This window comes from Lampropedia aestuarii, from assembly GCF_004803635.1.
GTDB classification, from domain to species: domain Bacteria; phylum Pseudomonadota; class Gammaproteobacteria; order Burkholderiales; family Burkholderiaceae_C; genus Lampropedia; species Lampropedia aestuarii.
The window spans coordinates 1-57,671 of sequence record NZ_SSWX01000024.1 but is presented as its reverse complement, the minus strand read 5'-3'; the positions used below and the strand labels follow the sequence as shown (position 1 = coordinate 57,671).

The 57,671-nt window shown below is 57.5% G+C and carries 47 protein-coding genes, 1 other RNA gene and 1 pseudogene (1 of these 49 running past the window's edge); 36 read left to right on the top strand and 13 right to left on the bottom strand.

The genetic code is table 11. The features are described from left to right. On the top strand, nucleotides 1–863 hold the 3' portion of the coding sequence (locus E8K88_RS15340) for a winged helix-turn-helix transcriptional regulator (protein ID WP_136407553.1). It extends 64 nt beyond the left edge of the window; the window shows 863 of its 927 coding nt (coding positions 65–927); the start codon falls outside the window, past its left edge; its stop codon occupies nucleotides 861–863. A gap of 19 nt (nucleotides 864–882) precedes the next feature. Here E8K88_RS15340 and E8K88_RS15335 read toward each other — a convergent pair whose 3' ends face one another. Beyond that, the gene (locus E8K88_RS15335) at nucleotides 883–1,680 is read right to left on the bottom strand and encodes an IclR family transcriptional regulator (RefSeq protein ID WP_168797356.1); all 798 of its coding nucleotides are present in this window, start codon (nucleotides 1,678–1,680) and stop codon (nucleotides 883–885) included. Nucleotides 1,681–1,824: 144 nt separating this feature from the next. On the opposite strand from E8K88_RS15335, the gene paaN reads away from it, so the two are divergent. The 5 genes from paaN to E8K88_RS15310 are packed head-to-tail and all read left to right on the top strand — an operon-like array spanning nucleotide 1,825 to nucleotide 8,547. Further along, the gene (gene paaN / locus E8K88_RS15330; RefSeq protein ID WP_136407551.1) at nucleotides 1,825–3,507 is read left to right on the top strand and encodes a phenylacetic acid degradation protein PaaN; all 1,683 of its coding nucleotides are present in this window, start codon (nucleotides 1,825–1,827) and stop codon (nucleotides 3,505–3,507) included. A gap of 45 nt (nucleotides 3,508–3,552) precedes the next feature. Beyond that, complete coding sequence (locus E8K88_RS15325) at nucleotides 3,553–5,277, top strand: class I adenylate-forming enzyme family protein (RefSeq protein ID WP_136407550.1); 1,725 nt, start codon at nucleotides 3,553–3,555, stop codon at nucleotides 5,275–5,277. Continuing rightward, complete coding sequence (locus E8K88_RS15320; protein WP_136407549.1) at nucleotides 5,274–5,735, top strand: PaaI family thioesterase; 462 nt, start codon at nucleotides 5,274–5,276, stop codon at nucleotides 5,733–5,735. The genes E8K88_RS15325 and E8K88_RS15320 overlap by 4 nt, the downstream gene beginning before the upstream one ends. Continuing rightward, nucleotides 5,732–6,973 carry a thiolase family protein gene (locus E8K88_RS15315; RefSeq protein WP_136407548.1) on the top strand — a complete coding sequence of 414 codons (1,242 nt, stop codon included), beginning with the start codon at nucleotides 5,732–5,734 and terminating at the stop codon, nucleotides 6,971–6,973. The genes E8K88_RS15320 and E8K88_RS15315 overlap by 4 nt, the downstream gene beginning before the upstream one ends. Next, nucleotides 6,970–8,547 (top strand): AMP-binding protein, encoded by a 1,578-nt coding sequence (locus tag E8K88_RS15310; protein WP_136407547.1) that lies wholly within the window; start codon nucleotides 6,970–6,972, stop codon nucleotides 8,545–8,547. The genes E8K88_RS15315 and E8K88_RS15310 overlap by 4 nt, the downstream gene beginning before the upstream one ends. Before the next feature lie 205 nt (nucleotides 8,548–8,752). Here the strand turns inward: E8K88_RS15310 and E8K88_RS15305 are convergent, their stop codons facing one another. Beyond that, nucleotides 8,753–9,547, bottom strand: coding sequence for an IclR family transcriptional regulator (locus tag E8K88_RS15305; protein ID WP_136407546.1), 795 nt, complete (start codon nucleotides 9,545–9,547; stop codon nucleotides 8,753–8,755). 232 nt (nucleotides 9,548–9,779) lie between these two features. Between E8K88_RS15305 and E8K88_RS15300 the strand changes: the two genes are divergently transcribed. From E8K88_RS15300 to E8K88_RS15225, 16 genes are all read left to right on the top strand, one after another. Beyond that, complete coding sequence (locus E8K88_RS15300; protein ID WP_136407545.1) at nucleotides 9,780–11,516, top strand: class I adenylate-forming enzyme family protein; 1,737 nt, start codon at nucleotides 9,780–9,782, stop codon at nucleotides 11,514–11,516. 59 nt (nucleotides 11,517–11,575) lie between these two features. After that, nucleotides 11,576–12,817: an acetyl-CoA acetyltransferase gene (locus tag E8K88_RS15295; RefSeq protein ID WP_136407544.1), complete on the top strand. Its 1,242-nt coding sequence runs from the start codon at nucleotides 11,576–11,578 to the stop codon at nucleotides 12,815–12,817. Nucleotide 12,818: 1 nt separating this feature from the next. Then, a complete protein-coding gene (locus tag E8K88_RS15290) occupies nucleotides 12,819–13,598 on the top strand; it encodes an enoyl-CoA hydratase/isomerase family protein (protein WP_136407543.1) in 780 nt (259 codons plus the stop codon). Nucleotides 13,599–13,896: 298 nt separating this feature from the next. Continuing rightward, nucleotides 13,897–14,664 (top strand): SDR family NAD(P)-dependent oxidoreductase, encoded by a 768-nt coding sequence (locus tag E8K88_RS15285; protein ID WP_136407542.1) that lies wholly within the window; start codon nucleotides 13,897–13,899, stop codon nucleotides 14,662–14,664. Nucleotides 14,665–14,880: 216 nt separating this feature from the next. Further along, on the top strand, nucleotides 14,881–16,356 hold the full coding sequence (locus E8K88_RS15280) for a carotenoid oxygenase family protein (protein ID WP_136407541.1): 1,476 nt from the start codon (nucleotides 14,881–14,883) through the stop codon (nucleotides 16,354–16,356). A 66-nt stretch (nucleotides 16,357–16,422) separates the two neighbouring features. Further along, nucleotides 16,423–17,391 carry an NAD(P)H-dependent flavin oxidoreductase gene (locus E8K88_RS15275; protein WP_136407540.1) on the top strand — a complete coding sequence of 323 codons (969 nt, stop codon included), beginning with the start codon at nucleotides 16,423–16,425 and terminating at the stop codon, nucleotides 17,389–17,391. A gap of 25 nt (nucleotides 17,392–17,416) precedes the next feature. Then, a complete protein-coding gene (locus E8K88_RS15270; protein WP_168797355.1) occupies nucleotides 17,417–18,334 on the top strand; it encodes a DUF1295 domain-containing protein in 918 nt (305 codons plus the stop codon). Continuing rightward, entirely contained in the window at nucleotides 18,331–19,539 is a 1,209-nt protein-coding gene (locus tag E8K88_RS15265) for an acetyl-CoA C-acyltransferase (RefSeq protein ID WP_136407538.1), read from the top strand. The genes E8K88_RS15270 and E8K88_RS15265 overlap by 4 nt, the downstream gene beginning before the upstream one ends. Continuing rightward, nucleotides 19,540–20,496: a winged helix-turn-helix transcriptional regulator gene (locus E8K88_RS15260; protein ID WP_136407537.1), complete on the top strand. Its 957-nt coding sequence runs from the start codon at nucleotides 19,540–19,542 to the stop codon at nucleotides 20,494–20,496. Then, nucleotides 20,493–21,377, top strand: a complete 885-nt coding sequence (locus E8K88_RS15255; protein ID WP_240754558.1) for a branched-chain amino acid ABC transporter permease — start codon at nucleotides 20,493–20,495, stop codon at nucleotides 21,375–21,377. The genes E8K88_RS15260 and E8K88_RS15255 overlap by 4 nt, the downstream gene beginning before the upstream one ends. A 24-nt stretch (nucleotides 21,378–21,401) precedes the next feature. Continuing rightward, a complete protein-coding gene (locus E8K88_RS15250; protein ID WP_136407536.1) occupies nucleotides 21,402–22,478 on the top strand; it encodes a branched-chain amino acid ABC transporter permease in 1,077 nt (358 codons plus the stop codon). Continuing rightward, complete coding sequence (locus tag E8K88_RS15245; protein ID WP_205880100.1) at nucleotides 22,475–23,254, top strand: ABC transporter ATP-binding protein; 780 nt, start codon at nucleotides 22,475–22,477, stop codon at nucleotides 23,252–23,254. Before E8K88_RS15250 ends, E8K88_RS15245 begins: the two co-directional genes overlap by 4 nt. Nucleotides 23,255–23,268: 14 nt before the next feature. Then, entirely contained in the window at nucleotides 23,269–24,045 is a 777-nt protein-coding gene (locus E8K88_RS15240) for an ABC transporter ATP-binding protein (RefSeq protein ID WP_136407535.1), read from the top strand. Next, nucleotides 24,036–25,895: an AMP-dependent synthetase/ligase gene (locus tag E8K88_RS15235; protein WP_136407534.1), complete on the top strand. Its 1,860-nt coding sequence runs from the start codon at nucleotides 24,036–24,038 to the stop codon at nucleotides 25,893–25,895. Before E8K88_RS15240 ends, E8K88_RS15235 begins: the two co-directional genes overlap by 10 nt. A 23-nt stretch (nucleotides 25,896–25,918) precedes the next feature. Continuing rightward, entirely contained in the window at nucleotides 25,919–27,085 is a 1,167-nt protein-coding gene (locus tag E8K88_RS15230) for an ABC transporter substrate-binding protein (RefSeq protein ID WP_136407533.1), read from the top strand. Between the two features lie 95 nt (nucleotides 27,086–27,180). Next, entirely contained in the window at nucleotides 27,181–28,296 is a 1,116-nt protein-coding gene (locus E8K88_RS15225) for a porin (RefSeq protein ID WP_136407556.1), read from the top strand. Nucleotides 28,297–28,398: 102 nt separating this feature from the next. Here E8K88_RS15225 and E8K88_RS15220 read toward each other — a convergent pair whose 3' ends face one another. The 5 genes from E8K88_RS15220 to E8K88_RS15200 form a co-directional block, all read right to left on the bottom strand. Then, a complete protein-coding gene (locus tag E8K88_RS15220) occupies nucleotides 28,399–29,436 on the bottom strand; it encodes an acyl-CoA dehydrogenase family protein (RefSeq protein WP_136407532.1) in 1,038 nt (345 codons plus the stop codon). Nucleotides 29,437–29,453: 17 nt separating this feature from the next. Continuing rightward, entirely contained in the window at nucleotides 29,454–30,638 is a 1,185-nt protein-coding gene (locus tag E8K88_RS15215; protein ID WP_136407531.1) for an acyl-CoA dehydrogenase family protein, read from the bottom strand. Nucleotides 30,639–30,728: 90 nt separating this feature from the next. Next, nucleotides 30,729–31,694 carry a Bug family tripartite tricarboxylate transporter substrate binding protein gene (locus E8K88_RS15210; protein ID WP_136407530.1) on the bottom strand — a complete coding sequence of 322 codons (966 nt, stop codon included), beginning with the start codon at nucleotides 31,692–31,694 and terminating at the stop codon, nucleotides 30,729–30,731. 9 nt (nucleotides 31,695–31,703) lie between these two features. Then, nucleotides 31,704–33,857, bottom strand: a complete 2,154-nt coding sequence (locus E8K88_RS15205) for an acetate--CoA ligase family protein (RefSeq protein ID WP_240754556.1) — start codon at nucleotides 33,855–33,857, stop codon at nucleotides 31,704–31,706. After that, nucleotides 33,854–34,654: an enoyl-CoA hydratase gene (locus E8K88_RS15200; RefSeq protein WP_136407529.1), complete on the bottom strand. Its 801-nt coding sequence runs from the start codon at nucleotides 34,652–34,654 to the stop codon at nucleotides 33,854–33,856. The genes E8K88_RS15205 and E8K88_RS15200 overlap by 4 nt, the downstream gene beginning before the upstream one ends. A gap of 89 nt (nucleotides 34,655–34,743) precedes the next feature. Between E8K88_RS15200 and E8K88_RS15195 the strand changes: the two genes are divergently transcribed. After that, on the top strand, nucleotides 34,744–35,499 hold the full coding sequence (locus E8K88_RS15195; protein WP_136407528.1) for an IclR family transcriptional regulator: 756 nt from the start codon (nucleotides 34,744–34,746) through the stop codon (nucleotides 35,497–35,499). 222 nt (nucleotides 35,500–35,721) lie between these two features. Here the strand turns inward: E8K88_RS15195 and ssrA are convergent. From ssrA to ompA, 4 genes are all read right to left on the bottom strand, one after another. Next, nucleotides 35,722–36,097, bottom strand: a transfer-messenger RNA (tmRNA) gene (gene ssrA / locus E8K88_RS15190). A 15-nt stretch (nucleotides 36,098–36,112) separates the two neighbouring features. Beyond that, complete coding sequence (locus E8K88_RS15185) at nucleotides 36,113–36,787, bottom strand: HAD-IA family hydrolase (protein WP_240754555.1); 675 nt, start codon at nucleotides 36,785–36,787, stop codon at nucleotides 36,113–36,115. 13 nt (nucleotides 36,788–36,800) lie between these two features. Next, complete coding sequence (gene ubiG / locus E8K88_RS15180) at nucleotides 36,801–37,526, bottom strand: bifunctional 2-polyprenyl-6-hydroxyphenol methylase/3-demethylubiquinol 3-O-methyltransferase UbiG (RefSeq protein WP_136407526.1); 726 nt, start codon at nucleotides 37,524–37,526, stop codon at nucleotides 36,801–36,803. A 104-nt stretch (nucleotides 37,527–37,630) separates the two neighbouring features. Further along, nucleotides 37,631–38,293 carry an outer membrane protein OmpA gene (gene ompA / locus E8K88_RS15175; protein WP_136407525.1) on the bottom strand — a complete coding sequence of 221 codons (663 nt, stop codon included), beginning with the start codon at nucleotides 38,291–38,293 and terminating at the stop codon, nucleotides 37,631–37,633. 245 nt (nucleotides 38,294–38,538) lie between these two features. Here ompA and gyrA point away from each other — a divergent pair, with 245 nt between their 5' ends. The 9 genes from gyrA to E8K88_RS15130 all read left to right on the top strand — a co-directional run bounded on the left by gyrA (nucleotide 38,539) and on the right by E8K88_RS15130 (nucleotide 50,931). Continuing rightward, nucleotides 38,539–41,253 (top strand): DNA gyrase subunit A, encoded by a 2,715-nt coding sequence (gene gyrA / locus E8K88_RS15170; RefSeq protein ID WP_136407524.1) that lies wholly within the window; start codon nucleotides 38,539–38,541, stop codon nucleotides 41,251–41,253. A gap of 175 nt (nucleotides 41,254–41,428) precedes the next feature. After that, on the top strand, nucleotides 41,429–42,544 hold the full coding sequence (gene serC, locus E8K88_RS15165) for a 3-phosphoserine/phosphohydroxythreonine transaminase (RefSeq protein WP_136407523.1): 1,116 nt from the start codon (nucleotides 41,429–41,431) through the stop codon (nucleotides 42,542–42,544). A gap of 126 nt (nucleotides 42,545–42,670) precedes the next feature. Further along, nucleotides 42,671–43,780 carry a prephenate dehydratase gene (gene pheA, locus E8K88_RS15160; RefSeq protein WP_136407522.1) on the top strand — a complete coding sequence of 370 codons (1,110 nt, stop codon included), beginning with the start codon at nucleotides 42,671–42,673 and terminating at the stop codon, nucleotides 43,778–43,780. 90 nt (nucleotides 43,781–43,870) lie between these two features. Continuing rightward, entirely contained in the window at nucleotides 43,871–44,734 is an 864-nt protein-coding gene (locus E8K88_RS15155) for a prephenate dehydrogenase (protein WP_136407554.1), read from the top strand. A 105-nt stretch (nucleotides 44,735–44,839) separates the two neighbouring features. After that, nucleotides 44,840–46,885 carry a bifunctional 3-phosphoshikimate 1-carboxyvinyltransferase/cytidylate kinase gene (locus E8K88_RS15150; RefSeq protein WP_136407521.1) on the top strand — a complete coding sequence of 682 codons (2,046 nt, stop codon included), beginning with the start codon at nucleotides 44,840–44,842 and terminating at the stop codon, nucleotides 46,883–46,885. A gap of 339 nt (nucleotides 46,886–47,224) precedes the next feature. Continuing rightward, nucleotides 47,225–48,904 (top strand): 30S ribosomal protein S1, encoded by a 1,680-nt coding sequence (rpsA, locus tag E8K88_RS15145; RefSeq protein WP_136407520.1) that lies wholly within the window; start codon nucleotides 47,225–47,227, stop codon nucleotides 48,902–48,904. Between the two features lie 229 nt (nucleotides 48,905–49,133). Beyond that, the gene (locus tag E8K88_RS15140; protein ID WP_136407519.1) at nucleotides 49,134–49,445 is read left to right on the top strand and encodes an integration host factor subunit beta; all 312 of its coding nucleotides are present in this window, start codon (nucleotides 49,134–49,136) and stop codon (nucleotides 49,443–49,445) included. 49 nt (nucleotides 49,446–49,494) lie between these two features. Then, nucleotides 49,495–49,764: a lipopolysaccharide assembly protein LapA domain-containing protein gene (locus E8K88_RS15135; protein WP_136407518.1), complete on the top strand. Its 270-nt coding sequence runs from the start codon at nucleotides 49,495–49,497 to the stop codon at nucleotides 49,762–49,764. Nucleotides 49,765–49,767: 3 nt separating this feature from the next. Then, nucleotides 49,768–50,931 carry a lipopolysaccharide assembly protein LapB gene (locus tag E8K88_RS15130; RefSeq protein WP_136407517.1) on the top strand — a complete coding sequence of 388 codons (1,164 nt, stop codon included), beginning with the start codon at nucleotides 49,768–49,770 and terminating at the stop codon, nucleotides 50,929–50,931. Nucleotides 50,932–50,982: 51 nt separating this feature from the next. Here the strand turns inward: E8K88_RS15130 and E8K88_RS15125 are convergent, their stop codons facing one another. Further along, a complete protein-coding gene (locus E8K88_RS15125; protein WP_136407516.1) occupies nucleotides 50,983–51,534 on the bottom strand; it encodes a PAS and helix-turn-helix domain-containing protein in 552 nt (183 codons plus the stop codon). 245 nt (nucleotides 51,535–51,779) lie between these two features. Between E8K88_RS15125 and E8K88_RS15120 the strand changes: the two genes are divergently transcribed. Together E8K88_RS15120 and E8K88_RS15115 are read left to right on the top strand one after the other, a co-directional pair. Continuing rightward, on the top strand, nucleotides 51,780–52,487 hold the full coding sequence (locus E8K88_RS15120; RefSeq protein WP_136407515.1) for a CoA transferase subunit A: 708 nt from the start codon (nucleotides 51,780–51,782) through the stop codon (nucleotides 52,485–52,487). 2 nt (nucleotides 52,488–52,489) lie between these two features. Next, nucleotides 52,490–53,128 (top strand): 3-oxoacid CoA-transferase subunit B, encoded by a 639-nt coding sequence (locus E8K88_RS15115; RefSeq protein WP_136407514.1) that lies wholly within the window; start codon nucleotides 52,490–52,492, stop codon nucleotides 53,126–53,128. Between the two features lie 77 nt (nucleotides 53,129–53,205). Here the strand turns inward: E8K88_RS15115 and E8K88_RS15110 are convergent. Then, a pseudogene (locus E8K88_RS15110) lies at nucleotides 53,206–54,432 on the bottom strand (IS3 family transposase). A gap of 1,138 nt (nucleotides 54,433–55,570) precedes the next feature. On the opposite strand from E8K88_RS15110, the gene E8K88_RS15105 reads away from it, so the two are divergent. Together E8K88_RS15105 and E8K88_RS15100 are read left to right on the top strand one after the other, a co-directional pair. After that, entirely contained in the window at nucleotides 55,571–56,035 is a 465-nt protein-coding gene (locus E8K88_RS15105) for a CesT family type III secretion system chaperone (protein ID WP_136407513.1), read from the top strand. 11 nt (nucleotides 56,036–56,046) lie between these two features. Continuing rightward, on the top strand, nucleotides 56,047–57,435 hold the full coding sequence (locus E8K88_RS15100; RefSeq protein WP_136407512.1) for a hypothetical protein: 1,389 nt from the start codon (nucleotides 56,047–56,049) through the stop codon (nucleotides 57,433–57,435). Nucleotides 57,436–57,671: the final 236 nt, after the last annotated feature.

Sequence of the window (57,671 nt, the reverse complement as noted above, 5' to 3'; positions counted from 1 at the left end):
GCAACAACATCATCCACCGCGTCACCGACTTGGTGGGCGACACCTGGACGTTGCGTGTGATTGGGCGTCTGCTCGGTGGTGCGCAGCGCTTTGATGTGTTGGCCTACAGCTTAGACATACCGCGCAGCACCTTGAGCGCAAGGCTGCGTCTGCTGGCAGAGCAGCATTGTCTTGAGCGCAAAAAAAATGCCACTAGTGGTGAGGCCGCGTATGTATTGACCGAGCAAGGGCGTGGTCTGTGGATGCTGCTGCGCCAAATGCAGCAGTGGAATCAGCGCTGGCATGTCGGATGCGCGTTGCTTGCAGAGGAGGCTGCAGTCAGCTCATGTGGGCATGGTGCGCCGCTGCACCTGTGCTGTGGGCAGTGCATGGCTCCTGCCGAGCCGCGAGCAATGAAGCTGCTGCTCACCCACCGTTTCCCGCCAGAGGCTATGGCGGTGTCGGCGCGGCGCGCGCGTGACCTGACTTCATCAGAGCAGCAACTGCAGTTGTCGGCTGAGCAATTGATGGGGGACCGCTGGACGGGCTTGATTTTAGGTGCTGCCTTTTTGGGCGTGCACCGCTTTTCAGAATTTGAGCAGGCGTTAGGAATTGCCACAAACATTCTCTCGGGCCGACTGGCTCGTCTAACGCAGCAAGGGATGCTCGAGCGTGTGCAGGACAGTGATACGAGCGAGCGGCATGTCTACCGCCTCACGCTGCGTGGCCTGAGTTATTACCCGGTCATTGTGGCCGCGCTGGCATGGGGGGAGCGCTGGTTGGAGCCGCACTACGACCCTGGTTGGCGCGTGCTGCATAGCCCCTGCCTTGAGTGGTTTACGCCAAGCTTTGTGTGTGAGCAGTGCGGCTGCGCGCAGACCTGAGGGCGTTTTACAAGCACGGCTAGGCCCTTGAGGGCAGGCTGCCACGGCTGGTCAGCAAAGCTTCGCGGGCCTGTTGGGTGCAGCGATTCAGTAAATGAATCACCTGGCGCTGGTGCTCGGGCGTCATGCGGTCATTGATGGCGGTGACGCTGATGGCGGCCAGCGGCGTGCCCACGCGGTCAAGAATTGGCATGCCAAAGCCAGTCACGCCAGCAACGGCGTGGTTGGAGATGTGCGAATAGCCACGCTGGCGTGTCGCGTCAATGAGCTGCTTGACTGTCTCTACCGACAGACCGTTGAATTGCAGCAGCGCTTCGCTGTGCTCTGCCAGTACGGCATCGCGCTCGGCTTCGCTGAGAAAACTGAGCAAGGCAAGGCCGCCTGCGCCCACTCCCATCGGCTGGCGGTTGCCCACTTCAATGGAGAACACCTTGATTGGGTAGCTGCCGGTTTGGCGATCGAGGCAAAACGAGTCAAAGCCGCTGCGCATGACTAAAAAGACGGTGTCGCCCGACTCTTGCGCGAGCTGCTCGACAAACGGCGCGCACACTTGGTGCAAGCTGTAATGCGACGAGGCCATCAAGCCCAATTCATAGGCAAATTGGCCAAGATGAAAGAGCCGGTTGTGCGCTTGCATCAGCAAGCCGGTTTCGGTGAGTTCTCTGAGCAGGCGGTGCACTGAGGGTTTGCTCAGTTGCACTTGCGCGGCCAGATCGCTCAGGCGGATGCCTTGGCGGTTGTGGGTGGACACCAGGCGCAGGATTTGCAGGGCACGGTGCACGCTTTGCGTGCCACTGGCAGATGCGGCTTTTTTCATTGGATGTTCCATATGTTAAAACAAATCAAGGTTTTAATGGGTTCGAATAATTATAATTTGAGAAACCATTGAAAAAGCAATCATATTGAATCAGGCCGTTGAATGGCCTTCAATGCCCGAGGTAGAGGATGACAAGGAAGCCCAATGAAACAGATGTTTGAGACCCATCGTGCCACTCTGGAAAGAGCCTGGCAAGCCTGTCAAGAGCGCCATTTTTGGAGCCCATTCCCTGAAGCTGCAGATGCCTATCCAGACAGCGCCAATGCGCAAACTGCAGGCCGCTTGGCGTTTGAGCGCCAGCTGGGGCAGCGTTTTGAGATTGACCAGCCGGGAATCACAGCGTGGATTGGTGAGGAAACCTCGCCCTACACCCGCCAGCAACTGGGGGTGAGTTATCCGCAGTCTGATCTGGACAGTTTGTTTGAGGCTGCCACTGGCGCCATGCAAGCGGGCTGGGCGCAGGCCGATCCGGAGCAACGCATCGGTGTCTTGCTGGAGGTTGTGCAGCGCCAATACCAGCAGCTGTTTGAGCTGGTGTATGCAGTGTTTCACACCACCGGCCAAAGCTTTAATATGAGCTACGCTGGCTCCGGCGTCAATGCACTTGATCGCGGCATTGAAGCGCTGGCGTATGCTTGGAGCGCGATGGGGGCTGTGCCCCGCCATGCCCAGTGGCAGCGCCAGTTTGGCCGCACCACGATTGAACTGGAGAAAACCTACCGTTTGGTGCCGCGAGGGGTCGCGGTGTGTTTTACCTGCGCCAGTTTCCCGACCTGGAATGCTCTGCCCTCAATGATGGCCAGTCTGGCCACCGGCAATGCTGTGATTGTCAAAGCACATCCCGCCACGGTATTGCCAATGGCGATCGTGATTCGCCTCTTTCGCACAGTGCTCAAAGAAGCCGGCTTTGATCCAAACCTGGTTACTTTGGCACTCGATAGCCGCGAGCAGCCGATTGGCAAGCAGATCGTCAAGCATCCGCAAGCGGCGATTGTGGATTTCACAGGCAGCGTCGGTTTTGGTGCCTGGATTGAGCAAAATGCCCATCCAGCGCTGGTCTACACAGAAACGGCCGGCTGCAATACCGTGGTGCTGCATTCCTGCGATGATTTTGAGGCCATGATCCGCAGTCTGGCCACCACCATGTGCATGTATTCGGCGCAAATGTGCACCAGCCCGCAAAACTTTTATGTGCCTAAAAACGGCATCCGCGCAGGCCTTGGCGAGTCGGCCAGGCAAGTGCCTTTTGACGAGGTTGTGCAAGCGCTGGTCAAGGCCGTGGACGCGCTTGCCGGTAGTCCGCAGCGCGCAGCAATGATTCTGGCTGCGATCCAGTCCGATGACACGCTGGCGAGCATCGCCGCGATGCGCCAGCAGGGCGCAATAGCCAGAGACAGCGCCGCCTATGTGCATCCAGAGTTTCCCAAAGCGCGCACGGCCACGCCTTTGATCATCGTGGCCGATCCCAGCCAGGGCGAGCTGTACCGCCAAGAGCGCTTTGGCCCGATCTCGTTTGTGATTGCTGTGGCAGATGCCGATGACGCACTGGCCCAGGCCTGTAGCGATGTGGCCCAGCATGGTGGCTTGACGGCCTTTGTCTATGCACAGGATGAGGCTTTCATAGCCCGTGCCGAGCAGGCTTATGCACAGGCTGGTGCGCAGCTCACGATCAATTTGACCGGGCCCATGCCGCTCAATTTTGCGGCGGCTTACAGCGACTACCACGTCACGGGCTTGAATGCAGCGGGCAATGCATCGCTGACTGACCACAGCTTTGTCGCCAGCCGTTTTCGCATCGTGCAGTCACGCCGCCCAAAGCGCCAGTGAATAGGTGCTGATGCCCAACCATCAAATACAACCAGGAGACAGGACATGCAAGTAGACCAGCAAAGAGCGCAGGACATGCGCGCCAAAGGTTGGTGGGGAGAGCGAACCGTGTTCAGCCAGTTTGAGTCATTACTCGCAGAAAATGGCGAGCGCGAAGCTTTGGTAGATGCCATCAATCGCGCCGATTTTTTAGGCGATGCGCCGCGCCGCATGACATTTAGGCAGGTCGCTGAAGAGGTTGATCGTGCCACCGTCGTATTGCACCAACGTGGTCTGGGCGTTGGCGATGTCTTGTGCGTGCAGCTGCCCAATTGCGTGGAGCAGTTTGTCGTCTACCTGGCATGCGCGCGGCTAGGCATTGTGGTGAGCCCGCTGCCGATCCAATACCGCGAGCATGAGCTGCAATACATCCTGGAGTTGCTGCAAGCCAAGGCCTTGATGGTTTATAGCGGCGGCTCCGAGCAGGATGCGCCCGTGCTGCGCGCTAGAGCGCTGGTTCAGGACGGCTTTCTGCAAGCCAATGCCGTGCTTGCATTGGGCCACGCGCCGTCTTTGACGGATCAGGAAAACTGGACCGCCTTATTGGCCAAGGTGCAAGATGCGACCGCACAAGCGCAGATGTTAGGCAAGGCCGCGCAGACCACGTCAGACCACGTGTTCACGATTTGCTGGACCTCGGGCACTGAGGCGCGTGCCAAGGGCGTGCCGCATACCCACAATGAATGGTTTGCGCAGGGGCGCGTGTCGTTAGGGCTCTCGCGTGTGGGCCAGCACGACCGCATACTCAACCCTTTCCCGCTGATCAATATGGCGGGCTTTGCGACCTGTTTTTTTCCTTGGTTGATGACCGGCTGCACCGTGGTGCAGCACCAACCGTTCAAGCTGCCGGTGTACTTGCAGCAGTTGCGTGAAGAAGCTATCAGCCACACGGTGGCTCCGGCGGCGATTCTCAACGCCATGCTGCACAAGCCAGAGCTGGTGCAAGGCATTGACTTCAAGCTGCTCAGCCGCATAGGATCAGGCGCAGCCCCCTTGTCGGAGTGGATGGTCAAGGAGTTTCAAGACCGTTGGGGCGTTAGTATTTTGAATTTTTATGGCTCCAATGAAGGCGGCTCATTGGCCGGCTCGGAGTTGGATGTGCCCGATCCGACGCTGCGTGCGACCTGCTTTCCACGCACTGGGGTAGCGGGTTTGCAATGGCGTGGCGATGGCATGGACAGCGTGAGCACGCGCTTGGTCGATCCAGCCAATGAAGAGGAAATTACCCAGCCAGGGCGCGTAGGCGAGCTGCGCTTTAGCGGCCCTACCGTGTTCTCTGGCTATATCGGCGATCCTGCGCTGACGCAGCGTGCCTTTGATGCGCAAGGCTATTACCGCTCAGGCGATTTGTTTGAAATCGTTGGCGAGGGCGACGCCTATTACCGCTATGTAGGGCGCTTGAAAGACGTGATTATTCGCGGCGGGATGAATTTGTCGGCCGAAGAAATCGACAGTTTGTTGCTGGCCCATCCAGCTATTGCCGATGCAGCGGTGGTGGGCTTTCCTGATGCTGCCTTGGGCGAGCGCGTGTGCGCCTTTGTGGTGTTGCGCGACGGCGTGGAGTCCCTGAGCCTGGCGCAGTTGAGCGCATTCTTGCGCGACGAGAAAAAGGTTGCGGTCTTCAAAATGCCCGAACGCTTGGAGGTGGTGCACGCATTGCCACGCAGTGCGGTTGGCAAGATTTTGCGCCGCGACCTGCGTGAAATATTGAATGCCGAGGTGGCGGCATGAGCGCCTCGCATAGCGTGCCGGACAGTGCGGCATTGCCCGGCCTAAGCGGGCCGCTGCCGCCGTTTTTACAAACCGTGGGCATGCGCAATTTGGTGGTGGCTGATGGCCAGGCCAGCATCGAGCTCGACTTTGATGCGGCAGTGCATGCCAACGGCATTGGCGTGGCTCATGGCGGCGTCTTGTGCACTTTGCTTGACGTGGTCATGGGCTACGCGGCCTATGCCTGGCCTGCCAACCCCGGTCCAATTGTCACGGTGAACCAAAACGTGCAGTTCATCAATGCCATGCGCGGGCCCGTCAGGGTGCGGGGGTGGGTGGTTAACGGTGGCAAATCGATGGTGTTTTGCAGTGCCGAGGTGTTGGATCAAGCCGACAACAGCATTGCCATAGGTCAGGGCGCTTTCAAGAAAATTGCGCTCAATCGTGGTGGACGATTTGAAATAAATGGGGTGTCATGAGCAGTGTATATATCGTCGGCGTGGGCATGACCCCGCTGGGTCGTCATCTCTCACGCAGCGTCAAAGACTTGACGCGCCAGGCCGTGCAAGCGGCCTTGCAAGATGCCGGTTGCGGCATGCAGGCCATCGAGTCGGCATGGTTTTCCAATACGCGCCAGGGTGTGCTGCAAGGCCAGCACGGCATTCGTGGCCAGTGTGCGCTGCGCGCGATGGGTTTTGAAGCCATACCCATTATCAACTGCGACAACGCTTGCGCCAGCTCCTCAACCGGTCTGAACCAGGCTTGGGCGGCGATCAAGGCTGGTGTCTGCGAGGTGGCACTGGTGGTCGGGGCCGAGAAAATGCATCTGCCAGAGCGGCGTGATTTGATGTTTGAAGCCTTTTGGGGCGGCATGGACCGCGAGCTGGCCGAGACGCAATTGGCCGCGCAGGCAGCTCTTTCAGCGGCTTTGCCGCTGCCGCCTGAGGCCAATCTCGATGCTGGTGAGCGCAGCGTTTTCATGGACAGTTACGCCGCGATGGCGCGTCACCACATGATGCTGCACGGCACCACGCAGCGACAGCTGGCGATCGTTGCCTCCAAAAACCACAGCCATGCACAGCACAACCCGATGGCGCAATACCAGCACCCTTGCTCAGTCGAAGAAGTGCTGGCCGACCGTCTGGTCAGCTGGCCATTGACGCGCGCCATGTGCGCGCCGATGAGCGATGGCGCAGGCGCATTGATTCTGTGTTCGCAGGCGGCTTTGAAACGCTTTGACAAAACCCGTGCGGTGCGCGTACTTGCCACGCAACTGGCCTCTGGTGTGGTGCGTGATCCGGCAGATTTTTCCCGCCACATTGGTCGCCTTGCTGCGCTCAAGGCGTATGAGCAGGCCGGGGTCTCACCAGACGATGTGGATGTGGCAGAGGTCCATGATGCGTCGTCTTTTGCCGAAATTCGCCATATCGAAAATCTGGGCCTGTGCGAAATTGGCGCAGGTGGCGCGATGGCCGAGCGCGGTGAAACCCGCGTCGGTGGGCGCATGCCAGTCAACCCCTCAGGGGGGCTGGTCTCCAAAGGACACCCGATTGCTGCCACCGGTGCGATTCAAATTCTGGAGCTGGTGACGCAGCTGCGCGGTGAAGCCGGAGGCAGACAGGTTGCCGGGGCCCGCATCGCTGCGGCTGAGAACGGCGGTGGCTTTTATGCAGGTGAAGAAGCGGTGGCGGCCGTGACGATTTTGGAGCGTGCATGATCGAGTCCACGCATAGCACCGTGCACCAAGGCGGCACTTTAGGGGCCTGGCTGCTGCAGGCATTGCAGCGCCACCCTGAGCGCATTGCAGTCATTGATGAGTCGCGTGCGCTCAGCTACCGCGAATTGTTGGCGCTGGTCACCCAGGCGGCCAATAAGCTCGAAAGTCTGGGCCTGCAGCAAGGCGATGTCGTCGCGCAACTGTCTGGCAACCGCATTGAAATGCTGGCTGTGATGGCTGCAGCGTATATTCGCGGCTTTTGCTCCGTCACCCTGCATCCCATGGGCAGTGTGCAAGACCATGTGCTGACATTGCAGGATTGCCAAGCCCGTGTACTCATAGGTGAGTCTGTATATGTGTCGCGGTTGGGGACAGAGCTCTCGCGCTGTCCGCAGTTGCGGCAATGTTTGCTACACAGCGATGCTGAAGGGGGCTTCTGGCACCACGCAGACGTTTTTTCTGGGCCTGCATTGCAGCAGCGTGGTGGCTCCGAGAGCATTGTTCGTTTGGCCTACACCGGTGGCACCACCGGCCGCTCCAAAGGCGTTATGCTGAGCAACCGGGCTATGCTGCACAACACGCAGTTGTGGCTGTCTGCGCTGGCCTGGCCTGATGGCGTGCGCACTTTGTGCTCCGCACCGATCTCGCATGGCGCCGGTTCGCTGGTCTATCCCACTTTCGCACGTGGCGGCACAGTGGTGCTAGAGCGCGGATTTGAAGTAGGCCGCTGGCTGGATACCGTGCAGCGCGAGCGCATTGGATTCACCTTCATTGTGCCCACCATGCTGTATGCCTTGCTGGATGATCCGCGTACGGCACTGGCTGATTTGAGCAGTTTGCAGGCGCTGGTCTATGGAGCGGCACCTGCCAGTCCTGCGCGCATTCGCCAGGCACTCGATTGTTTTGGTCCAGTGCTGGTGCAGACCTTTGGGCAAAGCGAGGCGCCCAACACGATTTTGCTGCTCGATCAGCACGACCACGAAAGCGCTGACGCGCGCAGGCTGGCCTCTGCTGGACGGCCGTTTCCCGGCTTGGATGTGGCTTTGCTCGATCCACACAACAAGCCCGTTGCTGTCGGCGAGATTGGTGAGCTGTGCCTGCGTGGACCGTTGGTGATGAGCGGCTACTGGGGCCAGGACGCGCAAACAGCACAGGCGTTGGCTGGCGGCTGGTTGCATACCGGCGATATGGGCATGCAGGACGCACAAGGCTATTTCTTCATCGTTGATCGCAAGAAGGACATGGTGATCTCTGGCGGCTTCAATGTCTACGCACGCGAGGTGGAGGATGTGTTGTGCACGCACCCCAATGTAAGCCAGGCGGCCGTGATTGGTGTGCCCGACGACAAATGGGGCGAAGCGGTACTGGCCGTGGTGGTGACGCGCAGTGGCACGATGGCCGATCCGGCCCAGCTACAACGCATGGTGCGTGACGCCAAAGGCCCGATAAGCACGCCCAAGCAGGTCGTGTATGTGCGCGAGCTGCCGGTAACCGGCCTTGGCAAAGTCGATAAAAAAGCCCTGCGCAAGCTGTTTGCTGACGGCATCCCCAAATCTGAGCCGGTGGTTGATTAAAGCAAGCCTGTTGGAGCCGGTTCATCATCTCGAACGCAGCTGCGTTGACGCCCCAAAGGCAAGGCACACAAAGCGCATTGCGGCGCTGCCCGTTTTGCACCGACGCATGTCTGAGCGGCAACAGGCGCCTAGCACTGCTTTTTTTTGGGCCTTGCGCGGCTGCGCGGAGATGTTGAAAAGGCTCTTAGTACGCCCAGCGCTTGGCTTAGGTAATCTGTCTTGCCAGGGCTTGCAGTTGCGGCGCAACCTCGCGGCGCAGCCAATCGACATTCAGGCTGCGGCCCTGGAAGGTGCAGCTTATGGCGGCCACATCAACGCGGTCAATGCGCCCCAGTGGTACGGCCACGGCCTGTACGTCAGGCACAATTTCGCCGACGGCCGTGCAGCAGCCGTATTGCGGATAGTCCTGCAAGTTCTCCTGCGTTTTCTTGCCGTATTGGCGCCACTGGCCGGGTTCCTTGATCTTGATCTGATTGATCAATGATTCGCGCACGGCCGGGGTGCAGCCCAGCAGGTAGGCCCGGCCGATCGAGGTTCCCAGCAAAGGGTGGGTGCTGCCCACGTCATGGGCGTAGACAATGCCGCCGCCGGTGCGAATCACCTCGATATAGACCATCGAGAAACGGTCGCGCACCCCAATCGAGACATTGCAGTTGAGTGACTTGGCCATTTTGAGCATCAATGGCCTGGCGCTGCGGCGGATCGTGAATTGCGCCAGTAACGGGTAACCCATCGACAAGGTGGCAGCACCCAGTTGGTATTTGCCGTAGTACTCAGTGGCCGTGAGGTAGCCCAGACACAACAGCGTATAGCTCAGCCGCGACACCGTGGCTTTGGGCAGGTTGAGCATTTTGGCCATCTCGCTGTTGCCCAGAACAGGGCGTTCTGGCGTAAAGCAATGCAGCAGCTCCAGCCCGCGCGCCAGTGTGGTGGCGAACTGTTTGTCGCCAGCGAATTCCTCTAGCCCAGTGGGCACACGTCTGTTCCAAGTGTTATCCATAAGATTCCGATTATTGATACCAAATATGGAATATCGAAATTTGAAGAGGCCAAGTTTAGCACCGCATCTACACTGATTTCAAGCCTAAATAAAGGGCGTAATCAGGAGACAAAACAATGGATGCGGGAGCATTTTTCAGGCGCACTAAAGCCCACGTACATAGCAGCTGCAGGTTTGCTCAGCCATGCCTAGGCAAGGCGCCAAGGGCTGTAAGGCGCAAGGGGGGCGTGCAATGATTCAGGTCGACCAAGCAAGCATCGATGCCTATACGGCCAAAGGTTGGTGGGGCCACGCCACCTTGGGTGAGATTTTCCTGGACATGGCAGCGCGCCAACCAGCGGCTTTTGCCGTTGCTGATGCACCCAATCGGCCCGCTCTTTTTGGCGGTAAGGTCAAGCACTGGAGCTGGGCTGAGTTGCGCCAGCAAACTGGCGCGCTGTGTGCGTTGTTTGATGCGCAGGGCTTGCACAAGGACGATGTCCTCGTGGTGCAGCTGCCCAATAGCGTTGAGTTGCACGCGCTGTACCTGGCCTGCGCCATCATGGGCGTCATGGTTTCACCCGTGCCGATGCAGTACCGGGCGCATGAGCTGGAGTACGTGACCCAGGCGACCCAGGCCAAAGGACTGATTAGCACGCAGCGACTGGGTAGCTATCTGGCTGCTGAAGCCATTCAGGCCATGCAGGCCAATATGCCGTCGCTGCAATGGATTTGGGCCTACGTCGACGGCTCGGACGTGCCTTTGCCAGCAGGTGTTGGCGTGCTGGATCAGCTCGTTGCAGATACTGTGCCATGGACTGAACAACAGATGCGTGCGCACATGCAGCGTATCGGTTTGACGGCCAATGATGTGTTCACGATCTGTTGGACCTCTGGCACAGAGGCTCGTGCCAAAGGCGTGCCGCGCAGCCACAACCAATGGCTGGTGATGGGCGAAAGTGTCATCGATGCAGCCCAGCTGCCGCATGGCACGCAGATGGTGATTCCGTTTCCGTTTGTCAACATGGCGGGCATTTCCACCAGCTTGGTGGCCTGGCTGATGACGGGTGGCGGTCTCTACCACCACCATCCGTTTGATCTTCAGGTGTTCTTGCAGCAATTGCAAGAGCACCGCGTTGACTATACGGTGGCTGCCCCAGCGGTGCTGAGCATGCTGCTCAAAAGTCCGGAGCTGCTAGAAGGCGTGGATTTGCAGCGACTCACGCGTGTAGGCTCTGGCGGAGGGCCGGTCGCGCCGTGGTTGTTTGAGCAGTTTGCCCAGCGCTTTGGCATTGAAGTCATCAATTATTTTGGCTCCAATGAAGGCGCCTCCCTGGCCTCGACACCGCAGGACATGCCAGACCAGCAGCAGCGCGCCAACTTCTTCCCACGCATTGGCGTAGCAGGCCTGCAGTGGCAGAGTCTGACTGCCCAAAAAATAGCCACGCGACTGGTTGATCTGGAAACCGGCAAGGACATCAGCGCAAGCGGTCAAGTGGGCGAGTTGCGCTTTAAGGGACCGATGATTTTTTCTGGCTACTACAACAGCCCGCAAGTGACAGCCCAGGCTTTTGATGAGCAAGGCTATTACCGCAGTGGCGATTTGTTTGAGATTGCCGGCGAGCGCCAGCAGTTCTACCGTTTTGCTGGACGACACAAAGACATTGTGGTGCGCGGCGGCATGAATATCTCTTGTGAAGAGGTCGAAAACCTGTTGCTCTCACATCCGAAGGTGCGTGAAGTGGCAGTGATTGGCTGGCCTGATGAGATTCTGGGTGAGCGGGTGTGCGCGGTCGTGGTGCCCAGAAATGCGGCCCAGCCGGTATCACTTGAGGAGCTGGTGGCTTTTTTAAAAACCGTTGGCAAGGTGGCCGCCTTCAAGCTGCCTGAGCGCCTGGAGCTGGTTGATGCGCTGCCGCGCAACCCGGTGGGCAAGGTGCTCAAACGCGTCTTGCGCGAGGAGGTTCAGGGCGCTGCTGCACAGGCATAAGCCTGGCGCGCGCTGGATCACTGTCTGCATGAAATTGAGAACAACGGAGACGAAACAACATGACACAAGCCACTTATATTTTGGGCGGTTACCAAAGCGATTTTGCCAAGGCCTGGTCGCGCCAAGGCCAAGACATCTCTGACATGGTGCGCGAGGCCACTGCGCAGGCGCTGGAAGCGACCCAGGTCGCGGCCAGTGAGGTGCAAAGCATCCATGTCGGCAATGCTTTTGGAGAGCTGCAGCGCCAGCAGGCGCATCTGGGCTCGATGGTGGCGCAGATGGTGCCCGAGTTGGATGGCGTGGCCGCGATGCGCCATGAAGGTGCTTGCGCCTCCTCATCCCTGGGGGTGCTCAGCGCGATGGCCGAAATTGAGTCAGGCCGCTATGACTGCGTGCTGGTGCTGGGGGTTGAGGAGTTCAAAAATACCTCGGGTCACGAGGCCTCGCGCAATCAGAATGCCGCTTCGTGGCAAGGCCATGAAGGCATTGACTGCCAGTTCATGTGGCCCGCTGCATTTGGCGTGGTCGCTGCTGAATATGAGCGGCGCTATGGCCTGGATCGGCGCTACCTCAACCGCATTGCCGAGCTGAACTACGGCCATGCCAAGCTCAACCCGCTGGCGCAGACGCGCAACTGGCAATTCAACGAGTTGAGTTTTACCGATGACGACGAGGCCAACCCATTGATTGAGCCGGGCACGCGCCGCCAGGACTGTGGTCAGGTGACCGATGGGGCAGTGGCGGTGATTTTGGCCTCGGAACGTTTTGCCAGGGGCTATGCCGAGCGCAATGGCAAGACGCTGGCAGACCTGGCGCGCATCTCGGGCTGGGGCCACCACAATACTTATTTGCGGCTGCAAGACAAGTTGGCGGCCAGCCAGGGGGCGGAGTATGTATTCCCGCATTTGCGCCAGACCATTGTCGATGCATGGCTGCGTGCAGGTATTAGTGGCACTGAAGACCTCAGTGGCATTGAGACACATGACTGTTTCACCACCACCGAGTATGTGGCCATTGACCACTTTGGCCTGACGCCACCCGGTCAAAGCTGGCAGGCGGTGGCAGATGGCAGCATTGACCGCGATGGCCGCTGCCCGATCAATATGAGCGGCGGCCTGATTGGCTGTGGCCACCCCGTTGGTGCGACAGGCGTGCGCATGCTGCTTGACTGCGCTCGCCAGGTCACTGGGCAAGCTGGGGCGATGCAGATTCCCGGTGCGCAGCGCATGCAAACCCTCAATATCGGCGGCTCGTTTGCCACGGTGGTGAGTTTTGTGGTCGAGCGCGCAGAAGGAGACTGAGATGACAGATTTAGCAGAGCAGCTGGTCAACACCACGCTGCAACAGGGCATCTACCACATCGAGCTGAACCGCCCCGCTGCTGGCAATGCAGCCAACCTGGCGATGGCAGAGCAATTATTGGCTGCCGTGCAGGCGCTCAGCACCACAGCTGGCGTGCGTGTGGTGCTTGTCAGTGCAGCCGGCCGTGCCTTCATGGCAGGTGGTGATTTGAAGGTTTTGCAAGGCGATCCGGCGGTGCTCAAGCAAGTGCTGGGCATGGTCAATCAAACCATTTTGCTGCTCAGCGAGTGCGAGCTGCCGATTGTGTGTGCGGTGCAGGGCCTTGCCGCAGGTGGTGGCCTGGGCTTGGCGCTGGCTGCGGACTTCCTGATCGCTGCGGAGGATGTCCGCTTGAGCGTCGGTGCGCCGGCCATTGGTCTCTCGCCAGATGCGGGCGTGAGCTGGCAATTGGCACGTTGGGTGGGGATGCGCAAAGCCATGGACATGGCACTGCTGTGTACCAGCTTGGATGGCCAGGCGGCGCTGGCTTGCGGGCTGGTGTCGCAGCTCGTTCCCAAGGCGCAGTTGATGGAGGCAGCCTGGCAGTGCGCAATGCAATTGGCAGCTGGCTCACAACAGGCCTTGAGGCATACCAAGCGCTTATTGCGCGCGTCCTTGCAAAGCGATCTGCCCAGTCAGTTGCAGCTGGAAGAGGCGGCCTTTGCCGATTGCGCGGCAGGGCCGGACTTTGCCGAAGGCCTGGCTGCTTTGATGGACAAACGCAAGCCGCAATTTGTTTGAGCACACGCTTGGCAAGCGGGCAGGCCGAGCCAAGTTGTTGGTGGAAATTTTTTATCGTTTTTTTCAATAAGTTTCGTATCGCAGAACATATCGCACTAAAAAAACGATATGAAGATTATCATGCGACACAAATGATCGATGACGCATGGCGGTGACGCACCAGACCATGGGCAATAAAACAAGGATCAGGAGACATGAAAAAGTATTGTGAACGCCTCAGCTGGGGGCTTGCGAATGCATTGCAGGCCTGTCTTGTGCATGGCTTGGATGGCGCCGCTGCGCAGGCCAAGGCGGCGCTATGAGTGCGTTGTTTAGCCTGCAGCAGCGCACGGCCATGGTGACTGGCGCCTCTGATGGACTGGGCGCGCGCTTTGTCCAGGTTCTGGCTCAAGCGGGCGCACGCGTGGTGTTGGCCGCTCGCAGACAAGATGCGCTTGAGCTGCAAGTGCAGCAACTGCGCAGTCAAGGCGTGGAAGCCTATGCAGTGGCCATGGATGTGTCCAGTCCAGCCAGCGTAGAGGCCGCCTTTCAACGCCTGGATGCCATGGGCGTGCGCATTGATGTGCTGATCAACAACGCGGGCCAGGCCCGCTCCATCAGTTGGCTGGATACCAGTGAGGCCGATTGGCAGGCCATGCTGGAAGTCAACTTGCTGGGCGCTGACCGTGTTGCACGGGCCGTATGCAGCCGTTTGGTCAAGGCCGGAGAGCCTGGCCGTGTGGTGAATATTGCCTCAGTGCTAGGTATTACACAGCAGCCGTTCACGGCCGCTTATGGAACGGCCAAGGCCGCTTTGCTCCAGCTCACACGCAAGATGGCAGTGGAGTTGGCCGCACACCAGATTCAGGTCAATGCGATTGCGCCGGGGCTGTTCCATACCGCGATGGTGGATGCCTATGTGCAATCGGGCAGTGGCAAGAAGTATGTGGCGGCGACTTTGTCCAAGCGTGCAGGCAACCTGGATGAGCTGGATGGGGCTTTGCTGTTTTTGGCCAGTGCGGCTTCGGCTTATGTGACGGGTGTTGTCATTCCTGTAGATGGTGGCAACCATCTGCGTGGCCTATAGCACCCACAAATTAACAACCGTTTCGTTGATGGAAATAGCAAGGGCTTGCATAGGCAGGTGGGCGCCAGCGTGCTTGGCAGAGATTGACCACGTGTGGTTTGCTTGATTCTTGTGGCCACCTCGACAGGCTTGTTTTTGCCGTTTTGCCTACTTTGGATGGTATTCCTGAGTAGCCATTTTTAGTTGGTTCAATAAGAGAAGTGATTGGGATTGCATATGACGACGAAAATCGTAAGAGAGTTGCCAAACCATATTCAGGCAGGTGACCACCCGTATCTGCAGAACGCCTGGACACCGTTGCGCCAGGAGGTTGATGCGGTCGGGTTGCGCGTGCTTGAAGGCCATATTCCCACTGATCTTGACGGGGTCTATTTGCGCAATACGCAAAACCCGATTTTTCCGGCCATGGACCGCTACCACCCGTTTGATGGTGACGGCATGCTGCACATGGTGTCGTTTCGTGATGGCCAGGTCGCTTACCGCAACCGTCTGATCGAGACCAAAGGCCTGCAGGCCGAAATGGAGCACGGCGGGCGGCTATGGGCTGGTTTGATGGAGGACCCTGCGTTGTCCAAGCGCCCAGGCTGGGGCGCGCACGGCAGCATCAAAGACGCCTCCAGCACCGACGTGGTCGTGCATGCAGGCAAGGCGCTGACCACCTATTACCAATGCGGTGAGGGTTACCGGCTCGATCCGCAAACCCTGGACCAGCAAGGCATTCCGCCGTGGTCGCCGCTGGACGGCATTTCAGCGCATTGCAAGGTCGATGAGAGCAATGGCGAGCTGCTGTTTTTTAATTACTCGCAATATGCGCCCTATATGCACTACGGCGTGGTCGATCGCCATGACCGCCTGGTGCATTACGTGCCGGTGCCGTTGCCTGGGCCACGCCTGCCGCATGACATGGCCTTTACCGAGAACTACGCGATTCTCAACGACTTCCCATTGTTCTGGGATGAGCAGCTGCTCAAGCAGGGCAGGCATGTGGTGCGTTTTCACCGCGACATGCCCTCGCGTTTTGCAATCATCCCGCGTCGAGGCAAGACTGAAGAGATTCGCTGGTTTGAGGCCGCGCCAACCTTCGTCTTGCACTTTCTCAATGCCTATGAAGAGGGCGATGAGATTGTGCTCGATGGCTATTTCCAGGACGAGCCCATGCCCCGCAATTTCGAGGGCGCACCCAAAGGCTACGAACGCATGATGTCCTATTTGGACCAGTACAAGATGGGCACGCGTTTGCACCGTTGGCGCTTTAACTTGCGCACCGGCCAAACCAGCGAGCAGCGGCTGGATGAACGCGTGCTGGAGTTCGGCATGATCAACCAGCGCTACGCCGCCAAGCACTATCGCTATGCCTACAGCGCCGTTCAGGTGCCTGGATTGTTTTTGTTCAATGGCTATGTGAAGCACGATCTGGTCACTGGCGAGTCCTGGCAAATTGCTTTGCCAGAAGGCCAGTTTGCCAGCGAGGCACCGTTTGCGCCCAGGCTGAATGCCCAAAGTGAGGACGATGGTTATTTGGTGTCGTTCATCACCAATGAGACCACCCAGCGTTCTGAGGTGGTCTTGATCGATGCCTTGCGTTTCAGTGACGGACCGATTTGCCGCATTGAACTGCCCCACAAACTGTGCAGCGGCACGCACTCCTGCTGGGCCAATGGTGAGGACCTGCGAGACGGTGTCCTGTCGTGAGCGCGCTGCGGTGTTGTGCGGCAGTTTTTTTAATTCATTGGTTCAATAAGAATAGGTAAATGACAAATGTCCACTCTTTCCCTGTCTGATTCGCTGCGGGTTCCGGTTTTTTCCGCCCCGATGTTTTTGATCTCCGGACCAGAGTTGGTGCTGGCTGCGTGCCGAGCAGGCATCGTCGGAGCCTTTCCCACGCCTAACGCCAGACCCATTGCGCAGCTCGATGCGTGGATGAAACAGATCACCGAAGGGGTGGCGGCCGCGCGCGACGAATTGGGCGCTAAGCGCGTCGGTCCCTGGTGTGCCAACTTGGTCACACACTCCTCTAATACGCGGCTGGCTGAAGACTTGGAACTGGTGGCCAAATACCAACCTCCAGTTGTGGTCACTGCACTGGGCAGCCCTAAGCCGGCCATTGAAGTCGTGCACCGCTATGGCGGGCAGGTGTTTGCTGACGTGATCTCCATTGGTCTTGCCAAGAAGGCCGTGGCCGCTGGTGCTGATGGCCTGGCCTGCATTTGTGCAGGTGCAGGTGGGCACACGGGTTTTCTCTCGCCATTTGCTTTCATCAGCGCGGTGCGTGAGTTTTTTAGTGGCCCGATTGTGGTGGGCGGCGGAATCAGCGATGGCTGGGGCGTGGCCGGTGCGATTGCCGCAGGGGCCGACTATGTGTATATGGGCACGCGTTTTATTCCGGCTGCTGAAAGCATGGCGCCGGATGCTTACAAACAAATGCTGGTTGAGGGCACGGTCGACGACCTGATCGTCAGTGCCGGCATTACCGGCACACCGGCGAGCTGGCTCAAGCCTTCACTTTTGGCTAATGGCATTGATCCAGACAATATGCCCAGCGCACCTACGCGCCAATATGACAGCAACCAGTCCAGTGCTGGCAAGAAGTGGGTCGATGTCTGGGCCGCAGGCCAAGGCATTGGAGCGATTCGCGCAGTCGAGCCCGTCTCCCATATTGTTGACGACATCGCCTCGGAATACGCAGCCGCAATGCGCCGTTTGCGCGGTCAAAATTATTTGGCTTAAATCGCTTGGGCACAAGGTGATTGCGATGCAATGGACGATGCTGTTGATGCTCTCGTGGACGGTGCTGGCACTGGTCTGGCTGGGCGAGCTGTTGCGCCAGTCAAGCAAGACCGGCTGGTACTACCCGTTGCTGCCATTGGCGGTGGGTTTGGCTTATTGGCTCAAGCCCGAGCTGCCGGTGCTGCCTGAATGGCTGGCCGCTGGGCTTTTCCTGTGGGGCGCGTTGACCCTCGTGTGGCTGATCAGTCTGGTCAAACGCGATGCCAGCATCATGGACATTGCCTATGGCCTGCTGCTGACAGCCTTGCCTTGGTGGGCCTGGCAGCACAGCGGTGCAAATCCTCAGGCCTTGCCACTATTGTTGCTGAGCAGCATCGGCTTTGGCCGTTATTCGCTCTACATACTGTGGCGCAATCTGCCGCATGGTGAAGACGCCCGATATGCACGCTGGCGTCAGCGCTCAGGCCGCAAATGGTGGTGGTGGAGTTATTTCCAGGTCTTCTTGCTGCAAGCAGTGGTGATGTGGATCTGGGCTTATCCGCTGGTGGTGGCGGTTACGCAACCCCAGCCGCTGGGCGGGTGGGCCATCGCAGGGGCTGTGGTGTGGCTCATTGGCTTTGTGTTTGAGGCCGTTGGCGACTGGCAGCTTGCGCAATTCAAGCGCCGCCGCAGTAGTTCTGCGCAATTGCTCGATACCGGACTGTGGGGGCTGACACGCCATCCCAATTACTTTGGCCAAGCCGCGATGTGGTGCGGCTATGGACTGGTGGCGATGGCCTCGCCGTATGGCTGGCTCAGTGTGCTGCCCATCGCCTATGTGGTCTGGTTCATGTACACGGGCTCTGCGACATCCCTGATGGAGCGCCACATGCAGAAAACAAAGCCCGGCTATGCCGACTATTGCAAACGCACTCCCGCATTTTTTCCAAGGATTAAATCATGACTCAAGCACTTATTATCGATGCGGTGCGCAGCCCGCGTGGACGCGGCAATGACAAGGGCGCGCTCAAAGACATCAAGCCGGTGGATCTGCTCGCACAGCAACTGCAGGCATTGCAGGCGCGCACTGGCATCGACACCGCTCAGGTGTGCGATGGCCTGTTTGGCTGCGTAAGCCAAGTGGCTGAACAAGGCGCCAATATTGGCAAACTTGCTCTGGTGCGGGCCGGCTGGAGCGATGCTGTCTCTGGCATGAGCCTGAACCGTTACTGCGCCTCGGGCCTGACGGCGGTGCAGTTGGCTGCAGCCCAGGCACTGGCCAATGATGCACTGGCGGTGGCCGGCGGCATTGAGATGATGTCACGTGTGCCGATGGCCAGCGACAAGGGACCCCTCACGCATGATCTGGAGTTCCAGCACCAGACTTCGTTGGTGCCTATTGGCATTGCCGCTGACACCATTGCCAGCCTTGAAGGCTTTACGCGCCAGCAGTGCGATGCCTATGCTTTGGCATCGCAGCAGCGTGCGGTGGCTGCGCGCGAGGCGGGCCATTTTCGCTCTGTGGTTGCGGTCAAGAATGCCGCTGGCGACACCGTGCTGGCGCAGGATGAGACGCCACGTGCAGGCACCAGCCTGGAGAGCCTGTCTGCACTCGCGCCTGCCTTTGCCGAGATGGGACAAAAATACGGCATTGATGCGCTGATGTGCAAGCAATACGGCCTGGATGCGATTGCGCATGTGCAGCATGCAGGCAATTCGCCCACGATGGCCGATGGCGCTGCTGCCGTGTTGCTGGCCAGCCCTGCTGCTGTAGAGCGACTGGGCCTGACACCGCGCGCGCGCATTCTGGCCAGCGCCGATGCCTCGGGCGACCATGTGCTGGCCCTGACCGCCGCAGTCGATGCGACCCAAAAAGCACTGCAGCGCGCCGGTTTGACGGTGGATGACATCGATGTGTTTGAGGTCAACGAGTCGTTTGCGGCGCTGATGCTGCACTACATGAAGCACCTGAACGTGCCGCACGAGAAGCTCAATGTCAACGGCGGTGCCATCGCACTGGGACACGCGATGGGCTCGACCGGGAGTGCGCTGGTGGGCATGGCACTTGATGAGTTGGAGCGCCGCCAGCTGCGCCGTGCGGTGGTGGCCATTTGCGGTGCTGCAGGGGTTGCCGTGGCGATGGTCATTGAGCGTTTTGGAGCCCACTGAATGGCCGTGCAGCAGACCGAGCCCGATCTGAACCTGGTGCGGGATGCGCTCTCCAGCAGCACTCTCAGCCATGGTCTGAAACTGATTGGCGACTATCGGACCTCCCAAGTCATATTTGGGGCCTTTCTTGGCCAGCGCCGCTTTGACGACTGGCTCAGTCGCTACAACATCCCGCGCCATACGCTGGCTGCGCGACTCAAAAGCCTGGTGCAGATGGAGGTGCTCAGGCCGCGTCTGTACCAAGAGCGCCCGATGCGATATGCCTACCACCTGACGGCCAAAGGCATGGCTTTGTACGACTCGGTCTTGATGATCTGGGATTGGGAGCAGCGCTTTGGTGAGCGCCAGGCGGTGCTGCCTGCGCGTTTGCTGCACCGCCAATGCGGCCATGCCTGCCATCCTGAGCTGGCGTGCACAAGCTGCGGCGAGCGCACGACGATGCACCAGTTGGACTATGCGCTGCAGCCCAATTCCAGACTGTTGCATGACGGCGGTGAGGCCATGCGCACACCGCGCCTGCGCACAAGTGCAGGAGAAGGAGAAGGCTTTGCACTGGGCTTGCGCGTGGATCGCTGGAGTTTGTTGATCATCGCTGCGATCACTTTGGGCTGTCACCATTTTGACCAACTCAGCCATGTGCTGCGCATCGCACCGGGCGTGCTCAGCAAGCGCCTGGCCAGCATGGTGGATTCGCATTTTCTTGTTTGCGCTGCCGATCGCGAAGATGCGCGCCGCAAACGCTATGCGCTGACGCCAGCCAGCCGCGGTTTGTTTGGCTACATCGTCTGCCTGGCAACCTGGTCGGGGGGGCAGCATTTTCACGAGCCCAGTTCGATTCAACCCAGGCATAAAGCCTGTGGCCATGCATTTGTGCCGCAGGTCACATGCAGCCATTGCCATCAGCCACTGCGGCCTTGGGATGTGGCGTTTGAGACACCAGCAGGAGAGACCCCATGACTGAAGACTTGCAGGTTTTTGCCCAGCTCACTGTCAACGGCATTTCCGTTGGAGCGATTTATGCGCTGGTGGCGTTAGGCGTGGTGCTGATTTACAAGGCCACCGAGGTGCTGAACTTTGCACACGGTGATTTTCTGGTGATTGCTGCCTTTTCGGCCTGGGGCCTGATCTCTGTGGTTGGGCTGCCATTCTGGCTGGCAGTGTTCATCACGCTCGCTATTACAGCCGTGCTCGCTTATGGACTTGATGCGTTGGTGATTCGCCGCATTGCTGGCCAGCCCCAGTTTGCAGGGGTGATGCTGACCATCGCGCTGGCGTTCATGATTCGCGGCCTGGTCAGCATGGTCTTTGGGCCTGAGTCGCGCAACTACCCAACGCCCTGGACCAATGGCACGACCAGCATTGGTGGTTTGCAAATTGCCGATTTGCAGCTGGTGATTCTGGGGATGGCGATGGCCGTGACAGTGCTGCTGTATGTGTTCTTTCGCCATACCCGGCTTGGCATTGCCATGCAAGCGGCTTCGCAAAATCAACTGGCCGCTTACCTCAACGGCGTGCGTGTCAAACGGGTGAACTCGCTGGTGTGGGCATTGGCTGGAGCCATTGCTGCGCTGGCCGGTGTGCTGCTGGCGCCTATCACCTTGGTTGATACCTCGCTGTGGCTGGTTACCTTGAAGGCGTTGGCGGCCTTGGTGCTGGGTGGTTTTGGCAGCATTCCTGGCGCCATTCTGGGCGGTCTGTTAATTGGCCTGATCGAGCAGTACGCGGGAGTCTACATGCCGCAGGGCAGCAAGGACATCGTGGCTTATTTGGCGCTGATTCTTGTGCTGATCTTCAGGCCGCAGGGACTGCTGGGTGAAGCGCATGGACGGCGTGTGTGAGCACAAGAGACCAAGGAATTAATCATGCGATTTGACTACCACACCCGATACCGCGATAGCTTCAAACTGCTGGCGCACCCCCATGAGAAGCTGCTCTACGGCACGTTGGTCGCAGCGCTGGTGCTGCTGCCGCTGGTGGCCAGCAGCTTTGTCCTGGGCGAGCTGTCTTATGTGTTCATTCTCTGCATTGCCAGTCTGGGTTTGATGCTGCTGACCGGTTTCACTGGCCAGGTGTCACTAGGGCATGCGGCATTTGTGGCCATTGGCGCTTATGCCAATGCGTGGCTGATGTCCAAGGGCGTGCCACTGCCGCTGTCGATCTTGTTGGCGGGCCTGATTACGGGCGCGGCAGGCTTGTTGCTGGGCATTCCCGCAATCCGAGTCTCGGGTCTGTATCTGGCAATGGTGACCATGGCCTTTGCAATCATTGTCGAGCAGCTGATCGGCCATTGGGGCTCGGTGACCGGGGGCTTTACCGGCTTGGCCGTAGAGCCTGCACGCATTGGCTCATGGTCACTGGCTTCGCCCAAAGCGTTTTACTACCTGTGCCTGCTGGTGCTGGTGGTGGTGCTTTTGGGGCTGCTCAATATGCTGCGCTCGGCCATTGGTCGCGCGTTCATGGGGGTGCGAGATTCAGAGGCAGCGGCCTATTCGTTGGGCATCCATGTGCGTGCTGTGAAGGTGGCTGCGTTTGCGATCTCAGCCGGCATTACCGGTGTGGCGGGGGCGCTGATCGCCTACCACCTGCAATACCTCACGCCTGACGGCTTTACCTTGCTGCTGTCGCTGGAGCTGGTGCTGATGGTAGTCATTGGCGGTCTTGGCAGTCTGCGTGGTGCGATTTTTGGTGCGGTGCTCATCAGCATGTTGCCAGTGGCCATTTCCCGCATCAAGCCTTGGTTGCCAGCGCAGATGGCGACGCAATTTGGTCTTGAAATTTTTATTTTTGGTTTGGTGCTGGCGCTGTTCGTGTTGTTCGAGCCCGGCGGCCTCAATGGCCGTTGGCTGAAGTTGCGTGCGCTGCTGCAGTCGTTTCCGCTGTACCGCCGTGACACCTTCAAGCGCCAGAAACGTTATATGAAGTCGGAGCGTTATCGATGAGCCCTACAGCCAACTCTAACCCTTTGATGCAGGTGCGCGATTTGTCGCTGACGTTTGGTGGTGTGCGCGCCATTGCCGGTCTGAACCTGGATGTACATGTGGGCGAAGTGCTTGCCATCATTGGCCCCAATGGTGCAGGTAAAACCTCGACCTTGAATGCCATTACTCGGGTGTTTGATGTCTCAGGCGGTGCCATTGTGTTCAAGGGGCAAGACCTGGCCCATGTGCCCAGGCAGCGCATTGCCCAGTATGGCATTGCCCGCACCTTTCAGAACATTGAGCTGTTTGATGCGGCCACTGTGATGGACAACCTGCTGCTGGGTCGCCATCGCTTTGGCCATGGCCAGTGGTGGCAGCAGATTCTGCGCACTCCTGCGGTGACGCGCCTGGAGGAGGCTGCGCGCGCCGAGGCCGAGGCGGTGATCGAGTTCCTCGATCTGTCAGCCTGGCGCCATGCGGTTGTCGCCAGTCTGCCTTATGGCGTTCGCAAGGTGGTGGAACTCGGGCGTGCACTGTGCACGCAGCCTGAGCTCTTGTTCTTGGACGAACCGGCCTCTGGCCTGAACCCGGAAGAGACGCGCGAGCTGGCATTCTGGATTGATGACATCCGCTGCGATCTGGGCATCACCGTGGTGATGGTGGAGCACGACATGTCGCTGGTCAGTGCCGTGGCCGACCGTGTGATCTGCATGGCGCAAGGCGCGGTGCTCTCCGAAGGCACGCCTGCTCAGGTGCAAAGCGACCCCGCCGTGATCGCGGCCTACCTTGGCACCTGAATAGAAAGACCGCCATGAGTGCATTGCTTGAAGTGAACAATTTGGAGACCTGGTACGGGCCCATTGTGGCCATACAGGGGGTGAATATTCAGGTCCAATCCGGTCGCATTGTGGCCGTGCTGGGGGCCAATGGTGCAGGCAAGACGACGCTGCTCAATACGATTGCCGGCGTGATCGACCCTTTCAAGGGCGAGGTGAAGTTTTCTGGTCAAACCGTCAGCCGTTTGGATGCTGATGAGGTGTGCCGCCGAGGCCTGGTGCTGGTGCCAGAGGGGCGCCAGGTATTCCCGTTTCTCTCGGTGCAGGACAACCTGGCGATGGGCGCTTACACACGCCGGGACCGCGATGGCGTGCAGCGTGATCTGGAGCGCATCTACAGCTGGTTTCCTCGTCTGAAGGAGCGCATGCAGCAGCACGCAGGCTTGCTGTCCGGTGGGGAGCAGCAAATGGTGGCCATTGGCCGCGCTTACATGGCCAAGCCGCAATTGCTGATGCTGGACGAGCCTTCGCTGGGCTTGTCGCCACTGCTGACCAAGGAAATTTTTTCCATTATCTGCCGTATCCGTGACGAGACCGGAACGGCGATTTTGGTGGTCGAGCAAAACGCCGCGATCGCGCTCTCGCATGCTGACGACGGCTACATCATGGAATTGGGGCGTGTTGTCGCGGCTGATAGTTGCGAGGTCTTGTCCCAAAAAGCCGATGTGCAGGCCTCTTATCTGGGCGGCGGCACGCATACCGGTGCCAGCGGCACCACGCAGCGTTGGAAGCGGAGAAAAACATGGCGTTAAATTCTTTCCCTCAGGTGCAGCAACAAGACACGCCTGCCCGGCTGTTTCGTCTGCGTTGTCAGCAATGGAGTGACTTGCCTGCGCTGCGCCACAAACGCCGCGGTTTGTGGCAAAGCATCAGCTGGGCCGAGTATTACCGCAGCGCCCGTGCGATTGGCTTGGTGTTGCAGTCAGCAGGGCTGGTGCGTGGCGCAGTGGTGTGTGTACTGGCCGAGAACCGGCCCGAATGGCTGTATGTCGACATGGCCGCGCAGTGCATGGGGTTTGTGGGCAATGGCATCTATCCAACCTCGTCGGCCGACCAAGTGCTCTACATCCTGCAAAACAGTGGCGCGCAAGCCGTGTTTGTCGAAAACCAGGAGCAGCTGGAAAAAGTGCTGGCGGTGCGCGCGCAATGCCCCGCGTTGCGCACTATTGTGGTGATGGAGCGCGATGGTCTGCGCGACTTTGCTGACCCGCAGGTGCGCTTTTTCGATGACGTATTGCAGGAGGGTTTGCAGCGCGGCCACGACGCCAGCCAAGCGCTTGCGTTTGAGCAGGCCATTGATGCGGGCCGTGCGCAAGATATTGCATTTTTGGTATACACCTCAGGCACCACTGGAGACCCCAAAGGGGCAATGATTTTGTGCCGCAATGTGATGTTCCAGCTCACACAGGCGCCGCAGTACCTGGATGTGGGGGTGGGCGACAAATCGCTGTCGTTTTTGCCGCTTTGCCATATCGCCGAGCGCATGTCGACGGTCTTTAATCCGCTGGCTTTGGGCGTGATCGTGCATTTTCCTGAGAACGCTGGCACGGTCACCAATGACCTGCGCGAGGTGGCTCCGCATATGCTGTTTGCGCCGCCGCGCTTCTGGGAAAAAATGTATTCGCAAATTGATTTGTTCATGCGCGATGCCATTCCTGCCGCACGCTGGGCCTATGCCAAAGCGCGCGAAAGCGCAGCCCAGTTGGTTGAGGCGCAGCTCAGCCAGCAAGCAGCGCCCGCACAAGGCCTAGCCACCCAAGCGCTGCGCTGGGCAACACTGCGCAATATCAAGATTTTCTTGGGTTTGCAGAATGTGCGCAGCGCCATTACTGGCGCTGCACCTGTGCCGGCAGAACTGATTCGCTGGTTTTTGGTTTGCGGTATCGAACTGCGCGAAGCCTATGGCATGACCGAAACCTGCGGTTTTTGCGCAGCCACACCCAAAGGCGGTATTCGGCTGGGCTGGGCCGGTGTGCCTTCGCCTGGCACTGAGATGCGCATTGGCGCTGAGGGTGAAATCCAAATTCGCGGCCCCAATGTATTTGGTGGTTACTGGAATTTGCCAGAGCAAACGGCTGACACTGTCGATGCCCAAGGCTGGCTGCGCACTGGCGATTGTGGCGAGCTCGATGGCAACGGCTACCTGGCCATTCGCGACCGCCTCAAAGACATTTTGATCACCTCGGGCGGCAAGAACATCACGCCAAGCCATATTGAAAGCTTGTTGAAGTTCAGCCCCTATATCACTGACTCGGTGGTGATTGGCGATGGCCGCAACTACCTGACCTGTCTGATCATGCTTGATCAGGAGCATGTCGCCAGGCATGCGCAAGAGCAGCAAATTCCCTACACCGACTACACCAGCCTGGCCCGCGCACCAGCAATTGCGGCCTTGATCCGCAGCGAGGTCGACCGCGTCAACCAGCAGCTCGCGCGTGTCGAGCAAATCAAAGACTTCCGCATCATCGACATGCTGCTGACCGCAGAAGACGAAGAGCTCACGCCCACGATGAAGCTCAAGCGCAAGGTGATTGCACGTAAATACGCAGGGCTGATTGACAGCATGTACAGCACTGCAAAACCGGTTCCTGTCGTTGCATAAAACCATTATTCAAGGAGACAAACATGCAATTGAATCGCCGCCATCTGATGGCGCTTACCCTTGCCCTGGCATTTAGCAGCGCGCACGCCAATGGCGTGAGCGACAAGGAAATTGTGCTGGGCACGCACCTGGATTTGTCAGGGCCAACCGCGACTGGCTCAGCGATGCTGCGCAATGCGATGCAAATGCGCATTGACGAGGCGAATGCGACCGGCATTCACGGTCGCAAACTGCGGCTGGTAACCGAGGACAACGGCAGCCAGCCGCAGATGGCAGTGCGCGCTGTGCAAAAGATGATCCGCAGCGACCAGGTATTTGCACTGGTCAATCCATTCGGCTCTGGCACGAATGCGGCCACAGTCAAGATGGCCACTGATGCAGGTGTCGTGGTGTTTGCGCCCTGGGCCGCATCGGCGGTGATTCAGCGCGTCTCGGGCAATAGCCCATTGCTGTTCACCACGATTCAAAACTACGACACAACCACCGCAGCGGGCCTGGACTGGGCGATTAACAACTGGGGGGTCAAGCGCATTGGTGTGATTTATCAGGAAGGTCCGCTCGGTGAGTTGATGCGCGCTGGCATCAACACAGCCATGCAGAAAAACAATCTGACAGTCGCTGCTGAGGCTGCCTACAAAGTGGGTGATATCGATTTCTCTTCGCAGGTGGCCAGAATGCGCGCGGCCAATGTGGATTTGATTTTCTCTGGCACCGTGATTCGGGAAACCGTCGGTGTGATGTCCGAGGTCAAGAAACTCAACTGGAGCGACGTCAAGGTATTAACGGGTATTCCAGGGCGCAGCAGCATCGTCACCAATTTGGGCAAGGACACCGTCGAAGGACTGTATGGAATCGGGGGCTGGAAGCTCCATGATCCAAACAATGCCAGCGACCCCGAGGCCAAGCAATTCTTTGCCGATTACAGACAGCAATTTGGCCATGAGGCGGATGAAAACGCCGCCAACGCGTATTCCTACATGGGCTGGTTTATTGATGGCCTACAGGCAGCAGGCCCTGATTTGACGGCTCAGACATTCTCAGAGGCCATGAAGAATGTCTTCCACCAAGACTTCACAACGTATGCAAAACAAAGCTGGGCGAATAACCATGTCACGCCTGAACTGGTGTCCATTGACCAGGCACAAAACGGCCAATGGGTGCAAATCGCCAGTCCTACTGGCAATGAGTGAGTGGGTTTGAAGCTTATGAAATGGTCTTTGTGAAATGGTTGTGATTGTTTGATTGAAGAAACAAAAAGGAGACGGTAATGGCAGTTTTGAAGAATATGCGCACGCTTGCATTAGCCTCTGTGCCCTTGTTATTGGGCACCGGTGCTGTGGCCCAGACATCGCCAAGCTCGGTGCAACTATATGGTGTACTCGATGTGGCCTTGACGTATGTGAACAATGTCGGCCCAACCGGCCACTCACTCACGCGCATGAGCTCGGTGACAGGCGGCTATATGCCATCGCGGCTTGGCGTGCGTGGCTCGGAGGATTTGGGCGGTGGACTGAGCACGGTGTTCAATTTAGAGCAAGGGATTGCTCTGACTACCGGCGCGCTGCAGCAAGGCGGCAGGGGTTTTGGTCGTTTGGCCTATGTGGGCTTGTCATCCAAAGAGTGGGGCACGGTGACGTTTGGACGGCAGTGGTCGATGCTGTTTTTCTCTTTGCTAGGCTCTGACGTGATGGGCCCAGCCGTGATGGGCTTTGGCTCCCTGGACCATTATTTGGGCAATGCGCGCATCGACAATGGCGTTGGTTATCAAGGTAAATTCAATAATTTCACGCTGGGCGCAACATACAGCTTTGGCCGCGATACGCTCAATATTCCAGGCCATCCAGCGGCCACTGGTTGTCCAGGGAAAATAGAGGGCGATTCAAAATCTTGTCGCGCCTGGTCGCTGCTTGGTAAATACGATAGTCCTGCGTGGGGTGTGGCTGTTGCCGCTGATCAAATCTATGGGGGTGCCGGTGCTCAGAATGGCTTGAATTCATCCAGCTTAAAAGACACACGTATCACCTTAAACGGGTATTACAAAATGGGGGCCATAAAAGTTGCCGGTGGGGTGGTGAATCGAGATAACGATGGCAATCAGATCCAACCTAAAAGCAACCTGTACTTTTTGGGCGTCAGCTATCCCTTTACCCCACAGTGGGTAGTGGATGCCCAGGTTGGACATTTGCAGTATAAAAACTCACCCACTGGCGACAAGGCCACCACCGCGATTGCGCGTGTTGGTTACCATCTGTCTAAAAGAACGACCTTGTTTGCTTTGGTCGGCCACACGAAAAACAGTGGCTTATTGAATATCTCGGTGGATGCAGGCTCTGCGGGCGGTCTGCCAATGCCAGGCAAAGGTCAAACGAGTTTTGCAACAGGGATTCGGCACGCTTTTTAAGAAAGAGGTGTCGATTGGCGCTCAAGCTGCGCGTACTGCCTTGACTCAAGCCGCCTCCCAGCTGCGCGCTTGACATGGGCGGCTTCCGGGAGGCTCTTTGGCTTAAGCAGGCTGCGGCACGCCGATGGCTTCTATTCGGCTCAGTGCCGCAGAGGCTCCGCCCAAACGGGTCGCAAGATGCTGGGCGCGTTTGAGGTACAAGTGGGCATCATGCTCCCAGGTGAAACCAATCGCGCCATGCACTTGCACTGCAGTGCGGCTCGCTTGCAAGGCCGCTTCGATAGCGGAAAACTCTGCGACTGCGCAGGCCAGCGGCTGGTCAGGCAGGTCGCTGTCCAGCGCAGCTGCAGCGTACATGGCGGCTAAGCGCGCATTGTCGGTTGCCATCCACACATTGGCCAACTGGTGCTTGATGGCCTGGTAGCTGCCTATGAGTTTGCCAAACTGTGCCCGCTCTTTGGCATAGGCACTGCTCATGCTCAGCGCCGCTTGTGCGACCCCCACTAATTCACTGGCTTGCATCAGGCGGTAAGTGGCGCGTATACGCTGGCGCTGCTCTGGGCTGATGTCGATCTGGTGCCATTGCGTTGGCAGGCTGGGCGCAGCGCCCAGTGACAGCGTCGTGTCCAGCGCTGGCAGCGGTGTGAGCGCTGAGGCCGCAACGAATGCCAGTTGCAGTGGGCCAGCATCGTCGTACAGGCCTTGTACATGCAGAAAATCGCTGCACTGGGCGGCATAATCCCAGCTGGTTTCTTGCTGTGTAATGCAATGCACGGCACGCTCGCCTTGCACGATGGCCTGCAAGGCTTGGTGCAGTTCTGTCGGGGCTTGCGTGCCTGCGGCTTGGTGCAGCATGGCCAGCAAAACGGCAGAGCTGGCCCAGGGCAGATTCAACAGGTAGTGGCCTGAGAGCTCAGCGATGATGCTGGCTTCCAGCACGCCTAAATTGCAGCCGCCATGCTCTTCAGGCACGAGCATCGAGGTCCAGCCCATATTGGCCATGTCTCTCCACAGGCTGCGCTGGCTTGGATCCTGCCACGGCAGGGCGCGGCGAGCGCGGCTGCAGGGATGGGTGTCAGCGAGAAAACGCTGAGCGGCTTCGTGCAGCATTTGCTGCTCTTCATTGAGTGCGAAATCCATATCGATGTACCTGGACTTTAGGACTTTGGCATTCCAAGCATATGCTCGGCCAAGATGTTGCGCTGTACCTCAGAGGTGCCAGCAAGAATGGTTTCTGCACGAGTCCAGAGGTAATCGCGCACCCATAGCGCAGCGCTTGCATCGCTGCCTTCAGGGCTTTGCAAAGCGCGCTCTTGCAGCAACTCCATGGCGGTATTCATGAGCTTTTGGTGGGCTTCACTCCAATGCAGTTTGGTTGAGGAGCCTTCTGCGCCAGGTGGGCCCTTGTGCAGTGCTTGCGTGAGCGCGCGATAGCCTTTGAGCCGCAAAATATGGCTGTCAACCACCAGCTGCGCCAGTTGTCTGCGCAGGTGCGGGTCTGCCGAAGCGTTGTGGTAGGCCGCGCTGGGTGTGGCCGCGGCCAAATCGCTCAGGGCCTGCACTTCTTGCGCAAAGCGCACCAGGCGGGGGATGAAGTAGGTGCCGCGCTCAAAGCTGGCTGCCGCCATGGCCAAGCGCCAGCCTTCGTTTTCCTGGCCGACCAGGGCATCTAGTGGAACCTGTACGTCTTCGAAAAAGACCTCGTTAAAGTCGATCTCACCGGTGATCTGGCGAATTGGCGCGACACGCACGCCGGGGCTTTTCATGTCGACCAAGAAAAAGCTAATGCCTTTGTGGCGCTGGCTATTGCTGTCGGTGCGCGCCAGTACAAAGCAGTAGTCGGCAATATGCGCAAACGAGGTCCAGATTTTGTGGCCGTTGAGCAGGTAATGGTCGCCCCGCTTTTCGGCTCGGGTGCTGAGGCTGGCCAGATCGGAGCCTGAGCCCGGCTCAGAATAGCCTTGGCACCAAATCGCACGGTTGCTGAGAATGCCGGGCAGGTAGCGTTTTTTTTGCGCATCGCTGGCAAAGTGAATCAGCGTTGGGGCCAGAATGCCGTGCCCGATGATGTTCACCCCCAAGGGCGCACCAATGCGCGCCTGCTCTTCATGGAAGATGGCCTGGCGTGTCAAGGGCCATTCTTTGCCGCCCAAATCGGCCGGCCAACCCAAGCCGGACCAGCCTGCTTCGCAGACATAGTCTTCCCAGGCGCGGCGCCACACGAGGTCATTGGGGGCTGGTGTGCCTGGCCAATTGCTGACAAAGCGCGGGTAATGCGTCTCGAACCATTGGCGCAGTGTCAGGCGGAATGTTTCGTCTTCGGCTGAGTAGCCCACTTGCATAGTGTGTAGTCCTGTTTCGTTCTTCTATGGGAGCAACAAGCCAGCACCCATGTATGCGCAATGCAGCATGGGCGCTGAAGGCTTTGAGGCTTAGTTCGCCTTGGCGCCTGACTCCGTGACAACCTTGGCCCACTTGGCCATGTCTTCTTGCAAAAACGCAGCAAATTCAGTGGGTGAGCTGCCGATGATCTCTAAGCCCAGCGATTGGAATTTGTCTTGTACGGCGGGCTCCTGGAGAATCTCCCCCAACTCTTGATGCAGTTGCGTGACGATGGCCGCAGGTGTATTGGCCGGAGCAACCAGCCCCAACCAAGGCATGGCCTCGTAGCCTGGCAAGCCCGACTCAGCCAAGGTTGGTACATCGGGCAGCAGCTTGGAGCGCTTGGCCGTGGTCACGGCCAGCAGGCGGATTTTGTTGTCGTTGATAAACGGCTTGGAGGAGGCGTAGGCATCAAACATCACATTGATATTGCCGCCCACCAGGTCAATCAGGGCTGGCGCGCTGCCTTTGTAGGGCACGTGCTCCATCTTGGTATCGGCCATGGTGTTGAACAGCTCTGCTTCGAGGTGGGTGGAGGTGCCCGCACCGACCGAGCCGTAGTTTGCGATGTTGGGATTGGCTTTGATCCACGCGATCAGCTCTGAGGTGTTGGTGGCTGGCAAGCTAGGATGCACGCTTAGCACATGCACCACAGAGGCGACCTGCGAGATCGGTGCAAAGTCCTTGATCGGGTCGTAATTGACTTTGTCGTACAGCGCAGGCGCAATGCCCAGCGATGACGCTGCCAGCAACAAGGTGTAGCCATCGGGGGCGGCCTTGGCCACGTATTCCGACGCGATCATGGTGCCTGCACCGGGTTTGTTCTCGACGATGACAGGCTTGCCCAAGCGTGCATTGAGACGCTCGGCCAAGGTGCGCGACATGATGTCGGTGGCCCCCCCGGGCGAGAACGGTACGACGATGGTGATGGGCTTGCTCGGGTAGTCTTGTGCAACAGCGCTGGCGCACAGGGTGGCTGTGGCGAGCGCAATGCAGGCAATCAAAGGTTTAAACATGTATGTCTCCTAGGCGATGGTTGTTGTGCACCCGCGCGCGTTGTCGTGCGTGGTGTGATTGCGCAGTATCAAAGCGTCCAGCATGCGGACTCCTTGGTCTTGCTCTTTGACCAGCAGAGGGTTGACCTCTACCTCTTGCACTTGTTCTTGCAGAGCCAATACGGCGTTGGAGAACGAGGCAATCGCTTGGCAGGCCGCATTGATGTCGGCTCGTGGGCGGCCACGGTAGCCGTCAAGCAGTGCAAAGGCTTTGAGCTCTTGCAGCATCTCGCGGGCCATGCTGGTATTGACGGGCAGTAAGCGGTGGCTGACGTCTTTGTAGATCTCGGTCAATACGCCGCCCAGCCCGACAGTCAAAGTCATGCCAAACACCGGATCACGCGATGCGCCAACGATCAACTCGGCAATGCCAGATTCCATGGTGCAGACCAAAGCCCCATCGATCTGTGCATTGGGGGCGTAGGCCTTGGCATTGCGCATCACATCGGCAAAGGCTTGTGCTACTTGCTGTGCATTGTGCAAATTCAGCTTGATACCGCCTGCCTCGGTTTTGTGGGCAATGTCGGCGGAGAGAATTTTCAGCGCCACTGGGTAGCCAATGGCGTCAGCGATGGCGACGGCTTCATCGGCGTTGCTGGCACAGCGCTCATCGCACATCGGCAGCTGAAATTGTGCCAACAGCTTCTTGGTGTCGTATTCATTGAGTTGTGCGGGCAGTTGGGCGCACTCAGATACAGCGGGCTTGGCCGCTTGGCGCCACGTATTGTGTTTGCGGCGCTCTTGCCAGAGCAAGAATGGCGACACAGCATTAACAGCCACGCCAATGTCAGAAAACACCGGCACGCCGCTGGCGCGCAATTGTTCGCGTGATTGGGCTGCACCGGTATCTATGGCGATAAACAGCTTGGTGTATTGGGCCGAGACTTCGGCCAAGTCATTGGCCATGCGGTCCAGCATGTAGCCAGGGGCGTAGATCACGATGCTGTCGACTGCACTTGACTGCGCCAGTGCCTCCAGAGCGGTGCGCATAAAGCCTGGGTCATTGACCACGTTGCCTGTCACATCCACAGGGTTGGAAACCATGCCATAGTCAGGAATGCCTGTGCGCAGCGTGGCTTGCAAGTCCTCTGGCAGGGTTGGCACTTCCAAGCCCTGGCCAATGAATTTGTCGGCCAAAATCGCACCCAAGGCGCCGCTGATGGTGATGATGGCCACGCGCTTGCCGGCGCTGAGGTGGCGGTAGCGGGCCAGGTTGGCCAGCTCGGCCATTTGCACAAAATCATTGCTTTGAATGATGTTCAGTTGCTTGAAGGCGGCTTGGTAGATCGCCTTGTCGCCAGCCAGTGCCGAGGTGTGCGAGCGCACGGCCTCTGAGCCCTTGTCTGTTTCGCCGGCTTTGTAGAGCACCAGCAGCTTGTCGCGCTCTGCAAATGCTTGGGCTGCCGCGATAAAACGCGGGCCATCGCGCAGCTCTTCGATGTAGCCCATGACCACTTCGGTGGCCTCGTCTTGCGCCAGGTACTCCAGATACTGAGAAAAATCGACACAGGCCTCGTTGCCCGTGTTGATGAAGTGGCTAAAGCTCACGCCCAGTCTACGCGCAATGGCATATACCGCTGCGCAGACGTTGCCACTTTGTGTGAGCAGACTGACACTGCCTTGGCCTTGTTGCATCGGGGCGGTATTGAATACCGAAGCAAAATTGGTGTGGGCCTGGGTGTTGAGATTGGCAAAGCCCATCGCATTGGGGCCAGCCACTACCAAATCGGTAGTGGCCACATAAGCCTCCAGCTCGCGCTGCAGCTGGGCGCCTTGCTCGCCTTCTTCTGCAAAGCCAGCGGCATACACGATCACGGCTTTGGTCCCTTTGGCTGCGCAGCGTTTGAGCATGGGCAGCACATCGGCAGCGCCGATGGCCAGCACCACCAAATCTGGGGCGGCAGGTAAGTCCTCTATTGAAGGCCAGCAGCGCAGACCAAATACTTCTTCGTATTTGGGGTTGATAGGATAGATCTGGCCTTGGTAGCCAAACTTGGTCAAGTGCGCCAAGGGCATGCCCCCAATGCGCGCACCGTTATTGCTGGCGCCAATGATGGCAATTGATTGCGGGTTGAGCAGGGGGCTCAGGCGGTGTTGTGCGGTTTTGACAGGAGCGAGCATCATGCAGCCTTTTCTGGGTTTTTTTGAATCGCACTGGCCAAGCCTTTGTCACGCATGCTCAGAAAGTCTGCGCTGAGGTGGGAGAGCTGGTGGGTGTCAAAGTGCGCTGACAGGGCATTGCGCAGTCCTTGCGCGTCCAGTGTGCGGTTGATGGATTTTTTGACCAAGCGCAAGCCAAATGGCGGCGCTTTGGCAATTTGCTGTGCGAGCGCCATCGTGGCCTCGGCCAGATCTGCATCGGTCGTCACTTGGTTGACCATGCCAATCGCGTGGGCGTCCTGGGCACTGAGCTTGGCGCCGGTAAACAAAAACTCTTTGGCTTTGCGCGCGCCCATTACCCAGGGGTGAATCAGCACCTCGGTGGCGGCTGCACCCAAGGTGTGGCCGACCGGATCGGAGAAATAGGCCGACTCGCTGGCCACCACCAAATCGCACATATTGGCCAGCATGAAGCCGCCAGCGACGCAAGCGCCTTGCACCTGTGCAATCGTGGGTTTTGGGAAATCCCAAATACGCATGGAGTAATCAAAGTAGCGCAGCTCTTCATATGCCCAGCGCTCTTCTACGGTGAAATTGGCGCGCTCAGCTTGGGCTTGCTTCAAATCATGGCCTGCTGAGAAGTGCGCGCCTTCGCCCGCGAGAATCACAACGCGCACACGCTCGTCTGCTTTGGCAGCATCGAAGGCAAGCATCAGCTCATCGAGCATTTGCTGGCTTTGTGCATTGCGCTGTGCAGCTCGAGCCAAGGCAATGGTTCGTACTGCTCCTGAGTCTTTGGTGGTGATGTAGCTCAATTCCATGGTGTCTCCTGAATTACCTGGGTGGTTAGAATGCAGTTTATGATTCAAAATCCCAAAAAAAAACATAAAACAATCATTTCTCCCACTATATGGACAAACTAGGATTAACCTCAGGTGCCCAGAGCCTGCGCAGGGCGTTGATGGTGTTGCGCATGCTGGGCCAGAACCAAGAAGAGGGCCTGACTTTGGTCCAAGTGATTGAGCGTGTTGGATTGGAGCGATCCACCGTGCACCGACTCTTGACTTGCTTGGTCGAGGAGGGCTTTGTTGAGCGTCAAGAAAAAGGCAAGGTGTATCGCCTAGGCATTGATGCGGTTCAACTGGGCACAGCTGGACTGCGCCGCATGCCATTAATTGACAAGTACGATGCGTTGCTACAAAGACTGGCCCGCATCTCGGGCGATACGGTGTTTTTTGTGATCCGTCAGGGCGACTTCTGCCTTTGCTTACAGCGCCAGGAAGGGCATTTCCCGGTGCGAGTTTTCACCACCAATGTGGGAGAAAAGCGTTTGCTGGGCATAGGCGCAGGGGGCTTGGCGCTGATGGCCACACTGCCCGATGAGGAGATTGCTGCGCTGGTGCAAAGGCATGCCAAAAACTATGCGCAAATGGGATTTAGCCTTGCAGACATGATGGTGGCCGTGCGCGAGACCCGTCAAGCTGGCTATAGCCGCATTGTGGACACGATCACGGAAGGTGTCTCTGGGGTGGGCTGTGCGTTTCAGGTTTCGCCAACGCAGTGGGCGGCCTTGAGCTTTGGCGCGATCAGCCAGCGTTTGCCGCTAGCACGGCAACACGAGCTGGGTGCCTTGTTGCTGCAGGAGGCCTTGCGCCAGGATTTTTAAAATCGAGCGCGTGTTTGAGCATGGGAGGAATAGGGGGTATTCGGTGTCGCTACTACGGACGAAGTTTGGTCCGGACCCAAAAACTTGGCTCGCCACGTTTGTCCTCCCGCTTTGCCTTGGATGCAAGCGGATGGCCTTGGACCTTGATGGACGATAAGCACCTGATTGCCCAAAGAAAAAGGCCATCTGCTGGATGTCAGCGGATGGCCTTGGTCAAATAGGTGGTGGAGCTGGCGGGAATTGAACCCGCGTCCGCAAGCCTTTGCCGGGCAGATCTACATGTTTAGTGGTCTGATTTGATCTCGCTCCCTACAGCGCGCAGCCACACGCTTTGCAAAGAGCCAGCATCCTTAGATCTCGTTGACTACCAAGGTGCCCGGCAGCCAACCAGTTGATGTAGATTAACTTGCAGCTAGAAGTCTTGCGACTTTTTTGCACAGCCCATCAACGTGCTGTTGCAAGTCTCGCCGGTATTAAGCAGCGAGTGCGAAACGATCGTCGTTTGCAGTTAGTTTTTTGAATTGAGATTTACGAGCGTAACTCAAGCTCGACATGCACCACTCCAGATCCGTACCCACGTCGAAACCAGGACAGCCCCTAGAGAAACGTGATTCTAGTCTATTCTGAGTAACTGTGTCAGTTGCAATGGTGTTTCGATGGATGCAGTGGCAGGCCAGGTGCGCGTATCCTCATCGGGTGCGATATAGCCATACAAGGCGGCGACCGTTTGCATGCCTGCCGTTTGGCCGGCCTGCATGTCGCGCAGGTCATCTCCTACGTAGACACAGTCGCGCGGATCAATCCCCAAGCGAGCCGCTGCTTCGAGCAGGGGCTCTGGGCGTGGTTTGGAGTAGGCGATGGTATCGCCGCCAATCAAGGCACCGCATTGCGCCAGGGCAGTTGTTTTTTGCACAATAGGCACAGCAAAGCGCTCAACCTTATTGGTCACAATTCCCCATGGAAGTGCTGCGAGGCTGATTTTTTGTAGCAACAAAGCTACGCCATCGAATGGCAGGGTCGCTGCGCCAATGCATTTTTCGTAGGTGTCGAAAAACTCTTCACGCAGCACGGCGAATTCTGGGTGGCTTTCGCCCACATTCAGGCCAATTGGCAAGAGGCCGCGCGCGCCCCTGCCAACGAAGGGCCGATACGCTTCCAAGGGCAGCGGTGGCAGCGCGCGTGCGGCACGCATATGGTTGACCGCATGGGCCAGCTCGGTGGCAGAGTCGATCAGGGTGCCGTCGAGGTCGAACAGCACGGCTTTTACTGGGCGAAGGGTGTCGTTCACGAGTGGACTGACTTCAAAGTGGTTTACGCACGGCCAACATGTAGTTGACATCGGTATTGTCGCTGAGCCAGTAGCGGCCCGTGAGTGGGTTGTGCTCCAAGCCTCGGCTGCTTTGGAGTTCTAAACCGCTGTTGCGAATCCACAGTGACAGTTCAGCAGGGGTGATGAATTTGGCGTGGTCATGGGTGCCGCGCGGCAGAATGCGCAGGACGTATTCTGCCCCGACAATGGCAAACAGCCATGATTTGGCGGTGCGGTTGAGTGTTGAGAAGAACAGCCAGCCACCGGGCTTGGCCATGTGCGCACAGGCATGCACGATTGACTCTGGATCGGGCACGTGCTCTAGCATCTCCATGCAGGTGACGACATCGAATTGGCCAGCTCGCTCTTGTGCCAAATCTTCTGCGCTGATGGTTCGGTAATGGATGTTGGGGGTTGAGGCTTCCAAGGCATGCAACTGGGCAACGCTCAATGATTTTTCGGCCAAATCAATGCCCAATACTTCGGCAGCGCCAGCGCGTGCGATGGAGTCGCTCAAAATCCCTCCGCCGCAGCCTACGTCGACCACTGTTTTGCCTGTGAAGCCGCCGCAAGCGCGCGCAATCCAGTCAAGGCGCAGTGGGTTGATGGCATGTAGGGGTTTGAATTCTCCGTTTGGGTCCCACCATTTATGGGCCAGATCAGAAAATTTTTTCAATTCTGCCGCATCGGCATTTGTAGGATTTGGGGATGTGCTCATTCAAGTGATTATGCCTTGGATGAACGATCTGGCGTTTTTTATTGAATGCAGATACAAAAAAAGCTCCATGACTGGAGCTTTTTTTAATCAATCGAAAAATCGACTTATTGCACAACCGCTGTGGATGTGGAAGAGCCAGTCACTTCGATTTCAACGCGACGGTTTTGAGCGCGGCCTTCGCGAGTAGCGTTGGTAGCGATTGGGTCAGCCTTGCCTTTGCCTTCTGTGTAGATGCGGTTGGCTTCGATGCCTTGGCTCACCAGGTAGGACTTGACAGCAGCAGCGCGGCGCTCAGACAGCTTCAGGTTGTAAGCGTCAGGACCAGTGGAGTCGGTGTAACCCACAGCCACGATCACTTCCAGTTGGAATTTCTCAGCTTTAACTGCAGCAGCCAGTTCGTCCAACTTAGCGCGGCCTTCTGGTTTCAGAGTGGCTTTGTCGAAGTCGAAGAATGTGTCAGCAGCGAAAGTGACTTTTTCAGTAGTCACAACCAGTTCTGGCTCTGGAGCTGGAGCTGGAGCAGGTGCTGGTTCTGCTTTTTGAGCAACTACCAATGCGCCGTCGCAGCCTGCTGCGGCAGTCGCTGGAGTCCAGGTGGCATCACGCCAGCACAGTTCGTTAGAACCGTTTTTCCAGACCAGATCGCCGCTGCCGTTTTGCCAGTTGTTGATCGTGTTGCCACCGTCGGCAGCTTTGATTTGAGCACTAGCGGCTGTTGCAATTGCAGCAGAGGCAAACAAAACCGCCACTTTGTTGAGTTTCTTCATGGTTCTCCTCTTGGGGAAAGGGCCGCAGCCGCGCTGCGATAAAAAAGGACGTCGCTGATGACACGCACCAGCAACGTTGAAGTTGATTGTGCCATACGCAATAGCAATGACGCCACTGCCGCAGCGTCACAAATCCAAACATTCTCAGATTCCTTGTCGGTATGTTGCGATATAGCTACAGCGGGCTGCGCGGCTTACAATATCTTCTTTTGTTTGCTGGGGCCTTGTGACAGGCTTTCGATCCTATGACCGAATTCGCTAAAGAAACCCTACCGATAAGCCTTGAAGAGGAGATGCGCCGCAGCTATCTCGATTACGCGATGAGCGTGATTGTGGGGCGGGCGTTGCCAGATGCGCGTGATGGCCTCAAGCCGGTGCACCGCCGTGCTTTGTTTGCCATGCGTGAGTTGGGCAACGACTGGAACAAGGCTTATAAGAAGTCGGCGCGTATCGTCGGTGATGTGATCGGTAAGTACCACCCGCACGGGGATACGGCGGTCTATGACACGATTGTGCGCATGGCCCAGCCGTTCTCGCTGCGCCATATGCTGGTCGATGGCCAAGGTAACTTCGGCTCGGTCGATGGCGACAATGCCGCGGCGATGCGGTATACCGAAGTGCGCCTGACCAAGATTGCGCATGAGTTGCTCACTGACATTGACAAGGAAACGGTCAATTTCGGCCCTAACTACGATGGCAGTGAGCAAGAGCCTCTGGTGCTGCCTGCGCGCTTTCCCAATTTGCTGGTCAATGGCTCGGGCGGTATTGCTGTGGGCATGGCTACCAATATTCCCCCGCACAACCTGTCAGAAACCATCAATGCCTGTTTGCACCTGCTGGTCAATCCAGAAGCCAGTGTCGATGATTTGATGGAATTCATGCCGGCGCCAGACTTCCCTACTGGCGGCATCATCTATGGCATGAATGGTGTCAAAGATGGCTATCGTACAGGCCGCGGGCGTGTGGTGATGCGCGCCAAAGTGCATTTTGAAGACATCGACAAGGGCCAGCGCCAGGCCATCATTGTTGATGAGCTGCCCTACCAGGTCAATAAAAAGACTTTGCAAGAGCGCATGGCCGAGTTGGTGCACGAGAAAAAGATTGAGGGCATCAGCCACATCCAGGACGAGTCGGATAAATCCGGCATGCGTTTGGTGATCGAGCTCAAGCGGGGTGAAGTCGGTGAGGTGGTGCTCAATAACCTCTATAAACAGACGCAGTTGCAAGACACCTTTGGTGTGAATATGGTGGCCTTGATTGATGGCCAGCCACGCCTGTGTAATTTGAAGGATTTGCTGCAGGTGTTCTTGCAGCACCGCCGCGAAGTGGTCACGCGCCGCACGATTTTCGAATTGCGTAAAGCCCGCGATCGTGGCCACGTGCTCGAAGGCTTGGCGGTGGCGCTGGCCAATATCGATGAGTTCATTCGTATCATTCGCGAGTCGCCTACGCCGCCAGTGGCCAAGGCCGAGTTGATGGCCAAAGGCTGGGACAGCCGCGTGGTCAAAGACATGCTGACACGCGCGCGTGAAGATGGTGGCGTGCTCAACGCCGATGCGTTCCGCCCAGAGAGCCTGGGGCGCCAGTTTGGTTTGGGCCAGGACGGGCTATACCATCTGTCGGATATCCAGGCGACTGAGATTTTGGCAATGCGCCTCTCGCGCCTGACCGGTCTGGAGCAGGACAAGATCGTGGCCGAATACAAAGAGGTCATGGAGCAAATTGCCGACTTGCTGGATATTTTGGCCAAACCGTCCCGCGTCTCTACGATCATCAGTGAAGAGCTTGTGGCGATCAAGACCGAGTACGGTGAAACCAAGCTGGGCGCACGCCGCAGTGAGCTGGAATACAGCGCGCAGGACCTGTCGACCGAAGACTTGATTACGCCCACTGATATGGTGGTGACGCTCAGCCACACCGGCTATATCAAGAGCCAGCCATTGTCCGAGTACCGTTCGCAAAAACGCGGCGGGCGAGGCAAGCAGGCAGCGGCGACCAAAGAGGACGACTGGATCGACCAGCTCTTTATTGCCAATACACACGACTACATTTTGTGCTTCTCCGATCGCGGCCGCTTGTACTGGCTCAAGGTCTGGGAAGTGCCAGAGGGCTCACGCGGCTCACGCGGGCGGCCCATCGTCAACATGTTCCCGCTGGAGAATGACGAGAAGATCACGGTGGTGTTGCCTTTGACTGGGGAGGCCCGCACGTTCCCGGCTGACCAGTATGTGTTCATGGCAACGGCCAAGGGCACGGTCAAGAAGACTGCGCTGGACGAATTCAACAACCCGCGCAAAAAAGGCATCATCGCGGTTAATTTGGACGATGGCGACTTCCTGATTGGTGCCGCCCTGACCGATGGCAAACACGATGTGATGCTGTTCTCAGACAACGGCAAGGCCGTGCGTTTTGACGAGAACGATGTGCGCCCGCTGGGCCGCACTGCACGCGGTGTGCGCGGCATGAATTTGGAAGAGCCGCAGAGCGTCATCGCCATGTTGGTGGCTGAAGCCGAGGGCGATCCATCGGCGCAAAGCGTGCTGACCGCCACCGAGAATGGCTTCGGCAAACGCACGGCGATTGCCGAATACACACGCCACGGTCGCGGCACCAAAGGCATGATTGCGATTCAGCAGTCAGAGCGCAATGGCAAGGTGGTGGCAGCCACCTTGGTGGGGCCCGAAGACGAGATCATGCTGATTACCGATACTGGCGTGTTGGTGCGCACACGGGTGGCAGAAATTCGCGAACTGGGCCGTGCCACACAGGGCGTGACCTTGATCGGTTTGGATGCGGGCGCCAAGCTGATTGGTTTGCAGCGCATTGTGGAAAATGATGCGAATGTGGAGTTGCCAGAAACCGATGAGGTTGCTGCGCATACTGCAAGCGACGCAGCGGCAGCGGACGCACCAGATACGCCCGATGCAGCGCCATCCGACGATGCACCAGGGCAAACGTAATGCCATCAATGCCTTGGCAAGCAGACCTGGCCAGTGGGTGCATGAACCATGCATCTGCCGTCGTCTGGGATGAGTTGCACAGGGCGCGCAGCAAACGATTCAACAGGCCACCTGCCAGGCGTGATGGACAAGCCGTTCATGCCGGCAAGGTGGTCTGATTACTCTTTCCAATGATATGACACAAAGACCTTTTAACTTTTCAGCCGGCCCTGCTGTGCTGCCTGAAGAAGTGCTGCAAACTGCAGCAGCCGACATGCTCAACTGGCAAGGCAGTGGCATGAGCGTGATGGAGATGAGCCACCGTGGTGCGGAGTTCATCTCGATCTACGAAAAAGCCGAGCGCGATTTGCGCGCTTTGCTGGCCGTGCCTGCCAACTACCAGATTCTGTTCATGCAAGGCGGCGGCATTGCTGAAAATGCCATCGTGCCATTGAACCTGTCACGCGGCGGCGCAGTGGACTTTGTGCTCACTGGCAGCTGGACTGAAAAATCCTACAAAGAAGCAGGCAAATACGCCAAAGCCCATATTGCGGCCAGCGGCAAAGACAGCGGCTATACGCAAATCCCGGCGATGGCGAGCTGGCAGCTCAGCAAGGATGCAGCCTACCTGCACATTTGCAGCAACGAAACCATCGATGGCATTGAATACCAGGAGCTGCCTGATCTGAAGGCCCTGGGCGCAAGCGCACAGACCGAGCTGGTCATTGACTGCTCCTCGCACATTGCCTCGCGTTCGATTGATTGGAGCCGGGTCGGTTTGGCGTTTGCCGGTGCGCAAAAGAATCTGGGCCCATCAGGCTTGACGATTGTGGTCGTGCGTGAGGACTTGATTGGCCGTGCACTGGACATTTGCCCAAGCGCATTCAATTACGAATTGGTGGCGAAAAACCAGTCGATGTACAACACGCCGCCCACTTGGGGCATTTATATCGCGGGCTTGGTGTTTGACTGGATCTTGCGACAGCAAGAAGGCGGTTTGCAGGGCTTGGCTGCGGTGGAGGCTCGCAATATGCGCAAGGCCGCTAAGCTGTACGCTTATTTGGACGGCAGCAGCTTCTACAGCAACAAGGTTGCCCCGCAAGCACGCTCACGCATGAATGTCCCGTTTTTCCTCGCCGATGAAAGCCGCAATGCCGACTTTCTGGCTGGTGCAAAAGCGCGCGGACTGCTGCAGCTCAAGGGCCATAAATCGGTTGGTGGGATGCGTGCAAGTATCTACAACGCGATGCCAGAGCAGGGTGTGGATGCCTTAATTGCGTATTTGCAGGAGTTTGAGAAAACCTCCGCCTGAAGTGTCAGAGACTGCCTGTTATAGCGCCGCATGGGGTTGTTTGCCAGTCAATTCATGGCCGCCTCAAACGGCAGTGGCAGTGCGTTTTGCTTTCTTTTTTGATTCACCGTTTCAAGCCTTCGCCCCATGAGTAATAAACCGATTGAGCCCGTTGCCACGCCAGAATTGCTGGCTTTGCGTGAACGTATTGATACTTTGGACCGGCAGCTGCTGGAGACTTTGAACCAGCGCGCCCATGTGGCGCAAGAGGTCGGCGAACTCAAGAAAAAAGAAGGCACCAGCTTTTTCCGCCCGGACCGCGTTGCCCAAGTCATCACCAAAATGCAGCGTGCCAACCAAGGGCCGCTGAAGAACAGCCACGTGTCTGCGGTATGGCGCGAGATCATGTCGGCCTGTTTGGCGCTGGAGTCGCCCCAGCGCGTTGCCGTTCTGGGCCCGGCTGGCACTTTCTGTGAACAGGCGGCAGTCGAGTATTTCGGCGGCGCCGCTGACATCGTCTACTGCAATAGCTTCGACGAGGTCTTCCATGCAACCATGTCTGGCAATGCCCAGTTTGGTGTGGTGGGCCTGGAAAACTCCAACGAAGGAGTGGTCACACGCTCACTGGATTTGCTGCTGCAGTCGCCGGTGCACATGGTCGGAGAGGTGATTTTGCAAGTGCGCCACAACCTGCTGCGCTTGAACAATAGCGTCGAAGGCATTGAGGTCGTACTGGCCCATCCGCAGGCCTTGGCGCAATGCCATGCGTGGCTGGCCAAACATTTGCCGCACGCTGAGCGCCGCCCAGTGGCCAGCAATGCCGAAGGTGCACGCCTGGCCGCTACGAACCCAGCCTGGGCTGGCTTGGCGAGCGAGCGCGCGGCAACCCAGTTTGGCTTGCACATTGTGGCTCCAGCGATCCAGGATGATGCATACAACCGCACCCGCTTTGGCATCATCACTTTGCCTGAAACCATGGCCATGCCAGAGCCTACCAGCCGCGACGCGACCAGTTTGGTGATCGCTGTGCCCAACCGGCCAGGTGCTGTGCATGAGTTGTTGACGCCGCTGAAAAAGCACAATGTCTCGATGACCCGGTTCGAGTCACGCCCAGCCCGCAATGGCCAGTGGGAATACTACTTCTACATTGACCTCGATGGCCATCCATCCCAGCCGCATGTGGCCGCTGCTTTGGACGAGTTGCGCGGCCTCAGTGCTTTCTTCAAATTGCTCGGGGCCTACCCGCTGAAAGTCTGATGGGACTGCGGTGAGTGAGAGGGCACGGCAAAAATGGCTACGGCACATGGAGTGCAGGACGACGACGACGCGTGAAGTGATCAACACATGATGAAAACATACAACCAGATGGGGCTCATTGGCTGCGGCCTGATGGGGGGCTCGCTCGCGCTGGCGTTGAAGCAGGCGCGCGTAGTCAAGTCCGTGGTCGGGTATAGCAAATCGCCGTCAACGACTGCTCGTGCCAAGGCCAAGGGCGTGATCGATTTGGAGGCCAAGTCGGCCATGCAGGCCTGCGCGGGCTCGGATTTGATCGTGGTGGCTGTGCCGGTCTCGGCCACCGGCGCTACCTTTAAAAGCATTCGCCAGTTTGTGCAGTCCAATGTGCTGACCTTGGATGTGGGCTCGACCAAGCAGGATGTGGTCAAGAACGCCGAGAAATTCCTCGGCTGGAATGCGCAGTACTTTGTGCCCGCGCACCCGATCACGGGCAAAGAAGTCTCGGGGGTTGACCATGCCGAAGCGGGCCTTTACCGCGGCTCAAATGTGGTGCTGACCCCAACGCCTGCGACCGACCTGGACAAGGTGCAAGACGCCCAGGCGCTGTGGGCTGCTGTGGGCGCGCGCGTGCATGTGATGTCGCCCAGCGAGCACGATGCGATCATGGCCGGTGTCAGCCATTTGCCGCATTTGGTGGCGTTTGCGTTCATGAATGGCCTGCTGTCGCAGTCCGACTACAGCGCCATGGTCAAGCTCGCAGGCCCAGGCTTTCGCGACTTCACCCGCATTGCAGCCGGTGATCCGGTACTGTGGCGTGACGTCCTGCTGGCCAATCGCACCGAAGTGATGGGGCAGTTGCGGCAGCTGGTATTGTCGATGCAGGCCTTTCAAAAGGCCTTGCATGACCAGGATGGCGATGCGCTGGAGCAGTTGATCAAGAAAGCCAGCAAAGCGCGCAACGAATGGCGCAGTTGATAGGCCGCCTTGCTGTGGTGTTTTGAGCGGCTTGTTGTACGTATGTGTATGCGCGCTTGCTCGCGGGGGCAGTGTGCGCCGGTGTGATTTCGATTGAGGTTTTGCATGTTTTCCATTCCTTTTCTGGATATTGCTGCGCTGCAAAGCGCCACTGGCACCGTGCAGTTGCCTGGCTCCAAGAGCATCTCCAACCGCGTGTTGCTATTGGCCGCCTTGTGTGAGGGGCAGACCACGGTGCTGCATGACGTGCTCGCCTCAGACGACACCGATGCAATGCTGACCGCGCTGCAAACACTGGGCTGCGAGATTGAGCGCCAGGCCCAGCAGGTACGCATCACCGGCTTGGACCGCCAGAGCTTGCCAGCCCAGGCGCAATTGCATTTGGGCAATGCCGGCACGGCGATGCGGCCACTGACGGCTGCGTTGGCCTTGCTGGTTGGGCCTGGCCAAGCGTTTGAATTGACAGGTGTGGCGCGCATGCAAGAGCGGCCGATCGGCGACCTGGTCGATGCTTTGCGTCAACTGGGCTGCGCTATCGATTACCTGAAAAATCCTGGTTTTCCACCGCTGGCACTGCGCGCTGCCGACCCGCAGAAACTACAGGCGAGTGGCAGCATCCAAATTCGCGGCGATGTCTCCAGCCAGTTTCTGACTGCGATGCTGATGGCTTTGCCTTTGGTCGCCAAAGAACGTGATTACGTGATTGAGGTCGTCGGCGAGCTGATCTCCAAGCCTTATATTGCGATCACGCTGAATCTGTTGGCGCGTTTTGGCATTGTGGTGCGCAACGACAATTGGCAGCGCTTTACGATTGCAGCCGGCTCGCGCTACCAATCCCCTGGGCAATTGCATGTCGAGGCCGATGCCTCGTCGGCCAGTTACTTGGTGGCCTTGGGCGGGATCGCCAGCGACCCGGCCCTGGGCCAGGCGATCACGATTGAAGGCGTGGGCGAGGACTCGATCCAGGGCGATATCCGCTTTATTGATGCGGCGCGGCAAATGGGCGTGCACGTCGAAACAGGGCCGAACTGGTTGCGCGTGCAGCGCGGCCAATGGCCGCTCAAGGCCATTGACATCGATGGCAACCATATCCCTGATGCAGCGATGACCTTGGCTGTGATGGCCTTGTATGCAGAGGGGACAACCCGCATTACCAATATTGCCAGCTGGCGTGTGAAGGAAACCGACCGCATTGATGCGATGGTCAATGAGCTGAGCAAGCTCGGCGCCGTGGTTGACAGTGGCCCTGATTGGATCAGTGTGGCGCCGCCAGCGGCTGACGCCTGGCGCAGCGCCTCGATTGCTACCTATGACGACCACCGCGTGGCGATGTGCTTTTCACTGGCGGCCTTCAACCCGGCTTCGGTGGCCGTGCGCATTGAAGACCCGCGCTGTGTCGGTAAAACCTTTCCTGATTACTTCGAGGCCTTGTTTGCGCTGGCCCAACCCAAACCCAATGCGGTGCCGGTGATTTGCATCGATGGCCCGAGCGCTTCTGGCAAAGGCACGTTGGCAGCCCATGTGGCCAAGCAGCTGGGCTTTCATGTGCTGGATTCTGGCGCTTTGTACCGTGTAGCCGGTGTGGCGGCGCGCCAGCGCGGCCTGGATATTGCGCCCGAGCATGCGCCAGCCCTGGCCGATGTTGCGCGCTCGCTACAGTTGGTGTTCGATGGCGAGCGTGTTTTGCTCGATGGCCGCGATGTCGCCGCAGCAATGCGCTCGGATGCAGGCAGCCGCGATGCGTCGTTGATCTCGGCGATTCCGGCGGTGCGCGACGCGCTGCTGCAGTGGCAGCGCGAACGCGCGGCCTTGCCAGGCTTGGTGGCTGACGGACGCGATATGGGGACGGTGGTTTTTCCAGATGCGCCGCTGAAGGTATTTTTGACCGCCAGCGCCGAGCACCGCGCCGAGCGCCGATATAAGCAATTGATTTCGCAAGGCTTTGACGTTAAACTAGCTAGCCTTCGCGAAGAGCTAGAAGCGCGGGATTTACGGGACACCACGCGTGCAGTGGCGCCCTTGAAGCCTGCAGTGGATGCCAAAGTGCTGGACAACTCCGATTTGAGCGTGGCCGAGGCCACTGAACAAGTGCTGCAATGGTGGCGCCAAGCCTACGCTGGCGCTGCATTTGCGACGCTTGGACACGATTGAATCGGACGCCTAAGAGATGCCAAACTGAGACAAGCGGGCAGGGTGCATACCTTGCCTTCGTGTTAGTTTGCATGCTTTGGACGGTGAGACAGCACAGGCCGAGTTGCGCCATGCCCTGTTGGGTTGGGCCCACTCGGCTTTGGTGTTGCTTTTGAATTTTCACGAAATTCGCCCTGTGCGTGTGGCTGCCAAGCCACGGTGCTGGTTTTTTTTACTACCCAACCGGTGGGGCTTTGACCTAATGCAAGGTTGAAGAGACGCCCACACACTGCCTGCCATCGAGATAAAAACGCTCAGCAATCCCGCTGACGGAAGCCGATGGTCTGGTCAAGGAAATACATGTCTGAATCTTTTGCCGCCTTATTTGAAGAATCTCTGCAACGCACGGAAATGCGTCCAGGCGAAGTCATCACTGCCGAAGTGGTGCGCATTGAACACAACTTCGTGGTTGTCAATGCTGGCTTGAAGTCTGAGTCCTTCATCCCTCTGGAAGAGTTCAAAAACGATCAAGGCGAAGTTGAAGTCCAAGTCGGTGACTTCGTTTCGGTGGCTATCGGCTCTATCGAAAACGGTTACGGCGACACCATCCTGTCGCGTGACACCGCCAAGCGTCTGGCCTCCTGGCTGTCGCTGGAAAAAGCTTTGGAATCTGGCGAGTTCGTCACTGGCGTGACTTCGGGCCGCGTCAAAGGTGGCTTGACCGTGCTGGTCAATGGCATCCGCGCCTTCCTGCCAGGTTCTTTGGTCGACACACGTCCTGTGAAAGACCTGACACCGTACGAAAACAAAACTTTGGAATTCAAAGTTATCAAGCTGGACCGCAAACGCAACAACGTCGTGCTGTCGCACCGCGCTGTGGTGGAAGCTTCGATGGGCGAAGAGCGCGCCAAGCTGCTCGAAACCCTGCACGAAGGTGCGATCGTCACTGGTGTTGTGAAAAACATCACCGAGTACGGCGCATTCGTGGACCTGGGTGGTATCGACGGTCTGTTGCACATCACCGACATGGCATGGCGTCGTGTGCGTCACCCATCCGAGGTGGTGCAAGCTGGTCAAGAGATCACAGCCAAAGTGCTCAAGTTTGACGCTGAGAAGAGCCGCGTATCGCTGGGTCTGAAGCAAATGGGTGAAGACCCATGGGTGGGTGTTTCCCGCCGCTACCCAGCCAACACACGCCTGTTCGGTAAAGTCACCAACATCGCTGACTACGGCGCATTCGTTGAGCTGGAGCCAGGTATCGAAGGTTTGGTGCACGTCTCCGAAATGGACTGGACCAACAAAAACGTGGCCCCATCGAAAATCGTTGCTCTGGGCGACGAAGTCGAAGTCATGGTGCTGGACATCGACGAAGACAAACGTCGTATCTCCCTGGGCATGAAACAAACCAAGGTCAACCCTTGGCAAGATTTCGCGCAGAACACCAACCGTGGTGACCGCGTCAAAGGCCCAATCAAGTCCATCACTGACTTCGGCGTGTTCGTGGGCCTGGCCTCCGGCATCGACGGTCTGGTGCACTTGTCTGACCTGTCTTGGAACGAGCCTGGCGAATCCGCCGTGCGCAACTACAAGAAAGGCCAAGAAGTTGAAGCCATCGTGTTGGCCGTGGACGTTGAGCGTGAGCGCATCTCCCTGGGCATCAAACAGCTCGACGCAGACCCATTCACCACTTTCGTGTCGATCAACGACAAAGGCCAATCCGTCACTGGTAAGGTCAAGACAGTGGATGCCAAGGGCGCTGAAATCGAGTTGGGCGAAGACATCATCGGTTACCTGCGTGCGTCGGACATCTCCGCTGACCGCGTCGAAGATGCTCGCAACGTGCTCAAAGAAGGTGATGAAGTCACCGCTGTGATCACCAACATCGACCGTAAGAGCCGCAACATCCAGTTGTCTATCAAGGCAAAAGATGCTGCTGACCAACAAGAAGCGCTGGACAGCCTGTCCCAGCAATCTATTGGCAATGCCGGTACGACTAGCCTGGGCGCTTTGCTCAAAGCCAAGTTGGACAACGCTGAGTAATCAAGACAAGCCGGTGGCCCATCTGCAGGCGGGTAGCTAAAAATGCCTCCTCAGTGGCGCCGCCGGGTGTTTTGTATTCACTTATACAGCCCTTTGCAAGCAGCAAGGGGCTGTCCTGAGAGTTAGGCGAGGGCTGTTTTGGGTGGATGATAAAACGGATCCGTGCCAACAATGTTTTCTGCAATGCTAACCACCATGCTGGTTATTTGCACCAACGCCCCTTGCAACCATGACACGATCAGACCTTGTTGAAGAGCTTGCTGCGCATTTCAGCCAACTCAGTCAGGCCGACGCTGAATATGCGGTCAAAATCCTGCTGGAGTCGATGGGGGATGCCTTGGAGCAAGGTCACCGGATTGAGATCCGTGGTTTCGGCAGTTTCACGGTCAACCGACGCGCACCGCGTATCGGACGCAATCCCCGCAATGGCGATACGGTCGAAGTGCCTGAAAAGCGTGTCTTGCACTTCAAGCCAGGCAAAGCCTTGCGTGAAGCCGTGGACCAAGGGTTGAAGGCGGCTCAAGGCCAGATAAAGCCCTGAGGTATGATGCAACGCCAGTGAATTTCTTGCCAGTCGTTGCCTACACACTATGAAATATCTGATCTGGCTGCTGCGTGCAGCCTTTTTCTTTTTGCTTTTTGCCTTTTCACTGAACAACCAGCACGATGTCACGGTGCACTGGTTCTTTGGCTTGCAGTGGCATGGCCCGATGGTGCTGGCCATGTTGGTGGCATTTGCGCTGGGCTTGGGGCTTGGCTTGGCCACCGTGATTCCGCGCTGGCTGCAATACCGCCAGCGCGAAATGCAACATGCGGCGAGCTTTCAAAGCAGCGCATACACCGCCCCGCAACAGGAGTAATGCATGGAGACCGAATGGATCTGGTTGCTGCTGGGGTTGCCCATTGCATTTATTTTGGGCTGGTTGGCCTCGCGCCTGGATTGGCGGCAAATGCGCATCGTGCAGCGCAGTGCCCCGCGTGCGTATTTTCAGGGTTTGACGTATTTGCTCAACGAGCAGCAAGACCAAGCCATTGATGTGTTTGTGCAAGCCGTGCAGTCCGACCCCGATACGGTCGAGCTGCATTTTGCGCTGGGCAGTTTGTTTCGCCGCCGCGGGGAGTACGACCGCGCGGTACGCGTGCACCAGCACTTGCTCGCGCGCGCCGATTTGAGCGGTCTGGATCGCGCCAGAGCGCAGTGGGAGCTGGCGCAAGACTTTATGAAGGCTGGTTTGCTTGATCGGGCCGAGGCCAGCTTGCAGCAACTCGAGGGCACAAGCCTGGAGAGCCAGGCGCAAACCGCCTTGCTGTATATCTACGAGCGCACGCACGACTGGCCGCAGGCCTTGGCGCTGACCAGCCGCATGACCGGTGAGGCAGCGCAGGCGCATGGCGCGGGCAAACAAATGCACTACCTGTGCGAGCAAGCCAATGATGCGATGCGCCAACAGGATTTTGAGCGCGCCACCAGCCTGCTAGACCAGGCCAGAGCCTGTGACAGTTCAGGCGTGCGCCCCGGTATTGAGCAAGTGCGTTTATTGCTGGCCCAAGGCCAGTACCGCCAAGCGGTGCAGTGGGCACTGGCGCTGTCTGAGCAATTGCCGCAGACCATGCCACTGCTCGCTGGCATGTGGGGCGACCGCGTCTTTGAGACGCTGCAAGGCGACCAGGCGCTACTGCAGCAAGTGCATACGGCATTGCGTGTGCATTATGAAAATGAATCCAGCCTGGATGTGCTGCTGGCTTTGGTGGCGATTGAACACCAAATGGGCTTGCCGCGAGCCGGCCACTGGTATGCCGAGCATATCCGCAAGCACCCATCGCTGGTGGCAGCTGCCCACTGGATGGAGCTGGAGCAGCAGCAAGACGCAGCCATTGCCAAGTCACTGGACAAGGCCATGCAGCCTTTGCTGAATTACCGTTGCCTGCATTGCGGCTTTGAAGCGCGCAGCTATTTTTGGCAATGCCCTGGCTGCCAAAGCTGGGAGAGCTTTCCGACCAAACGGGTGGAAGAGTTGCAGGCCTGATGGCGTGCCGGTTTGGTGGCCGTCTGTGGGCACAGTTTGGGCTGGCATGCACTAGCTGCTGAGCATGCGCTGGATCAAGTCCGGCGTGGAGTGTGCATGGAACTTGCGCATCAGGCGGGCGCGGTACAACTCCACCGTGCGGTGGCTGATGCCTAATTCCTTGCCAATGGTTTTAGAGGTCTTGCCTTCGAGCAAATGGGCCGCGACCTCGCGCTCGCGCCCAGTCAAATGGTGCTCGGTCACTGGACGCTGTGCGCTGATGTCTTCAAAACTCCAAATCCCAGCAGCATGTGGGTCATTGCGGTCCAGCGCTTTGCCGGTTACATGGCACCAGAACACCTGGCCCGTTGCACGCTTCATGATGCGGCTGTCGGCGTAACGGCCTTTGGCATTCAGTATCGGGGCAATGCGTGCGCCCAGCCGTTCAAACTCTTCGACCGTCGGGTACAGCACTTGGAACGAGCGCCCCAGCAGCGACTCTTTGCTGGTCATGAAAATCTCGCACAACTGCTGGTTGCAATCGACGATGGCGCGGCGTTTGGCAATCACCAAACCCACTGGAGCCATCTCAAACGCCATCCGGTATTCATCGGGGTCATTCATAGGGGTTTTCTCTAGGCAAAACTACGTATATATTTACGTAGTATCGTAGCGACTTTGGTATGAGTAAATCGCTTTGTTAGGGAAGTTCTGCAAGCCCCCCCTCGTTGCTGGCAAGAATGCGGTATCAGGATGAGCCGCCAGGCGTCTTTTGAAGGCCATAGCCGTAGCTATGGACGACCGCGCTCAGACCACAACAGGGAGTTTTTGTAGAGCTTCCTTAATGTTCCAGATAACAGGAGATCAACTTGAACAAACTCTATCCTTCGGCAGCAGCAGCCTTAGAGGGGCTGGTGGCCGATGACCAGACCTTGGCAGTAGGTGGCTTTGGCTTGTGTGGCATTCCCGAAGCCCTGATTGATGCCTTGCGCGACTCGGGCGTCAAAGGCCTGACCGTGATTTCGAACAATGCCGGTGTGGATGGTTTCGGTCTGGGCAAATTGCTTGAGACACGCCAAATCAAAAAAATGATCTCGTCCTATGTGGGTGAGAACAAGGAATTTGAGCGTCAGTACCTGGCTGGCGAGCTGGAGCTGGAATTCACCCCGCAAGGCACGCTGGCTGAAAAGCTGCGTGCCGGTGGCGCTGGCATTCCAGCGTTTTTCACCAAAACCGGTGTCGGCACCATGGTGGCAGAGGGCAAAGAGCTGCGCGACTTTGATGGTGAGACCTATGTGATGGAGCACGCATTGGTGCCCGATGTGTCATTGGTCAAAGCCTACCGCGCAGACAAAAGCGGCAACCTGCAATTTCGTTTGACCGCGCGCAACTTTAACCCAGCAGCTGCTACAGCAGGCAAAGTGTGCGTGGTCGAGGTGGAGGAAGTGGTTGAGACGGGTGCGATCGCCCCTGATGATATCCACCTGCCGGGCATTTATGTGCACCGCATTGTGCACAACCCCAATCCAGAAAAGCGCATTGAGAAGCGCACCATCACTGAAAAGCAAGGAGCCTGATCATGCCGTGGACCCAAGACCAAATGGCTGCACGCGCAGCCCAAGAACTCGAAGACGGCTTCTACGTCAACCTCGGCATCGGCATTCCTACCTTGGTGGCCAACCACACGGGCGACAAGGAAGTCTGGCTGCAGTCAGAGAACGGCATGCTGGGCATTGGCCCCTTCCCGACTGAAGACCAGGTCGATGCCGACTTGATCAATGCCGGCAAACAAACCGTGACCACACTACCAGGTTCGGCCATTTTTGGCAGCGACCAGTCGTTTGCGATGATTCGCGGCGGCAAGATCAATTTGTCGATTCTGGGCGCGATGCAAGTGTCGGAAAAAGGCGATCTGGCCAACTGGATGATCCCCGGAAAAATGGTCAAAGGCATGGGCGGCGCGATGGACTTGGTCGCTGGTGTCAAGCGCGTGATCGTGCTGATGGAGCATGTGGCCAGGAAAAAAGACGGTACAACCGATTTGAAAATTCTGCCTAGCTGCACCTTGCCGTTGACAGGCGTGGGCGTGGTGGACCGCATCATCACCGATTTGGGCGTGATGGATGTGACACCAGAAGGCCTGAAGCTGGTCGAGCTGGCCGAGGGGGTGACGTTTGAAGAGATCCAGTCCAAAACGGGTGTGACATTGATCCAGTAAACGCTGGGGATTGCACTGCAGAAGTGGTCCCAGTCGTTTGAAAAATACAAGCCTGTTGTTAAGCGAGATGGCTGGGGTTATACCGCTTGCATTTGAGCAAACGGCAAAGCTGCCAAGTACGCCTCATCTGGCGTAGTTCGATTGTGTGCCAGATGAGGGCGTTGTGAATTGTAAAACGTCATGTATTGGGCGATGCTACGGCGCGCGCAACCCACACTGTCATAGGCTTTGAGATAAATCTCCTCACACTTGATTGAGCGCCATAGGCGCTCAACGAAGACATTGCCTCTCCAAGCCCCCTTACCGTCCATAGAGATGCCTATGCCATGACGCTTGAGCATCGACGTAAAGGCCTCGCTGCTAAATTGGCAGCCCTAGTCGGTGTTAAATATAGCGGGAGTCCCAAACTGGGCAATCGTCTCTTGCGCGGCAGCCACGCAAAACTCTACATCCATCGTATTGGACAAGCGCCAAGCCAGCACCTTGCGGCTCTGTCAATCGACTACCGCGTACAGGTACATCCAGCCTTTGAGCATGCGCACGTAGGTGATATCCATGGCCCAAACTTGGTTGGCGTGTGTCACGGCTTTGTTCCTGAGCAGATAGGGGTAAATCTTGTGCTGCCGGTGGGCAGTACTGGTGCGTGGCTTGCAGTACAAGGCTGAGGTGCACATGCGCTGCATCAACGCACGCACATGCCTGCGGCCCACGCGCTGTCCTTGAAGCTGCAATAGGTCTTTGAGCATACGAGAGCCTGCAAATGGATAGGCTAGATGCAAGGCATCCAAGCTGTGCATGAGCTTTGCTTGCTCTGTAGTGACAGTTTTTTTGCGGTAATAAATCGAGCCACGGCTGATGCGCATGAGTTGAGCCTGACGACTTAGCGACAAGCCATGGCTGCGGTCAATCATTGATTGATGCTGAGCGAGCCCGCTTTGCTCAGCGCACTGTGCAAAAAATCCTTCTCCAAGGTCAGCTGACCGATCTTGGCATGGAGCTCTTTGAGATCCACTAGAGGCGCACTAGGGGCTGGCGTTGTGCCAAACATATCGGCTGCGTGCTCCATCAGCTGACGCTTCCAGTCAGCGATTTGACTGGGGTGGACNAGGCGCACTAGGGGCTGGCGTTGTGCCAAACATATCGGCTGCGTGCTCCATCAGCTGACGCTTCCAGTCAGCGATTTGACTGGGGTGGACCTCATATTGCTGAGCCAATTCAGCTACGGTGCGCTCGCCGCGCACCGCCTCTAAGGCCACTTTGGCTTTAAAAACTGCGCTGTGTTTGCGTTGGGATTTGATAGTCATAGATCTCTCCAAGTTCGGCCTGCTAATTGGCCATTTTTACGGAAAAATCTCGCTTAGCTTATTGTTCAAAAAACGGAGCCACTTCTCAGCGAGAATCGCTCGCCTGTATACACATCACTCGCTTTCAATTCAAACGTATCTGTCACCTGCTGCCCAAATCCCGCGGTAGCAAGTTGATCAGTCACTACCGCTTTCTCAATGCGTTGGCCTACATGGCCAGCAACGTCTGCAAGTGGCGCTGCCTTGCCACCCCGATTCGGCCCTTGGCACACCGTGTACATGCGGCTGTATCGCTAGGCACACAGTGGTGTACTTGCAGAGGTTCTTTGCCGTTTGCAGCAACAGCGACTTAGCCAGTGGGTTGTCTAGGCTTGAGCCTGAACTACACCATCGTCAAAGTTCACCCTGACGGCTGCGGGGCTCAGAAAAAAACGGTCCGCAAGCCATAGGTAAGAGTCGAGGCGGCTGGAGCTGCAAGATTCACATGGTGGCGGCCAGTTGCAAGGATGCTTTGGTCTGGAGTTTGACGCCTGGGCAGGCCGGAGACAGCCCTGAAGACCGTAACCACATTGATGCAGTCGGAGTGCAAGACTGTGCTGTGTATTTGCTTATGGATAGCGCCTACGGCAGCGATGATTTGCGCGCAGCGGCTGAGGATCGAAACCTTATCCCGGTGGTTCCTGCGCACCCTCGGCGTAAAAAACCTTGGCAACTGGATAAACATAAGATATCGACAACGCAACGAAGTTGAACGGCTGTTTCGACCAATCAAGGCCTATCGACGGGTTTTTACCCGATACGACAAGCTTGACGTGATGTTTGCCGCATTTTGCTCGCTGGCTTTGGTCTTTGAGCAACTTCGTTAACGTGAACAGGCCCTAGGCGAGAGGGGCAAAGCCAAGACATTCGAGCGGCAGGTGGTTGAACTGAATATACGTGCCTCTTCCTCAATCGGTTCACTGAACTGGACTGCCCAGAGACGGTGGCAGTGGGATAGCTGCATCTGGGGTTTGGAGCTCTCAGCCTACGCTTTATTTATGCAACAAAGCCTGTTCAAACGACTGGGACCACCTCTATGGAACCCAATCAGCTCTATCCGTTACTAACCAGGCTACAAACTACTTGAAGGAGTGTGGCAATGTTAGATGACAAACTGATGGGGCTGCTGAGTGCTTTAGGTGAGTCCATGGGACTTGCCGACCTGCAATGGGATGCGCACGAGGAATGCCACTTAGCCATTGGTGAAGAGTTGACTTTATTGTTACGCCATTCCTCAGAGGAAGAGCGTATCACCCTCGCCAGCGTTGTCGCCAACGAGGTACCAGAACCTCTAGACCACGCCCTCGCCATTGAATTGCTGGAACACGCACTCCACCCAATGGCACACACAGGCCCAGCCGTGGGATTGGATAGAGACAGTGACTTTTTGCTAGCTTATTGCCTCATCAGCACCGCACACCTAGAGCCTACCGTTTTTGTAGAAAAGACCATGGCGTTTCTTGAGTACGCATTTCACATGCGCCGCCGCATAGCGGGTGAGCATGCACAGGCGCAAATGCCTGAGAGCATCACCAACGGTTTGCAACTTGGCCAAATGGTTTGAAGAGTCAAAACATGGCAACCATCCCCCTCAACTACTCCAGCGTTGGTCAGGTCTTTTTAAACGACTTGAGCTTTCTCAACAAAGCCACTCCTGCGAATGGCGGCAATGGACAAATTCAGGTTGCAGGCAAAGTTTATAACGTGAGCCTGACGACAGATGGCATTCAGGTATCGCCTGAGAAAAGCATACGCAATTTCTTTTCTATGTCAGCAAAATCCACGGCATCCGCCGTACAAGCTGATTTGAGAGATCAAATGCAAACTTGGCTTGAAGTGCAAAAGCCACGGCCTGACGAGAACCTCAGCATTTTTAAAAGCGTACAGAGCAATATACGACGCGACAAAGACTACAGCGTCAGATCAGCCAACGAAAATGCAGCACAAACGCTGCTAACTGCTAAGGCAGCCAACGTTATGGGTCTGCAATTGCACCAACCGGTTCATGCCGCATATGGAGACGCTAGCATTCGTCACAATGGCACGCAAGCATTTCTCGCAAACACACAGCATTTGCAGCAACAGCAACAGCACCGGATTCAGTTCAACAGCATCACCATTGACACACAAAACAAGATTGTTGGCGTTGACTGGGACAAATTTGGGATCAGCGGTGTCGTTTTGAACAACGGTCGAGTGCAACACACGCCCAATACTTTGAGCAGTATGCTGAGCCAAATTCGCCTAGGAACACTTCCGCAGTCCTCCACCAATCTTCCAAACGGGTACACCCCCGAGCTCAGCACAGCCTGGACTCAATTGCTGCAAAAAAATGTCGATAAACTAGACATCATCGGCCGCATCACCACAATGCGTAACAACAACAATAACAACGCCCAAGGGTTTGATGCCGATGTGCGGGCGCTGGTACGCAAGAACATGAGCGTCAGTTGTCAAGCTCGATTACTCCAGATAAGCGGCATCACTCCCCAGCAATATGGAACCATGCGCGCGCCTACGCTCGAAAGCTTTGCTCGCACTTTCGCCAACGCCCTGCAACGCTACGAACAAAGCATTTCCAATGGAGGCACCCAGCAACAAGCACACGCTCAGGCGCAACAAGCTTTCGCAGCATACCCAGCTGATTTTCAGCAAGAACTGAGTCTGCATTTGGACAATATTGTGCGCAACGCCGTGTTTCGCCAAACCAGCAAGTTAGGCTTGGAGTTATACAAGCAACAGGGCATACCGGTGGTATTCCAATGGCGTGATCACAGCGGCCAAGACAACTCAGCACAAGTGCGTCCAGTCAATCAACAAGATTGGTGGCGCACCGGATTCACACTGGGAACGCCTCAAGTCATGCCAATTACCATGTCCGAGCAACGCCATGTCGAACGCCTAGAAACCAGTGGAGCCGCAGCCGTTCGACCAGCAGACAACATTGTCGTGTTGAAGGTCTGAAAGCATTTGCTGTTAGTGGTTTGACGGCGCTGTTGCGTAAATCAAATTTAAGCTGAGCTACCCCAAGCCTAGCCGTGGCTATGCCACGGCCGCCGACTGAGGACGGCCCAGTTCTGTAAATCGATTCAGTCCATGGGTAATTCCCCCATTTTTAGCAGTAAGCAGTAGTAGAGAGGTTTGAATGTTTACTAGCTATTTTTTGTTGTGGGGTCATGCCCCCCAGAGCCATGTTCGGT

Excerpts from the sequence above, each read along its gene's own strand:
- E8K88_RS15335 (WP_168797356.1), bottom strand. The coding sequence starts at position 1,680 with ATGAAAAAAGCCGCATCTGCCAGTGGCACGCAAAGCGTGCACCGTGCC.
- paaN (WP_136407551.1), top strand. The coding sequence starts at position 1,825 with ATGAAACAGATGTTTGAGACCCATCGTGCCACTCTGGAAAGAGCCTGG.
- E8K88_RS15325 (WP_136407550.1), top strand. The coding sequence starts at position 3,553 with ATGCAAGTAGACCAGCAAAGAGCGCAGGACATGCGCGCCAAAGGTTGG.
- E8K88_RS15320 (WP_136407549.1), top strand. The coding sequence starts at position 5,274 with ATGAGCGCCTCGCATAGCGTGCCGGACAGTGCGGCATTGCCCGGCCTA.
- E8K88_RS15315 (WP_136407548.1), top strand. The coding sequence starts at position 5,732 with ATGAGCAGTGTATATATCGTCGGCGTGGGCATGACCCCGCTGGGTCGT.
- E8K88_RS15310 (WP_136407547.1), top strand. The coding sequence starts at position 6,970 with ATGATCGAGTCCACGCATAGCACCGTGCACCAAGGCGGCACTTTAGGG.
- E8K88_RS15305 (WP_136407546.1), bottom strand. The coding sequence starts at position 9,547 with ATGGATAACACTTGGAACAGACGTGTGCCCACTGGGCTAGAGGAATTC.
- E8K88_RS15300 (WP_136407545.1), top strand. The coding sequence starts at position 9,780 with ATGATTCAGGTCGACCAAGCAAGCATCGATGCCTATACGGCCAAAGGT.
- E8K88_RS15295 (WP_136407544.1), top strand. The coding sequence starts at position 11,576 with ATGACACAAGCCACTTATATTTTGGGCGGTTACCAAAGCGATTTTGCC.
- E8K88_RS15290 (WP_136407543.1), top strand. The coding sequence starts at position 12,819 with ATGACAGATTTAGCAGAGCAGCTGGTCAACACCACGCTGCAACAGGGC.
- E8K88_RS15285 (WP_136407542.1), top strand. The coding sequence starts at position 13,897 with ATGAGTGCGTTGTTTAGCCTGCAGCAGCGCACGGCCATGGTGACTGGC.
- E8K88_RS15280 (WP_136407541.1), top strand. The coding sequence starts at position 14,881 with ATGACGACGAAAATCGTAAGAGAGTTGCCAAACCATATTCAGGCAGGT.
- E8K88_RS15275 (WP_136407540.1), top strand. The coding sequence starts at position 16,423 with ATGTCCACTCTTTCCCTGTCTGATTCGCTGCGGGTTCCGGTTTTTTCC.
- E8K88_RS15270 (WP_168797355.1), top strand. The coding sequence starts at position 17,417 with ATGCAATGGACGATGCTGTTGATGCTCTCGTGGACGGTGCTGGCACTG.
- E8K88_RS15265 (WP_136407538.1), top strand. The coding sequence starts at position 18,331 with ATGACTCAAGCACTTATTATCGATGCGGTGCGCAGCCCGCGTGGACGC.
- E8K88_RS15260 (WP_136407537.1), top strand. The coding sequence starts at position 19,540 with ATGGCCGTGCAGCAGACCGAGCCCGATCTGAACCTGGTGCGGGATGCG.
- E8K88_RS15255 (WP_240754558.1), top strand. The coding sequence starts at position 20,493 with ATGACTGAAGACTTGCAGGTTTTTGCCCAGCTCACTGTCAACGGCATT.
- E8K88_RS15250 (WP_136407536.1), top strand. The coding sequence starts at position 21,402 with ATGCGATTTGACTACCACACCCGATACCGCGATAGCTTCAAACTGCTG.
- E8K88_RS15245 (WP_205880100.1), top strand. The coding sequence starts at position 22,475 with ATGAGCCCTACAGCCAACTCTAACCCTTTGATGCAGGTGCGCGATTTG.
- E8K88_RS15240 (WP_136407535.1), top strand. The coding sequence starts at position 23,269 with ATGAGTGCATTGCTTGAAGTGAACAATTTGGAGACCTGGTACGGGCCC.
- E8K88_RS15235 (WP_136407534.1), top strand. The coding sequence starts at position 24,036 with ATGGCGTTAAATTCTTTCCCTCAGGTGCAGCAACAAGACACGCCTGCC.
- E8K88_RS15230 (WP_136407533.1), top strand. The coding sequence starts at position 25,919 with ATGCAATTGAATCGCCGCCATCTGATGGCGCTTACCCTTGCCCTGGCA.
- E8K88_RS15225 (WP_136407556.1), top strand. The coding sequence starts at position 27,181 with ATGCGCACGCTTGCATTAGCCTCTGTGCCCTTGTTATTGGGCACCGGT.
- E8K88_RS15220 (WP_136407532.1), bottom strand. The coding sequence starts at position 29,436 with ATGGATTTCGCACTCAATGAAGAGCAGCAAATGCTGCACGAAGCCGCT.
- E8K88_RS15215 (WP_136407531.1), bottom strand. The coding sequence starts at position 30,638 with ATGCAAGTGGGCTACTCAGCCGAAGACGAAACATTCCGCCTGACACTG.
- E8K88_RS15210 (WP_136407530.1), bottom strand. The coding sequence starts at position 31,694 with ATGTTTAAACCTTTGATTGCCTGCATTGCGCTCGCCACAGCCACCCTG.
- E8K88_RS15205 (WP_240754556.1), bottom strand. The coding sequence starts at position 33,857 with ATGATGCTCGCTCCTGTCAAAACCGCACAACACCGCCTGAGCCCCCTG.
- E8K88_RS15200 (WP_136407529.1), bottom strand. The coding sequence starts at position 34,654 with ATGGAATTGAGCTACATCACCACCAAAGACTCAGGAGCAGTACGAACC.
- E8K88_RS15195 (WP_136407528.1), top strand. The coding sequence starts at position 34,744 with ATGGACAAACTAGGATTAACCTCAGGTGCCCAGAGCCTGCGCAGGGCG.
- ubiG (WP_136407526.1), bottom strand. The coding sequence starts at position 37,526 with ATGAGCACATCCCCAAATCCTACAAATGCCGATGCGGCAGAATTGAAA.
- ompA (WP_136407525.1), bottom strand. The coding sequence starts at position 38,293 with ATGAAGAAACTCAACAAAGTGGCGGTTTTGTTTGCCTCTGCTGCAATT.
- gyrA (WP_136407524.1), top strand. The coding sequence starts at position 38,539 with ATGACCGAATTCGCTAAAGAAACCCTACCGATAAGCCTTGAAGAGGAG.
- serC (WP_136407523.1), top strand. The coding sequence starts at position 41,429 with ATGACACAAAGACCTTTTAACTTTTCAGCCGGCCCTGCTGTGCTGCCT.
- pheA (WP_136407522.1), top strand. The coding sequence starts at position 42,671 with ATGAGTAATAAACCGATTGAGCCCGTTGCCACGCCAGAATTGCTGGCT.
- E8K88_RS15155 (WP_136407554.1), top strand. The coding sequence starts at position 43,871 with ATGAAAACATACAACCAGATGGGGCTCATTGGCTGCGGCCTGATGGGG.
- E8K88_RS15150 (WP_136407521.1), top strand. The coding sequence starts at position 44,840 with ATGTTTTCCATTCCTTTTCTGGATATTGCTGCGCTGCAAAGCGCCACT.
- rpsA (WP_136407520.1), top strand. The coding sequence starts at position 47,225 with ATGTCTGAATCTTTTGCCGCCTTATTTGAAGAATCTCTGCAACGCACG.
- E8K88_RS15140 (WP_136407519.1), top strand. The coding sequence starts at position 49,134 with ATGACACGATCAGACCTTGTTGAAGAGCTTGCTGCGCATTTCAGCCAA.
- E8K88_RS15135 (WP_136407518.1), top strand. The coding sequence starts at position 49,495 with ATGAAATATCTGATCTGGCTGCTGCGTGCAGCCTTTTTCTTTTTGCTT.
- E8K88_RS15130 (WP_136407517.1), top strand. The coding sequence starts at position 49,768 with ATGGAGACCGAATGGATCTGGTTGCTGCTGGGGTTGCCCATTGCATTT.
- E8K88_RS15125 (WP_136407516.1), bottom strand. The coding sequence starts at position 51,534 with ATGAATGACCCCGATGAATACCGGATGGCGTTTGAGATGGCTCCAGTG.
- E8K88_RS15115 (WP_136407514.1), top strand. The coding sequence starts at position 52,490 with ATGCCGTGGACCCAAGACCAAATGGCTGCACGCGCAGCCCAAGAACTC.
- E8K88_RS15105 (WP_136407513.1), top strand. The coding sequence starts at position 55,571 with ATGTTAGATGACAAACTGATGGGGCTGCTGAGTGCTTTAGGTGAGTCC.
- E8K88_RS15100 (WP_136407512.1), top strand. The coding sequence starts at position 56,047 with ATGGCAACCATCCCCCTCAACTACTCCAGCGTTGGTCAGGTCTTTTTA.